We start from the raw sequence: 55381 nt of genomic DNA on the forward strand, positions 1-55381 counted from the left end.
AGGGAGAAGATCGTTCCTTCGGGGACGGTCAGGTCGATGCCGTCGAGCACGGTCCTGTCGCCGTAGGACTTGCGCAGCCCGTGCGCCGCGATGGCCAAGCTGGTCATGAGAGGGACTCCTTGGAAGCTGCGGTGCGGGGGAGTGGGTGGGCTCAGAGGCTGCGGGCGGTGATGTCGCCGTACGCGGTGGTCGCGTGGATGGTCAGGCCGGGGGTGCCGTCGCTGTTCTTGAGCGCGTTGTCGATCCGGCCGTAGCCGGTACCGGCGTTGAGGGAGGCGGAGACCCCGCGGGCGGCGCCGATCGCGATCGCGCCGGACTCGGTGCGCAGCGTCACCTCGCCCCGCACGGCCTCGGTGATCCGGAGGTCGCCCTTCTGCGCGCTGATCTCCGCGGGGCCACCGAGGCGGCCGACCGAGATGTCGCCGGCCTGGACGGTGAGGCGGGCGCCCGCGGTCTCGTCGAGCTTGACCGCGCCGTGCGCGCCCTCGTAGGTGACGTCGCCGAGCCGTCCGACGCCGCGGAGTTCGGCGGCGGCCGCCTTCGCCTCGACCCGGGACCCGGCGGGCAGCTGGACCGTCACCTCGACGGAGCCGGAGTTGCCGAGGATCCGGTTCTTCGCGGCCGCGGCCTCGATGTGCAGGGCGCCGTCGGCGTACGCGACCTGGATCCGCTCCGCGGCCTGCACGTCACGGTCCTTCGACGCGTCGGCGGGCAGGACCTCGACGGTGGTGTCGGACCGGTCGGCGGCGATGAGCCGGATGCGGCCCGCGGGGATGTCGAGGACGGCGGAGATCGGGGCGGGGGTGTCGAACTTCTGCATCGTGCTTCTCCTTCGTCAGGGGCGGGCTCTCTGTCGGCCCGCCGTTTCCGATGTCGTAAAAGCTACGTTGCGTTTCATGAAGTGGCAACGACTTCGTTGCGCATGAATGCAGTAACCGCAGGTCAAAGCAGGGAAATCATTGCAATGGTTTCGAGCCTAACGCAACGCGATGCGTTCCTTTCGTTGCAATGAGGTGAGGGTGAACGCTATGCTGACGGCGCCGAAGAGGACGAATGAGGGAGAACGCGATGCCGGGAGGCAGGCTCACCCAGCAGGAACGCCAGCAGATCGCGCTGGGGCTGGCCGACGGCCTCGCCTACGCGGAGATCGCCCGGCGCCTGGACCGCCCGACCTCGACCATCACCCGCGAGGTCATGCGCAACGGCGGCCCCGCCTCCTACCGCGCCGAGCTGGCCCACCGCGCGACCGAACGCCGCACCCAGCGGCGGAAGCAGGCCGCGCCTCAGGGCGCGGAGGCGTCCCCGCAGGCCCACGGGCGCGACGCCGAGGCCGTGCGCGCGTACGAGGAGGTGTTCACCACCGTCGTCATGGCGTCGGGCATGCCGAAGATGATGTCCCGGGTCCTCGCCTGCCTCACGCTCACCGACTCGGGCAGCCTCACCGCCGCCGAACTCGCCCGGCGCCTCCAGGTCAGCCCGGCGTCCATCTCCAAGGCGGTCGCGTACCTCGACAGCCAGGGCTTCGTCCGCAGGGAGCGCGACGAACGCCGCCGCGAGCGCTATGTCGTGGACGACGACATCTGGTACCGGTCGATGATGGCCAGCGCCCGCTCCATCGCCCAGGTCGTGGAGACGGCACAGGAGGGCGTACGCGTCTTCGTCCCCGGCACTCCGGCCGCCACCCGCCTGGAGAACATCGCGCGGTTCCTCGACTTCGTCTCCGAGAGCACGGCGCGCGCGGCGGAACAGGCGCGCGAGATCCTGGGCACGAAGCCGGAGAGCGCCGGTTCCTAGCGCTCGGTCGCTCAGTTGCCCGGCCGCCCGGCCGTTCAGTCGCTCAGGGTCCGGGCCAGGTCGAGCGAGGACGCGACCCTGGCCGCGACGCTCTCCGCGTACGCCGCGTCGGGGCGCTCGAACTGCCCGCGCCCGGGGGCCCGCAGGAACGTCACCACGCCCAGCGTCCGCCCCCGGCTGCGCAGCACCGCGCACAGGGCGTGCACCGAGTCGTCGGGCCACTGCCGGGCGGCGGCCCACGCGCGGGCCCGCTCCGGCGAGGCCGCCCCCGCGCTGGAGCGCACCGACCCGGCGCGCTCCACGCACTGCGTCGCCGGATGCCCCTCCGGATAGCGCACCGGCAGCCCGGCCATGGCCACCGGCAGGCAGGGCCCCGGCGGCCCCGCGGGCGTCGCGGCGAGCCGCACGAGCCGCACCGGCTCCTCGCCCGCCACCAGGTCCACCAGGGCGTGGTCGGCGAACCCGGCGAGCGCGAAGTCCAGCTGGACCGTGGCCGCCTCCATCGGGTCCTCGCACTCGGCGGCGGCGCGCGCCGCGCGGTGCAACTGCTGCGAACGGAAGCGCAGTTGAGAGGCCTCCTGCTCGGTCTGCTTGGCCTCCGTCACGTCCTGGAAGAGCCAGCCGACGCCCAGCGGCACGGGCTCCTCCGCGAGCGGCGAGGCGAGCCGCAGGAAGCCGCTGCGCCAGCACCGCCGCTCGAACCCGTCGTCCTGGCCGCCGCCCGACCGCACGGACACCCACAGCTCGGCGGGCGCGGGCGGCGCCCCCTCGGCGAGCACATGGGCCAGCGCGCTCTCCAGCTCCTCGACGCCCTGTCCGAGCAGATCGGCGAGGGGGCGGCCGAGGGCAGCCGTACGCCCGACTCCCAGCGCGCGGGCGGCGTGCTCGTTCATCACGGCGGGCCGCAGGTCGGCATCGACGAGGACGACACCCCAGGTGGCCTTCTCGAAGAGGGCCTCGCTCAGGGCGATGGACCGCTCCAGGTCGATCTGGGCATGCACCTCGCTGAAGGCGCAGTACACCCCCGAGGGCTTCCCGTCCCCGCCGCGCACGGAGGCGGACTGCGTGCGCACGAGCACCCGGCCGCCGTCCTTGGTCACCAGGGCGAACTCGTGCACCTGCCGCCCCGGCGCGTCCATCGCGGACAGCAGCCGCCCCTCGACCTCCCCGGCATCGGCGGCCCGCACGGCCCACCCGGCGAGCCCCCGCCGCCCGACGGCCTCCGCCGCCGACCACCCGAGGATCCGCTCGGCCTCACGGTTCCAGTGCGTCACCACGCCGTCGGCATCGAAGGCGCACAGCGCGGCGTCCATCCCGTCGAGCAGCGCCGCAAGCAACTCGGCCCCTCCGGGCTCGGGCTCTTCAGGACCCAGTTCGTCAGTAGTTCCGCTCTGCCGCGAAGCGCTCACCTGGAACCCCCTGCAGGCCATGTCCTCAGATCATTCAACTCGAACGTGACGCACCCCACAGGCAGTTCCCGGAAGTTGGAGGGATTTGGAGAGAAAACGTAGTGCGCGGAAATTCGGTTGTGCGGCGCGCGGGGCGGTTCCTAGGGTGGCGTGCACACGAGAAGGGAGGTGGTTCGGCCGATGTATGGAAACCGGACGCGTGAGGTGACTGCGGGCTAGCGGCCCGTCGTCGCAACTCGAATTCGGCGCCGGACCAGCACGTGTGTGATGCGTGCAGCCGGCCCTATTCCCAAGCAGTCACCCGACCCGCGAGCCGCCGGTACGTCCGGCCGGCTTCCTCCGCCCCCGGGCGGCAGGAACCACGGCTCGCGGGTCGTCTGCGTGTGCGGGGCCGGTGCTGCGAGACCTAGCCCTTGCTGACCGCCGTGAGGATCTCCGGCAGGCGGCGGGCCACACGGGGGGACGCGAGGCGCAGGCCCAGGTCGGTGAGGGCCGCGCCGTACGCCGTGCCGACGGGCAGCAGGAGCCAGGTCCAGGTCGAGCCGGTCGAGGCGTGCAGCCAGATCGTGAGGGCGATGACCGGGGCGCACAGCAGGGCGGCTGCGACCATGCCGCCGAAGATGGAGATCCAGGCGAGTCCCGCCTGGCCGGGGGCCGCGCTCTTGTAGCCCTCCTGCGGGATCGAGTACGGGAAGCGGGCCGAGGACCACGCGCCCGTCGCCAGCATCGCGCCGAGCAGGGCGAAGGAGAGGCCGAGGGCCTCGGGGAGCGCGGGCCAGTCGCCGAGCATCGCCGTCGTGACGACCGCGACCAGGGTGGCGTACGGAAGGGTGATGACGAGGAGGGCCAGGGCCCGGCCGCGCAGCTCCACGTACGCGTCGCGGGTCGACGAGATCGTCATCGCCACCATCCAGAACGCCGAGGTGTCCTGGCCGAACTGGTTGTACATCAGGACGCCGAGCATTCCCGAAGCGAAGCACGCGAAGTAGACGGAACCGGTGCCCTGCAGGGCGTTGAAGAGCGGCACGATCAGGCCGATGGCCAGGGACGTCACCCAGGCGGCCTTGGTCTTCGGGTCGCGCCACACATAGCGCAGGCTGCGCTCCATGACGGTGCCGGTGCGGCCCGCGGGGAGCAGCCCGCCGAGGGTGCCCGACGCGCGGGAGGTGCCCTTGTCCGGTTCGGCTGCCGGGAGCGTCGAGCCGTCGGGGGCCGTCATCAGGCGGGTCAGGCTGCGCTGCCACAGGGCGAGGAGGCCCGCCAGAGCGGCCAGGGTCAGGACCAGTTGGGCCGCGGCCGTCGCGTACGCGCCCTCGCTCACCGAGTCCACCGCGCCGAGCGCCGCGGCCGGCGGGATCCAGCGCACCACGTCCGCCGCGGGGTCGAGCGTGGCGAGCCCGGACGAACCGAGCTTCTGCGCCCCGAAGTTGACGACCTGCGCGCCGATCGCGATGACGAGGCCGCTCAGGACCGCGAGGTCACGGCCCTTGCGGCTGGTCAGGAGGCGGATGTTGGCGGCGGCCACCGCGCGGGCGAGCGCCACGCAGACCAGGACGGTCAGCGCGACGGCCGCGACGCCGGTGACGGCCGCCGCCGCGCCGTGGGCCAGGGCGATGGCCGCGCCCGCCGCGAGGCAGAGCGTGAAGAGCGGCCCGATGCCCACCAGGGACGCCACGAGCAGGGCCCGCACGAGCGGGCGGGGGCGCAGCGGGAGCATGACCAGACGCGTGGGGTCGAGGGTCTCGTCGCCGCTCGGGAAGAACAGCGGCATGACCGCCCAGCCGAGCGCGAGGACCGCGACGAGCAGGACGCAGAGGGCGGCGGCGTGGTCGTTGCCGCGCAGCAGGACCAGACCGAGGAGCTGCAGCGCGGCGAACAGCAAGGAGAAGACCATCGACGCGATGTAGGCGACCCGGCGCCCGGCCGACTGCCGCAGCCCGTTGCGCAGCAGGGACAGCTTCAGACGTACGAAGACGGGGGTGATCCCGGGGGCGGAGGCGGCCGGCGACGCGGTCACGGGGGTGCTCATCGCGCACCGCCGCCCAGCCAGTCCAGGTCCGAGCCCGTGGTGCGGCCGTTCGCGCCGACGAGTTCGAGGAACGCCTCCTGCAGCGAGGCCGCCGGGCCCCGGACCTCGGCGAGCGTGCCGTGCGCGCGGATGCGGCCGGCGGCCATGACCGCGACCCAGTCGCAGAGGGACTCGACGAGCTCCATGACGTGCGAGGAGAAGACGACGGTGGCGCCGGAGGCGGTGTAGCGCTCCAGGACGCCGCGGATCGTCTGCGCGGAGACGGGGTCGACGCCCTCGAACGGCTCGTCCAGGAAGAGGACTTCGGGGTTGTGGAGGAGCGCCGCCGCCAGGCCGATCTTCTTGCGCATGCCGGTGGAGTAGTCGACGACCAGCTTGTGCTGGGCGCCCGCGAGATCGAGTACGTCGAGGAGCTGGGTGGCGCGCTTGTCGACCTCGGCACCGGGCAGCCCCCGCAACCTGCCGGTGTACGCGAGGAGTTCGCGCCCCGAGAGCCGCTCGAACAGGCGCAGCCCCTCGGGGAGCACGCCGATGCGGGCCTTGACCTCGACGGGGTCGCGCCACACGTCGTGCCCGACGACCTGGACGGTGCCCTGGTCCGGCCGCAGCAGGCCGGTGACCATGGACAGGGTGGTGGTCTTCCCGGCGCCGTTGGGGCCGACCAGGCCGATGAACTTGCCCGCGGGCAGGTCGAGATCGATCCCGGCCACGGCGATCTGTCCGCCGAACCGCTTCCAGAGCCCCTGGACCCGTACCGCCGCCGGCGCTGCCTCGGTCACCCGTTCCGCCCTCCGTCGCAGGACCGTCGTACCCGTGCTCGCACGATACGACGGAGGCGCTCGCCGCGCGGGGCAAGAACTCGGCAGCCTAGCGGCGGGCTTCCCTGCCGCAGGCATACGCCAGGGGCGAGATGATCTCCTCCGCGTCCGGCAGCCAGCGGTTGGCGGCGGTCGGACGGCACGCCCACTGCACCGCGCCGGAGGCGCCGAAGCGGGTGGGGGGAGCGGCGACGTACGCGCCCTCGCCGAGCGCGACCAGGTCGATGGCGGCCGGGGGCCAGCCCAGCTTGCGGACGAGGTCGGGGACCTTGACCGTGGCGCCGGGGAGCACGAAGAACTGCATGCGCCGGTCGGGGGTGCAGGTCACCGGGCCGAGCGTGAGCTCCATGCGCTCCATGCGGGCGAGTGCGAGGAATCCGGCGGTCTCGGGCACGTCGATCGCGTCGAACGTGCGCCCCGTCGGCAGCAGGATCGAGGCCTTGGGCTGCTTCTGCCACAGCCGCCGGGCCACGGTCGCGCTGCCGGTGGCCTGGGTCGCCCAGTCCTCGCGGGCGGGGTGCGCGCCGGGCGCGGCGCACGCGGTGTCCCCGCAGGAGCACTGCTCGGCGCCCTCGGCGGACTCGAGCCAGGTTCCGGGGAACACGTCCCAGTGACGCTCTTCCGCGTATCGCACGGCCGTGTCCAGCAAGGCTTCTCCGCGCTGCTTCGGGATCTGCGCGGCTGACGTGACTCCGATGGTCTCTTCCACGCAGTTCTCAACTCCCGCCGCCACCTCGGGTTACGGGCGCACGCGAGGGCGGACGAGGAGCATCGATCCTGCGAGCGGGGCGCATGGGAGCACGGGTGGGGGCGCGCATGGGGATTGGCTTCCGGGTGCGGGTAGCCAGGTCAAGGGCAATCAGAGGACGCCTCGGAGGAAGCCCGGGGACCGACAGGTCCGCACAGAGTCGTACTTGTTGTTCTTCATGGTTTCTTTTGCTTCTTTTGTGGCGCATCTTCACCCTGCCCCAAGGGCATTGATCATCGGGAGGCGGTCCGCGACGGCCGTCCCCAACGATGGTCCACGGTGCACACAGGGGGTACGCCATGGCCGCCAGGCCTCTCGTCGCGCGGCAGCCCAACGAACGGCTGCAGGCGCTCATTCAGGAAGCCGGCTGTTCCAACGCCGGACTGGCCCGCCGGGTCAACATGTGCGGAGCGGAACACGGTCTCGATCTGCGGTACGACAAGACATCGGTGGCCCGTTGGCTGCGTGGGCAGCAGCCGCGCGGGCGGGCGCCCGGCATCATCGCGGAGGCACTCGGCCGCAAGCTGGGCAGGACCGTCACGATCGACGAGATCGGCATGGCGAACGGCAAGAACCTCGCCTCCGGCGTGGGCCTGCAGTTCTCGCCGACCGTCCTCGGCGCCATCGAGCAGGTCTGTGAGCTGTGGCGCAGCGACGTGGGCCGCCGTGACTTCCTCTCCGGCTCGTCCGTGGCCGCCTCCGCGCTCGTCGAGCCCAGCAGGGACTGGCTGATCTCCTCGCCGGACCCGCAGGTCGGGCGCACGGCGGGGCCGCGCGTCGGGATGTCCGACGTGGCGGCGGTCAAGGCGATGACGGAGGCGCTGACGCAGCTGGACCACCAGTTCGGCAGCGGGCATGTGCGCCCCGTCGTCGTGCACTACCTCAACTCCGTGGTCTCCGGGCTGCTCGCGGGCTCCTACCGGGAGGCGGTCGGGCGCGAACTGTTCGCCGCGGTCGCGCGGTTGACGGAGCTCGCGGGCTACATGGCCGTCGACACGGGCCAACCGGGCCTCGCCCAGCGCTACTACATCCAGGCGCTGCGCCTCGCCCAGGCGGCCGGGGACAGGGGCTACGGCGGGTACGTGCTCGCCGCGTCGATGAGCCATCTGGCCGCCCAGCTCGGAAACCCGCGCGAGATCGCGCAGTTGGCGCGGGCCGCACAGGAGGGGACGCGCGGACGGGTCACCCCCCGCGCGGAGGCGATGTTCTACGCCGCGGAGGCGCGCGGGCACGCGCTGCTCGGCGACGCGCGGGCCACGCAGGTCGTCGCGGGCCGCGCGGTCGAGGCGATGGACCGTGCGTCGGGCGACGCGGGGTCCGGCGACGACCCGGTGTGGATCCGGCACTTCGACCACGCCTATCTGGCCGACGAAATGGCGCACTGTCACCGTGACTTGGGCCAGGCGGACGCGGCGGCGCGCAGCGCGCAGGAGTCCCTGGACGGGCACCCCGAGACGCGGGCGAGGCGCCGTGCGATCGGCCTCGTCCTGCTCGCCACGGCGCAGGTGCAGCGGCGCGAGGTGGAGCAGGCCTGCCACACCGGCCTGAAGGCGGTCGAACTCCTCGGCACGCTGCGGTCCAACCGCGGCGCGGAGTATCTGGAGGACTTCCAGCAGCGCCTTGAGCCCTACCGCGAGGAGCCGGTGGTACGGGAGTTCGGGGCGCGCGTCGACATCCAGGCGGCGTGAGACGCGCGCGCGTACCCGTAAGCAGCGTCAGGGAAGGAGGTTTTGTTACTCCAGCCGCTGAGCGGAGGGCAGCGTTCTGAGCTGCGTGGCAGAGCGATGTGGCGACCCGGTAGCGTGACCCGACGGTTCCGTAGGTCCCCCATTCGTAGGAGTCCCGGTGACGCAGCAGAGCGGTCAGGGCGCTGCTTCCTCCGATCCGCAGCAGCCCGCGGCCCGGCCCGCCCACGAGGGCGTCGTGCTGCCCGCGGACGGCAGCGAGCCGCTGCTTCCCGGCACCGCGGGCCGGCACAGCGCCCCGGCGGGCGGCAGCCCGTGGGGCCAGCCCTGGGGCCCCGAACCGGCGGGCCCACCGCCGCAGGCGGGCCCGGGCCAGGGCCAGGCGTGGGGCACACCACACCAGACGTCCGCCCAGCCGCTCCCTCCAGAGGGAGCACCCGCGGCCGCCCCCGACGCTTCGTACGGGGGCCAGGCGCCCTACGCCACCGGCCAGCCGGTCCAGGGCGGCCAGGTGCCGTACGGAGACCAGGCCTCGTACGGCGGCCAGGTGTCGTACGGAGACCAGGCCTCGTACGGCGGCCCGGCGACGCACGGCGGCCAGGCCTCGTACGGCGGTCCGGCGGCCCCCGGCGGCCAGGCGGCCCACGGCGGCCAGGCCTCGTACGGCGGTCCGGCGGCCCCCGGCGGCCAGATGTCCCACGGTGGTCAACCCGCCGAGAGCGGTCAGGTGGCCCCCGGCAGCCAGATGTCCCACGGTGGTCAACCGGCCCAGGGTGGTCAGGCGGCCCACGGCGGTCAACCCGCCGAGAGCGGTCAGGCGAGGTACGGCGGTCCGGCGGCCCCCGGCGGCCAGATGTCCCACGGTGGTCAACCGGCCCAGGGTGGTCAGGCAGCCCACGGTGGGCAGGCGGGGCGCGGGGGATTCGGGCACGGTGGGCAGGGCGGTCCGGGGGAGGCCTCGTACGCGGGGCAGCCGGGCCACGGTGGTGCGCATGCCGCGCCCGTGCCCCGGCAGGGCCACGGCGCGCACGCCGCCCCCACGCCACAGCAGGGCCACGGCGAGACTCCGTACACCGGCCGGCAGGGCCAGGGCGCGCGCGGGGCGCACGCGGGGCACGGCGCTCAGCCGCTGCCGCCCGCGGCCTCGGCCCAGCCGCTGCCCGCCGGGCAGGGCGCCCAGCCGCTGCCGCCCGTCGCGGTGCCCGGGGCGCCGTCCGACAGCGAGGCCACGCAGTACATCGCTCCCGTGCCCGGGGGCGGCGTCGACGAGGGGGCCACGCAGTACATACCCCCGGTGGGACCCGGCGCCCTGCCGCCCGAGGCTCCCGCCGCCGACGCCACGCAGTTCCTGGGCAGGGCCAACGCGCCCGTACCCGGCGCCGCGCCCGCCGCCTCGCCCGACAGCGAGCCCACCCAGTTCATCGCGCCCGTCCCCGGCGGAAACACCGCCCCGCCCGAGCCGTCCGCCGCCCCCTACGGCATCCGCCCCGGCGCCCCCGGCGACCGGCAGCCGCCCGCCGAGTTCGACAGCCTCTTCCGCACCGAGCCGGAGGCCGAGGGCCCCGCCTCCACGCAGCAGATGCCCCGCTTCGAGGCCCCTGAGCCCGCCCCCGCCCCTGCCCCCGCACCGGCCCCGGGCGGCCACGGTGTCGGACGCCGCGGCGGCGGTGGGCGCTCGAAGGGGACCCTCATCGCCGTACTCGGCGTCGGCATCGCCGCGCTCGGCGTCGGCGCGGGCGCGCTCCTGAGCTCCGGCGGTGACGACGACGAGAAGAAGGACGAGGGCAAGCCCGTCGCCGCGTCCGCCGAGCCGGACGAGCGGCCCTCGCCGACCGCCGACCCCGCCAAGGACCAGGCGGTCGCCCTGGACAAGCTCCTGGCCGACAGCAACAACAGCCGTGACTCGGTCATCGCCGCCGTACGCAACGTCGGCAAGTGCCAGAACCTCGGCCGGTCGGCGAAGGACCTGCGCGCCGCCGCCAAGCAGCGGAGCGGCCTCGTCACCCGGCTCGCCGCCCTGAAGGTCGACAAGCTCCCGGCCAACGACCAGCTGACCGCGTCCCTCAACAGGGCCTGGAAGGCGTCCGCCGCGGCCGACAACCACTACGCGGCGTGGGCGGACCAGGTGGCGGGCAAGAAGGGCTGCAGGAAGGGCCACGCCCGCACCACCCCGCAGACCGTGGCGGGCAACAAGCAGAGCGAGGCGGCGACGAAGTCCAAGGAGCAGGCCGCCAACCACTGGAACGCGATCGCGCGGAAGTACGGCCTGACCGAGCGGAACAAGACGCAGCTGTAGCGCTTCGCCGGACAAGGCGGTTCGGGACCCGCGCCCCTTCCGGGGCGCGGTCGCCGCTGCCTACGCCGTCTGCTCCAGTGTCTTCTCCACGTTCACGAACCCCTTGCGCGCCGGGACGAGCCGTCCGTCCCGCACCACCTGGAACGTGACGCCCGAGTTGATCAGGCGCGGGAACTCGCTCGCCGCGAGCAGGTCCTCGAAGCGCCAGCTCAGCGTGGGCGTGAGGCCGCCCGTCCGGACCCGCAGGCCGCCGTCGAGGGCGCGGCGCAGCGACTGGGCGCTGACCTCGCCGCCGTCGAGCGACTCGACGGCCTGCTTCAGGACGGTGTACGCGATCCACGTCGTCTGCACGCCCGCGTCCGCCGGGTCGACCCGGTTGTCGCCGAACGCCTGCTCCTGGATGACCTGGCGCATCTTGTCCCAGCGGGGGTCGCTGGACGCGGGGTACCAGCCGGTGACGTACGCGCCTTCGTAGGGGCCGCTCGCGCCGCCCGTGCGGTCGACGAGGGACTGGTCGACGCTGCCGAGGACCGAGGAGATGCGGACCGGCGGGTAGTCGTCCTTGGTGCGCCGGAACGAGTCGTAAAACGTGTCGGTGCGCGCCCCGAGCGCGGCGGTCACACAGCCGTCGCTCGCGCCCGCGGACTTGAGGGCCTGCTCGGCCTGCGGGGTGAGGTCGGTGCTGTCCTCGGGGGCCCGGATGTCCGCGACGGGCTTGTGGTGGCCGTCGGCGAGCCCCTGGTTGAGCAGCTTGGGCAGCTCGTCGCCGGCGAGGGTGTCGGGGCGTACGAGGGAGACGCGCTCGCAGCGGGAGGCGAGCTGGCGGCCGTTGCCCGCCATGAGCGCGGGCTCGCCGCCGTTGACGGGGTAGGAGAGCGGGCTGCTGAACTCGTCGTCGGTGATGCCGTAGCCGCCGATGAAGGGGATGCCGGCGACTTCGAGGGGGGCGAGGAAGGAGCGGCCGTGCTGACTGTAGGCGCCGACGACCGCCACGACGTCCTGGTCGACCGCCTCGCGCGCGCAGTCGGCGGCGCCCACGGGGTCGTTGTGGTCGTTGCAGGTGAGGACCTTCAGCTCGCGTCCGCCGAGGCCGCCGTGGGCGTTGACCCAGCGCGCGTAGGCCTGGGCCATGGCGGGGACGCCCGGCTTGTTGGTCGCCTTGGTCTTCTCGGGGGCCCAGGTCATGACGGTGATGGGGTCGTCCCTGGAACCCCCCGTGGCTCCAGGGATGACCCCGCACCCGGCTATCAGCGACGTACACGCCGCCGCTGCGGCCGCGGAGAGTACTGCGGTTCGGGAGGGGCGGGGGAAGAAGGTGCGTCGCCGGCCGGTCATGTCCCTGCACGATTCCGGTGGCGGGCCAACCGTGGAGTGACTCGTTCTCAACGGACAGTGACATGAAGGTGAACGGGCGGGGTCCGGTTCGCGTGCGCGCGGTGGGAACGTACGATCCATGACCGTGCAAGGTTCGGAGAAGTCTTCCCGTCGCGGCCGTCGCTCTAGCACCATGGGCGGCATGCCGACCAACGACATGCCGTGGTGGCGCTGGCGCAGCAACGTGCGCTCGGCGCTTCACATGCTCTCCGACCCGGACTTCCAGCGCGAGTGTTGGCTCGCGGGGCGCGAGGAGTACGGGGACGTGACCGACGCCGTGTACCGGCTCGTCGAGGACACGTGGCTGGACAACTGGTCCGCGGAGAAATACGTCGGGACGATCTTCCGGGACCCGCAGGAGGCGGCGCTCGTCGACACGGCGGTGCTGCGGGTGCTGCGGATCATGCACGAGGTGGGCCCGGACGCGTTGGTGTCCGTCTATCTGGAGCACCCGGGGTGGCCGGAGGCCGTGCGGGCGGCGCGGGACGCGCACGTCCGCCTGGCGGCGGGCGACGGGGAGGATCCCGATGTGCCGCCGAAGACGCTTGAGGTGCTGCGGATTCTGACTCGGTCTGCCTGAGACGGGGCCGGCGCCCGACCGATCGGTACCCGGCACCAGGGCTGTGCCCACCCGTCCCGCCCTGCGGGACGATTGCCCACAGCGGTGACGCCTGTGGGAACCTTGGCCGCATGAACGAGCAGTCCGTCGCCCCCGCCGTCCCCTCTGAGCAGTACGTCCTCACCCTCTCCTGCCCCGACAAGCAGGGCATCGTGCACGCCGTGTCGAGCTATCTCTTCATGACCGGCTGCAACATCGAGGACAGCCAGCAGTTCGGCGATCACGACACAGGACTGTTCTTCATGCGCGTCCACTTCTCGGCGGAAGCGCCGGTGTCGGTGGACAAGCTGCGGGCCAGCTTCGCCGCGGTCGGCGACTCCTTCCACATGGACTGGCAGATCAACCGCGTCGAGGACAAGATGCGGGTCGTCCTCCTGGTGTCGAAGTTCGGGCACTGCCTGAACGACCTGCTGTTCCGCTCGCGGATCGGCGCGCTGCCCGTGGAGATCGCCGCGGTCGTCTCCAACCACACGGACTTCGCCGAGCTCGTCGCCTCGTACGACATCCCCTTCCACCACATCCCGGTGACCAAGGACAACAAGCCGCAGGCCGAGGCGCGGCTCCTGGAGATCGTGCGCGAACAGGACGTGGAGCTGGTCGTCCTCGCCCGCTACATGCAGGTCCTCTCGGACGACCTGTGCAAGGAGCTCAGCGGGCGGATCATCAACATCCACCACTCCTTCCTGCCGAGCTTCAAGGGCGCGAAGCCGTACCACCAGGCACACGCGCGCGGTGTGAAGCTGATCGGTGCCACCGCGCACTATGTGACGGCCGACCTCGACGAGGGGCCGATCATCGAGCAGGAGGTCGAGCGGGTCGGCCACGACGTCACCCCCGACCAGCTGGTCGCGATCGGCCGTGACGTGGAGTGCCAGGCGCTGGCGCGGGCCGTGAAGTGGCATGCGGAGCGGCGGATTCTGCTGAACGGGCGCCGCACGGTGGTCTTCGCGTAACCCTCGGCGGGCGACCGCCTTCTTACATCCGGCTCAGCGAGGCCGCCGCGAACAGGACGTCGCGGATGGCCTCGCGGTCGCCGCCCTGGCCCGCGGCCGCTTCCTCCGGGGAGACGTGGCCCGCGGCCAGGCGGCAGAACTCGACGCCGTCCAGCGCCACATGGGCCACCTCGTGCTCGGCGGACGCGGTCGCCGCGGGGGAGTCGAGCGGGATGAACCACTCGCCGCCGCCGAGACCCTCGATCTCCAGGCGCAGGCTGCGCCCCGGCGCGCCCGCGGCGACCAGGCCGCGCGGTGGCGTGGCGAGCCCGGCACGGCGGCGCTCGGCGAGGGTGCCGGGGAGCATTCTGGCCGCGAGGTCGATCATGCGGTGGAGGTGCCGGGGCGCGGGCGGCGCGTACGGGTAGTCGACGGCGTCGGCGATGTCGCCCGCGTGGATCCAGCACTCGAAGGCGCGGTCCAGCATCGAGTCCCGCAGGGGCAGTTCGATCTGCCGCGCGGCCTCGGTGCCGGGGTCGCCGGGGACCGTCCCGTACGGCACGGGGAGTCGGCCCGAGCCTCCGCCCGTGAACGAGACCGTGCGGATCAGCTCGTGCGTCTGGTCGCGCCAGGGGCCGCGCACCGCGCGCGTGGGCGGGAAGTGCGAGGCGCGCCAGTACGCCTCGGTGCGGTGGAAGGGGTCCTGGGGTCCCGTGCGCTCGGGGCCGAGCGGGTCGTCCAGGCCCAGGGCGAGCCCGACCAGGCCGTCGACCGCGAGGAGATGCGCGATGACTCCGGCCACGGTGGTCTTCCTGCTGACCGGGGCGTCCTCCTCGAACCAGCGCAGCCGCACCGGGGCGTGCCACTCCGCGTCGCCGATGTCCTGGAGGAGGGCGTCGAGGCGGGCGGTCTCCGCGTCGTAGGGCACGGCCCACTCGGGGACCGGGATGCGCGGCGGGCGGCGGCCGAGGCAGCTCTCCAGGACGCGGGTGCGCAGACCGGGGTCGAGGTCGAGGCTCTCCTCGGGGTGCAGCAGGCCGACGGCGTCGCGCAGCCGCAGCGCCTCCTCCGCGCAGGGCCCGCAGCCGCCCAGGTGCTCCTCGACGGCGGTGGCCTCCTCGGCGGAGCACGCGGAGAGCGCCCAGGCGCCGAGGAGGGACTTCAGGACGCGGTGTTCGAGGACGAGCGGCACGGTCAGGGGCGGGACAGGGGGCGTCTCGCCGGGGTCCCGCGCCGGCGGCGGGTCGGGTACGGGCTGTCCGGTGTCCTCTATGGAGGTGCGCGGCAGCGGTATGCGCGGCGCGCCGTCCGGCGTGCCGTGCTCCATGCCGTCCGGTCGGTCCGGCTCGTCGAACGGCTCGGGGCGGTCGCAGCCGGTCACAGCACGGTCCCGAATCCGGGCGTGGTGCCGGGGGTCGGGGCCGCGGAGGGGGCGCCGGTGTCGTTGGCCGTGGACAGGAGCTGCAGGCCGAGGCGGAGCCTGCGGCGGGCCTCGTCCTCGGTGACGCCGAGGTCGGCCGCGGTCTGGCGGTAGTCGCGCCGCTGGAAGTAGGCGAGTTCGAGGGCGGCGCGCAGCGGGGTGGGCATGGCCGAGACGATGTAGTCGGCGCGGGCCGCGGCGGAGGCGCGGCGGACCTTGCGCTCCAGGTCCTCCGTGGTGCCCTCGCCGCCGCGGGCGAGGGCGGCGGACTCGGTCTGGCGGAGCCTGCGGACGGCCTGCTGGTGGGTGAGCGTGGCGATCCAGGAGCGCAGGGGGCCCTGCTTGGGGTCGTACGCGTCGGGGTTCTCCCAGATGTGGGTGAAGACCTCGCGGGTGATGCGGTCCGCGGCGCTCTCCTCGCCGAGGACGCGGTGGGCGAGGCCGTGCACGAGCGAGGCGAAGCGGTCGTACAGCTCGCCGAGCGCGGCGGCCTCTCCGTGCGCGAGCCGCTGTTGCATCCGGTGGTCCCAGCGCCGCGGCGCGTCCTTCGGCATGCGTCCCCCCTCGTGCGCTTGCCCGTACTGCTGGCCGTACTGCTGTTCGTGGTGCCTTCTTCTCCGACCGTACTTCCGTCGTTCCCGACTCTCCATCGAATGTAGTCGGCACCGCTGACAGCGCACTCCTGTTTGAGGCAAAGCGCGGCTTCTGCCGGGCACCGGATGATATTGACGGGAGCCTGCTGGTGTTTCATGGGAGAGCGGTGGGGCAGCCGAAGCAGAACGAAGCGTAAGGACTGCTTCCGGATCACTGCGGAATCAGTGGCGTGCAGGGCGAGCGGAAGGCGTGGCGGGTGACGCTCAAGGTGACGGTGGGCGAGCAGTCCGGCTGGGCGGTGCTGTGCGTGTCCGGCGAGATGGACCTGCTCACCTCGCCCGTGCTGCGCCAGCGCGTGCACGAGGCGGTGGCCGACGGCCGCCGCAGCATCGTGCTCGACCTCTCCGAAGTGCTGTTCTGCGACTCCAGCGGCGTCGGCGTGCTGATCGCCACGCGGCGTCTGATCCGCTCCTGCCAGGGGCGCCTTCGGCTGATACTGCCGGCCAAGGGCGCGGTCGACGGCTCCCATGTGAACCGCGTCCTCGCGGCCCTCGGCGTACGCCGCCTGTTCGAGGTCTTCCCGGACGTGGGGGCGGCGTTGGACGACGGGGCCACCCCGCTCTCCGCCTAGCCCCCGCACCCGACCCGGCTCCTACACGTGCCGCTTGGCCGCCGCCACAAAGGAGTTGATCGCGTCCCGCGAGATGCGCCGCCGCTCGCCGAGCACGCCGCGGTCGTCGGTCCTGTGCACGTCGGCGACCTGCTCCAGGGTCTCCGCGGCGAGCCGGACGAGCTCCTCGTCGTTGGTCAGCAACTGCACCCGGAACAGCGCCTCCTGGGCCTCGGACCGCATCTCGTAGGAGCGGAAGCGGGACTCCTCGCTCTCCTCGGTGCGGTTCTCCGCCCGGCTGAACCAGCGGTCGACCAGGACCCGCCGGTAGTTGACCAGCGCCCCCGCGTACGCGCAGTACGCGTCGATCCGTTCCTGCCGCAGCTTCTCGCCCCGGGTGAACTCCTCCGTCCGTGCGATCGCCTTCCGCTGGAAGACGTGCGTGACCCCCGCACCCAGCAGAGTTCCCAACACCGCTATGACACTCGCCGCAACCGCTTCCACGGGAACAGTGCAGCACATCACTCCCGTGCCACACCCTTGTCCCGGAATTCCGGCGGTCTTGGCACAAGCGTCGGTTTCCCGCCCCCCGGTGGCCTGCGAAGACGTACGCTCGCTGGCGGGGACACACACCCCTTGAACACGCACCCAACCGCGGAAGTGAGGCGGCCCGAAGACCATGGACAGTGCCGAGTACGAGCGTAGGATCGCGGCCCGGTTCGCCACCTTCGACCAGGACGGCAACGGCTACATCTCCCGTGAGGACTTCAGCACGGCGGCGGCCGCCCTGTGCGCGGAGTTCGGCGCGACGGCGCGCTCGGAGAAGGGGCAGGCCCTCTACATCGGAGCCGAGGCCTTCTGGCAGGGCATGGCCGGTATCGCGGACCGTGACGGGGACCAGCGGATCACCCGGGACGAGTTCGTGGGCGGCGCGGTGAAGCGGCTGCGGGACAACCCCGGCCGGTTCGCCGAGATCGCCAGGCCCTTCCTGCACGCGGTCATCGCGGTCGCCGACGGCGACACCGACGGAGCGGTGACCCCCGCCGAGGCCGGTCGGGCGCTCAAGGCGCTCGGCGTGCCCGAGGACATCGCGGGGACGGTGGCCGGCGCGCTGGACACGGACGGCGACGGCAAGGTCGCGGAGCAGGAGATCGTGACGGCGTTCGCGCAGTACTTCACGGTGCCGGAGTAGGCACCCCGGAACGGCCTCAGCCCTGGGAGAACTGTTCCCGCAGCTGATACTTCAGCACCTTGCGCAGCGTCTCGTTGCGGGGAAGCGCCTCGACCACCTCCAGCTGTTCCGGCAGCTTGTAGGTGGAGAGGCCTTCCCCGCGCAGGTACGAGACGACCGTCTCCAGGGTCAACTCACCGGCCCCCGCGCGCTGTTCGACGACCGCGCAGACCCGCTCCCCGCGCTCGGGGTCGGGCAGGCCTATGACGGCCGCGTCGCCGACGGCCGGGTGCTGGTGGAGCAGGTCCTCGATCTCCTTGGCGGAGATGTTCTCGCCCTTGCGGATGATGATGTCCTTGGCCCGCCCGGTGAGCACCAGGTGGCCGCTCTCCTTGAGGTGGCCGAGGTCGCCGGTGATCAGGAAACCGTCGGCGTCGAAGGCGTCCGCGCTCTGCCGCGGGTCCACGTAGCCCCGGCAGACGGCCTCCCCGCGCAGCCGTACCTCGCCGTCCGTGTCGGGCGGCAGCTCCTTGCCGTCCGCGTCCGTGACGCGGATCTCCATGCCCTCCGGCGGCAGCCCTTCCGTCGTCGCGAGGTTCTCCGGAGTGTCGTCCGGGGCGCCCATCGTGATCATCGGGACCTCGGTCATGCCGTACCCGTGGGTGAGTTGGCAGCCCATCTCGCGTACGACGGCGTGGTAGATCTCCGGCGGCTTGGGTGCCCCGCCGCCCGCGAGGAGGCGCAGGGTCGGGATGACCCTCTCGCCCGGATCCAGCTTGCGCTGCTCGGCCAGGAACATCGAGTAAAAGGCCGTCGACCCGCCCGCCACGGTCACGCCGTGGCGCCGGTAGCCCTCCAGCGCGGCGGGCAGCGCGAAGTGCTCGAACATGACCGCGGGGAAGCCGTAGAGCAGCAGCATCACGGTGTAGTCGGGGCCCGCGATGTGCGCGAAGGGGAACGCCATGGAGCCGACGTCGGAGGCCTTCAGGCGCAGGGCGTGGGCGAGGCAGGAGCCGCCCGCCATCAGTGAACGGTCGGTGTGCAGGACGCCCTTGGGGTCGGACGTGGTGCCCGAGGTCCAGTAGATCCAGCGGACCGCCGTGCCGTCGGAGGGCGGCGGGGGCAGGACGGACGGGTCGCCGTCGGGCAGCGTCTCGTACGCCTCGAACACCTCGAACTCGCCCCGGGCGCCGAGCCTTCGCGCCATCTCCGTGTGGTCGAAGCCGCGCCAGGTCCCGGGCACCGCGAAGTACTCGGCCTTCGACTCCCGCAGAACGAAGCCGACTTCGCGGTCGCGGTGGAAGGGGATGACGGGGGACTGGACGGCGCCGATGCGGGCGAGCGCGAAGGAGAGCAGGGCCGTCTCGATGCGGGTGGGCAGCTGCCAGGCGACGACGGTGCCGGGGCGCACCCCCATGCCGTGGAGGCCCGCGGCGACGCGTTCGGCGCGGTCCCGCAGCTCCCCGAAGGTGAGCGTGCGGTCGTCGGCGGGGTCGGCCGCGGCCTGGAGGAGCACGGGCCTTTCGGGGGTGAGGTCGGCGCGGCGCGCGATCAGCTCCCAGAGCGTGCGGGACTCACCCAGTGCGTACGCGGTCTCGTTCTCCGAGGTCCTCATGCGATCCCCTCCCGGCGCCACCGGCGGAACTGACGGGTAGTCAGATGGTGTCGAGAGCGTAGGGCTCCGCGCCTTGTCGGTCCAGGGGTGCGGGGCTAGCCTGCTGTCTGACGGGTCATCAGATCTTTTCGGAGGGCCGGAGGGGACGCGCCGCATGGACCTCACGTACACCGAAGAGGAGGAGGCCTTCCGGGCCGGCCTTCGCGACTGGCTCGCGGCGGTGCTCCCGAAGCTCCCCGCCAAGCCCTCGCCCCGGGACTGGCCCGGACGCCGCGCCTACGACACCGCGTGGCAGCGCATGCTGTACGACGCGGGCTACGGGGAGGTGCACTGGGACGCCTCCCCGACGCAGCGGCTCATCTTCCTGGAGGAGACGGAGAAGGCGGGCGCCCCCTACGTAGGGGCCAACTTCGTGGGCCTGCTGCACGCGGGGCCCACCATCGCCTCCGAAGGCACCCCCGAGCAGCGCGAGCGGTGGCTGCCGCCCGTGCTGCGCGGCGACGAGGTGTGGTGCCAGGGCTTCAGCGAGCCCGACGCCGGATCCGACCTCGCGTCGCTGCGCACGCGCGCGTGGCGCGACGGCGACCACTACGTGGTGAGCGGGTCCAAGATCTGGACCTCGCACGCCGAGGTCGCCGACTGGTGCGAGCTCCTGGTGCGTACGACGCCGGTGAGCGAGGCCGTGCCCAAGCACCGGGGCATCACCTGGCTCGCGATGCCGATGGACGCCCCCGGCATCACCGTACGCCCGCTGCGCACGCTCGCCGGATCCACGGAGTTCGCCGAGGTGTTCCTCGACGAGGTGCGGGTGCCGGTGGCCAACCGGGTCGGCGAGGAGAACGACGGCTGGCGCGTGACGATGGTGACCCTGTCGTACGAGCGGGGCACCGCCTTCGTGGGGGAGGTGGTGGCCTGCCGTCGCGTGCTCGGTGAACTCGCCCGTGAGGCACGGAAGAACGGCCGCTGGGACGACGCGGCGCTGCGGCGCGGCCTCGGGCGGCTGAGCGCGGAGTTCGCCGCGCTGTGGCGCCTCACGCAGTGGAACGTGAGCGAGGCGCAGCGCACGGGTGGAGTGCCCGGCGTGGGCGGCTCGGTCTTCAAGCTGCGGTACTCGCACGCGCGCCAGGAGCTGTACGACGCGGCGGCCGAGGTGCTCGGCGCGGGCGCGCTCGACCTCGGCCACGAGTGGAACCTCGACCGCCTGTCCTCGCTGTCGTACACGATCGCGGCGGGGACCTCGCAGATCCAGCAGAACATCGTGGCCGAGCGGATCCTCGGTCTCCCGAAGGGGCGGTGAGAGCCCGGATGGATTTCCAACTCACTGAGGACCAGGTGGCGTTGCGCGACGGGATGCGGCGGCTCCTGGAGGGGCGGTTCTCCCTGCGCGACGCCACGGACCGCGTCGACCGGGCGCTCTGGCGCGAACTGGGCGATGCCGGGTTCTTCGCGCTCACGCTGCCCGAGGAGGAGGGCGGGGTCGGACTGGGCCTGCCGGAGGCCGTGTTGGTCTTCGAGGAGGCGGGACGCGCGCTGCTGCCGGGGCCCGCGGTGGCGTCGTTCCTCGCGGCGGGGACCGTGCCGGGCGCCGCGTCGGGTGAGACCGTGGTGACCGAGGTCGACGGCTCGCTGGTGCCGTGGCTGGAGGAGGCCGACGTGGTGCTCGGAGAGGCGGCGGGCGCCGTGCCGCTGCGCTCCGTCGACCCGCTGACGCCGCTGCACCGCGTGCCCGGCGCCGGGAGCCCGGGGCGCCCCGCCGGTTCGCTGCTCCATGCGGCGCAGCAGCTCGGCGGCGCGGCCCGCACCTGCGACCTGGCCGTCCAACACGCCCGTGAGCGCGAGCAGTTCGGGCAGCCCATCGGGGCGTTCCAGGCCGTCAAGCACCTCTGCGCGCAGATGCTCGTGCGGGCCGAGCTCGCCCGCGCCGCGGTGTACGCGGCGGCCGTGACCGGGGACGCGCTGGAGATCTCCGGGGCCAAGCTGCTGGCCGACGACGCGGCCGTGCGCAACGCGCGGGACTGCCTCCAGGTGCACGGCGGCATGGGGTTCACCTGGGAGGCGGACGTGCATCTGCACCTCAAGCGGGCCTGGGTGCGCGCCGAGCTGGGGCGGACGGCGCGGGACGCGGAGGAGGAGCTGGCCGCGGCCCTCTGAGACATTGGTCTACCCGATATCGAGCGCTTTGTCCGTTGTTGCGCGGCCGGGGAGCGGCCCGCGCCGGGACTACTGAGCGTCGATATCGGGTTGTGTCCTACGCGTGACTCGTCACGGCACGGAGTCGGTGTCCGGCTCGGGTACCTTGTGTGGGATGCGAGTGGTTCTGAGGCTGAGCCATCCCGGTGTTGCCCCTGAGGCGACTCCGGGACCGGGAATGCCCGCCGTTCGCGGCGCAGGACTGGGTTCCGTACCCACCTGTTCGACCCCCCGCGGCGCGCGTCGCACAGTATGCAGCACGCGTACTCCTTCGCGCTGGAATATGCCCGAAGCGCTTGTTGGGGTGACTGAACGTCAATCATGCTGGCTCTCAATGGGTTCACGTTCCGTGACCCTGTGGAGTCGCGAGGCGATGTGTCCGCCGGTTCGGATGGTGTGAGCGGTGCAGGTGCTTCAAGTTCAGCTGGAGGTCGGGGCCGACCCCGCAGAGGTGGGACGGGCCAGGCGATGGGCCCGTTCGCGGCTGGCGGGCTCGGGAATAGAGGCCGACGAGCCGGTGGCCGAGACGCTGATCCTGCTGATCTCGGAGCTCGTCACCAACGCCGTTGTGCACACGGGCTGTCCGGCCGTGCTGCGCATGCTGCTCCCCTGCATCCCCGACGGTCCCGCCGACGCCGCGGGGACGGTCCGGGTGGAGGTCGCCGACCGCAGCGCCCGCCCGCCCGCGCCGCGGCACGCGGACGGCGACGACACCAACGGCCGCGGCCTGGAGCTCGTCGACGGCCTCGCCGACCGCTGGGGCTGGCAGCCCGAAGGCGTCGGCAAGAGCATCTGGTGCGAGGTGGACCGGTGCGACGCGGGCGTGGCAGCGGTGACCTTCGAGGGCGCGACCTATGACGCGGCGTCCTTCGACGAAGCATCCCGCGGCGAGGCCGGCGTCGCCTACGAAGCGGTGTGAGCGGCTGGGCCCTTGAGCGTCGCGCCGGACGGCCGGCGGGTCGGCCGCGGGTGCGTCGCGGCTGGTCGCTTCCCCGAGCTCTCGGCTTCGCTCGAGCAGAGAGGTACCCCCTTCGCGGCGAAGCCGCTGATGTCACAGCCCCGCGCCCCTTCCGGGCGCCGCGTCGGCGGTGCGAGCCGCACGAGCCCCCCTCCGCTCCGGTGCGGGGCCCTCTGAGCCCGTATGCGCCGTCGTGTGCCACGATGCGCGCGCCCATGCGCGGGTGGGGCAAATCCGGCATAATTCATTAATCCCCGGCCGGGTGTTGACGTACCGTGTCCGATTGATCACGCTTGTGTGCAGCGATTCGCCGCGAGGGGACGTCGAGGGTGCTCGGTGACGGAGGTCCTTGACGAGATGTGGGTCGTGATTTCGGCGCCCATCCCTTCGGGGCCGTGAGGGGCAGGGTCGAGCGCCGGAGCCGGACGGCGGCGCGCGGCATCGCGCTCGGGGCGGAAGCCGACGCGCCGCCGTCCGAAGAGGTGGGGGTCACGGGGGCTCACAGCACGGCGACCGGGGCCACCGGCGTGCCCGTGCCGCCGGTGAACGGCTCCGGCATCGCGGAGAGCAGGAAGGCGTACCGGGAATCTTCCGCACAGGCTGTGGACAACTTCTCCAGGTTCCAGTTCTGGCCCTGCGGCATCCCCATCTCGACCAGGTCGAGCGCGTGCACGGGCAGCCAGAGGTTCTCGATCTCCGGCGGGAAGATCTCGAAGGTCAGGGTGTCGTTCGCGACCGCCGCCACGTCCCGCGCGTGGAACCACTCGGGCGTGCGCACCGAGAGGCCGGGCGACGGATAGCCGTACGCGTGCTTGTCGCCGGCCAGCAGCACCTGCGTCTGTCCCGTCCGGACGAGCACGATGTCGCCCGCGCGGACCGTGACGCCCCCGAACTCCGCCGCCTCGTCCAGGTCTTCGGGCGTGACCGCGTGGTCGCCGGGCAGCCGGTCCAGGCCCTTGGCGCGCGCGACGTCCAGGAGGACGCCGCGCGAGACGATGTACGGGATCGTGTCGATGCCGCTGAACTCGGCGCCCCGGTGGGCCGTGATGGTGTCCGCGGGGCGGCCGTTGTAGATCTTTCCCGAGTGCGAGACGTGGGTGAGCGCGTCCCAGTGGGTGGCGGTCTGCAGGCCCATCGTCACCGCGTCGTCGCTGGTGGCGACCGTGCCGGGGCCGAACAGCTCCTGGTTGATCTGCACCATCGTGTGCAGGGGGTTGATGCGGCCCGGTATCAGGCCCGTCTGGACGCCGTCCTCCTTGAGGGGCAGCGCGAGCGCGACGCGGCGGCCGCTGCGGACGGTGGCCGCGGCCTCGCGCACGACCTCGTCGGTGACGAGGTTGAGGGTGCCGATCTCGTCGTCCGCTCCCCAACGGCCCCAGTTGTTCACGCGTTTGGCGATCTCGTGGAACTCGGGCGGCAGGCCGGAGGGTGCGGCATCGGAGGGTGCGGTGCCTGAGTCTGACATGAGTCCTCCCCGGGGCTTGTCCTGAGGCATCTGACGGGTCATAGAATCTAACGGTCCGTCAGAAACCGCGGGAAGGGGCCGGACGTGGGGAACTTCTTGGCAGGCAAGGTGGTGGCCGTGACCGGCGCCGGGCGCGGCATCGGCAGGGCCGTCGCGCTCGCCGCGGCGGCCGAGGGGGCGAAGGTCGTCGTCAACGACTACGGCGTCTCCATGGAGGGCGCCGAGCCGACCAGCGAGATAGCCGACGCCGTCGTCAAGGAGATCCGGGCCGCGGGCGGCGAGGCCGTCGCCGTCGCGGACGACATCTCGACCATGGCGGGCGGGCAGCGGATCGTCGACGTCGCGCTCGCCGAGTTCGGACGTGTCGACGGCGTCGTGTGCGTCGCCGGGATCCTGCGCGAGCGGATGCTGTTCAACATGTCGGAGGAGGAGTGGGACCCGGTCGTCGCCACCCACCTGAAGGGCACCTTCACCGTCTTCCGCGCCGCGTCGGCCGTGATGCGCAAGCAGAGGTCGGGGACCTTGATCGGCTTCACCAGCGGCAACCACCAGGGCTCCGTCGCGCAGGCCAACTACAGCGCGGCGAAGGGCGGGATCATCTCGCTGGTGCGCAGCGCGGCGCTGGGACTCAACAAGTACGGGGTGACCGCCAACGCGGTGGCGCCCGTCGCGCGGACGAGGATGTCGGCGAACGTTCCCATGGAGCTGAAGGAGATCGGGGAGCCTGAGGACGTCGCCGCCCTCGTCGTGTATCTGCTGAGTGACCGGGCCCGCGAGGAGAAGATCACCGGGCAGGTCTACACGATCGCCGGGCCCAAGATCGCCGTATGGGCCCAGCCGCGCGAGCTGCGCGCCGGGTACGCGGACGGGGCCTGGACCCCCGAGAGGATCGCCGACTTCCTGCCGGGGACGGTGGGGACCGACCCGATGCCGATGCTGGCGCAGCTGGAGGCCATGGCCAAGGCGGCGGCCGACCAAGCGCGTCCGAACGCGTAGGCGGGGTGGAGCGGTGGAGTTCGGCTTCGGTCCCGAGGACGAGGAGTTCCGCACCGAGGCGCGGGCCTGGCTTGCCGAGCACCTCACCGGCGACTTCGCCGGCGCGGTGGGGCGCGGCGGGCCCGGCAGCGAGCACGAGGGCGTGGCCCAGCGGCGGGCCTGGGAGCGGGAGTTGGGGCGCGGGGGCTGGATCGGCCTCGGCTGGGACTCGGACGCGTACGGCAACCGGCGGGCCACGCTGACCCAGCAGGTGGTGTGGGCCGAGGAGTACGCGCGCGTGCGGGCGCCCGGGCGCTGTGGGCACATCGGGGAGAACCTCCTTGCGCCGACGCTCCTCGCGTACGGGAGCCAGGAGCAGCGGGACGAGTTCCTTCCGGCGATCGCCCGCGGGGAGGCCTTGTGGTGCCAGGGGTACAGCGAGCCCGGGGCCGGGTCCGATCTGGCGGGGGTGCGGACGCGGGCCGTGCGGGAGGGGGAGACCTATCGCGTCACCGGGCAGAAGATCTGGACGTCGTCGGCGCACGACGCCGATTGGTGTTTCGTGCTGGCGCGGACGGAGGAGGGGGCCCAGGGGCACCGGGGGCTGTCCCTGCTGCTGGTCCCGATGGACCAGCCCGGACGCGTCGACGTGCGGCCCATTCAACAGCTCACCGGCACCAGCGAGTTCAACGAGGTCTTCTTCGACGGCGCACGCGCGCGTGCCGCGCATGTCGTCGGCGGTGCCGGCCAGGGGTGGCGTGTCGCGATGGGGCTGCTCGGCTTCGAGCGCGGGGTGTCGACCCTGGTCCAGCAGATCGGCTTCGCCGAGGAGTTGGCGGGCGTCGTGCGGGAGGCTGTGGCGAGCGGGGCGGTCCGGGACGCCGTGGTGCGCGATCGCATCGTGCGGCAGTGGGCCGAGCTGCGGGTCATGCGGTGGAACGCGTTGCGGACGCTGGGAGGCGGGGGCAGGGGAGGGGGCAGGGGCGGGAACGGGGGAGCGGGGTCGGGTGCGGGTGCGGGGCAGGACCTCGGGGCGCCCAGTGTGGCCAAGCTGCTGTGGGGGCGGTGGCATCAGCGGCTCGGGGAGCTCGCCATGGAGGTGCGGGGGGCGGCCGCCGCGGTCGGTCCCTCGGACTGGCGTGCCGAGACTCCGTACGAACTCGACGCCCTGCAGCGGCTCTTCCTGTTCAGCCGTGCCGACACCATCTACGGCGGCTCGGACGAAGTGCAGCGGAACATCATCGCCGAGCGGGTGCTCGGTCTGCCGAGAGAGGCCAGGGGGCCTCGGTGAGGGGTGAGTGATGAGGGGCGTTGTCTTCGACGGGGAGCGGGTCGAGGTCGTCGACGATCTGGAGATACGGGATCCGGGGCCCGGTGAGGTCCTTGTCGCGGTGGCCGCGGCCGGGCTGTGCCACAGCGATCTCTCGGTGATCGACGGGACGATTCCGTTTCCGCCGCCGGTGGTGCTCGGACACGAGGGCGCGGGGATGGTGGAGGCGGTCGGGGCCGGGGTCACACATGTGGCTCCCGGGGACCATGTGGCTCTGTCCACCATCGCGAGCTGTGGGGCGTGCGCCGAGTGCAACCGGGGGCGGCCGACGATGTGCCGCAAGGCGATCGGGCGGCCGGACCAGCCGTTCTCGCGGGGCGGGAAGCCGGTGTACCAGTTCGCGGCGAACTCCGCCTTCGCCGAGCGCACGATCGTCAAGGCCGTGCAGGCCGTGAGGATCGCGGAGGACATCCCGCTGACGTCGGCGGCGTTGATCGGGTGCGCGGTCGTGACGGGGGTGGGGGCGGCGTTGAACCGGGCCCGGGTCGGGCTCGGGGACTCGGTCGCCGTCATCGGCGCCGGGGGGATCGGCCTCAATGTGCTGCAGGGGGCGCGGATCGCGGGGGCCTCGACGATCGTCGCGGTGGACGCGAATCCGGAGAAGGAGGCGGTGGCGCGGCAGTTCGGGGCGACGCACTTCTTCGGTTCCGTGTCGGGGGTGCGGGAGGTCCTGCCGGACGGGGTCGACCACGCGTTTGAGTGCGTGGGGCGGGTGGAGCTGGTGCGGGAGGCGGTCGATCTGCTGGACCGGCACGGGCAGGCGGTGCTCCTGGGGATGCCGGCGGCGGGCGCCGAGGCGTCGTTCGTGGTGGCTTCGATGTTCCTGGACAAGTCGATCCTGGGCTGCCGGTACGGGAGTTCGCGGCCGCAGCGGGATTTCGCGGTGTACGCGGAGATGTACCGGGGCGGGCGGCTGCTGCTGGACGAGTTGGTGACGGCGACGTACGCGGTGGAGGACTTCGGGAAGGCGGCGGAGGACGCGCGGGCGGGGCGGGTCGCGCGGGGGGTTCTGACGTTCTGATCCGGGCGGCGGCCGGACCTGGCCGGGCCGCCGGGCAACCGGTCGGCCTCGCGGGGAAATTGAGGGGACGGCGGTAGCGGGGGCGTCTACGTTCGGGGGATGGGTTATCGCGAGGTCATGAACAGGGGCGTGCTGCGGTGGGGGGCCGTGGCCGTGGGGGCGCGGATGCCTGTGGCGGGGGCGCCGCTGGCCCTCGTGTTTCTGGTGCGGGAGCGGCCTGGGGGGTATGCCCTCGGAGCCGTGCTCGCCGCCGTTTATGTGGTGGGCGAGATCGTCGGGGCGCCGCTCCTCGGGATGCGGATGCGGGCCGAGCGGGCCCGGCCGCAGCTTGCCGCGGGGCTTGCCGCGGGAGCCGTCGGGTTCCTGGCGCTGGGGGTTCTGCCGGATGCCCATCCGGTCGCGCTCGGAGGCTTCGCCTTCCTCGCCGGGGCCGCGCCCGCCGCCGCCCCCGGAGGGCTCCGCGCGCTGCTGACCAGCCTCGTACCGGAGAAGGCCGTCGCCCAGGCCCTGTCCGTCGAGTCCATGTTGACCTTCGGGATCTGGGCCGTGGCCCCGGCCGCCGTGACCGGGCTCGCGCTGGGGGCCTCGCCCGCTCTGCCGCTCCTGCTCGCCGGAGCCTTGATGGCCTCCGCCGTCGCCGGGCTCTGGATGCTGCCCGCGGGGTGGCGGGCGGAGGCGGACGACCGCGGAGGGGAGTCCATGGCGCGGATCCTCGTACGCGCCTGGCCGGTCTTCGTCACGGGGGCGGCCAGCCTGTCCATGCTCGCCCTCGCCGAACTGGTGCTGCCCGCCCTGCTGGAGCAGCGGGGCGTCGGGGTCGGCTGGGCGGGGCCCCTCCTGGTGGTGCTCGCCGTGGGGTCCGCCGTGGGGTCGTTCGTCTACGGGCTCAGGGCGTGGCCCGGACGGCTGCGGACGCAGAGCATGGTGTTGATGTTCGCGGTCTCCGGGTGTCTCGCGCTGGTCGCCGTCGTGCCCGGTGTGGGATGGATGTTCGGTGTGCTCGGGGTCGCCGGTGTGCTGCAGGCCGGGGTCATGGTCACCCGCAACCTCTCCCTGCGCGAAGTGCTGCCGCCCGGCGCCCTCGCCGCCGGCTACTCGGTGATGTACGCGGCGGTCGGCGCGGGTTACGCGGCGAGCGGGTCGCTGGCGGGTGGGTTGCTGAGCGTTGTCCCGCCTTCCACGGCCGTGTTGGCGGGGGTGGGCCTCGGTCTCGTACTCACCGTGATCGCGATGTCGGGGGAGGCGAGGCCCCCGGACGCGGAGGGCTCAGGCGGTGGTGACGTCGCGGAACGTGCGGCGGTACGCGGTGGGGGTGACCCCGAGCGCCGCCTGTAGGTGCTGCCGCATCGACTGCGCCGTGCCGAACCCCGCGTCGCGCGCCACCTGGTCGACCGAGAGGCCGGTCGACTCGAGGAGGTGGCGGGCCCGCTCCACCCGCTGCTGCGTCAGCCACTGGCCGGGGCTGACCCCGACCTCCTCGCGGAAGCGCCGGGTGAAGGTGCGGACCGACATCGCCTCCTGCTCGGCCATGTCGCGCAGCTGCAGGGGCTGGTCGAGGCGGCCGAGCGCCCAGGCCCGCGCCGTCCGTGTGGTCGCCAACTGCGGCTCGGGGAGCGGGCGTTGGATGTACTGCGCCTGGCCGCCGTCGCGGTGCGGGGGGACGACGGTGCGGCGGGCCACGTCGTTGGCGACCGCGGTGCCGTGGTCGCGGCGCACGACGTGGAGGCAGAGGTCGAGGCCCGCTGCCACGCCCGCCGACGTCAGGACGTCGCCGTCGTCGATGAACAGCACGTCCGCGTCCACCTGGACCTGCGGGAAGAGCTCCTGGAAGTGCTCGGCCGACGCCCAGTGCGTGGTCGCGGCGCGGCCGTCCAGGTAGCCCGCGGCGGCCAGGACGTACCCACCCGTGCAGATCGCGACCAGACGCGTGCCCGGCCTGATGTGGGCGAGGGCGGCGGCCAGTTCGTCGGTGAGACGGCCCTCCTCGTACACCGGACCCAGTTCGTACGAGGCCGGGACCACGACCGTGTCCGCCTCGGCCAGCGCCTCGGGGCCGTTCTCGACCAGGATCGCGAAGTCGGCGTCCGTGCGGACCGGGCCCGGCGGGCGGATCGAGCAGGTCACCACGGAGTAGAGGCGTCGGCCCTCCGGCGTGCGCGCACGGCCGAAGATCCTTTGGGGGATGCCCAGTTCGAAGGGGATCACCCCGTCCAGGGCGAGGACGGCGACGCGGTGCCGGTCCGGCCCGGTGGAGGGCGCAAGGGTGTCGGCCATGGCCCGATCCTAGCGAATGCTGTCCCTCGGGCCACTCGTTCGGGGAGGGCGGTCCGCGGATTCTGGAGGGCGTGAACCAGACAACCGAGACGCCCGCGCGGACCTCCCCGCCGAACGGGCCCGCGCGCCGCCGTCCCCGTATCCACCGCGCGTGGTTCGTCGCCGCCGTCACGTTCGTGACGATCATCGGTGCCGCCGCGTTCCGCTCCCTGCCCGGCCTGCTCATCGACCCGCTGCACCAGGAGTTCCACTGGTCGCGCGGCACCATCGGCCTCGCGGTCTCCGTCAACCTCGCGCTGTACGGCCTGACCGCGCCGTTCGCCGCCGCGCTCATGGACCGCTTCGGCATCCGCAAGGTCGTCGCGGTCGCCCTGGTCGTGATCGCGGTGGGCTCCGGCCTGACCGTGTGGATGGACTCCGCCTGGCAGCTGCTCCTGTACTGGGGCTTCCTCGTCGGGCTCGGCTCCGGCTCGATGGCGCTCGCCTTCGCCGCCACCGTCACCAACCGGTGGTTCACCGAGCGGCGCGGCCTGGTCACCGGCATCCTCACCGCGGCCTCCGCATCAGGGCAGTTGATCTTCCTGCCGCTGCTCTCCTGGATCGTCGACGAGTACGCGTGGCGGCCCGCCGCCGTGACGGTCGCGCTCGCGGCGCTCGTGGTCGTGCCCTTCGTGTGGCTGCTGCTGCGCGACCACCCGGCCGACGTGGGCCTGAAGCCGTACGGCGCACAGGAGTTCGTGGAGAAGCCCGCGCCCGTCACGGGCGCCGCCCGGCGCACCCTCGGCGTGCTGTTCAAGGCCGCCCGCACCGGGCCCTTCTGGCTCCTCGCGGGCAGCTTCGCGATCTGCGGCGCCTCGACGAACGGGCTCGTCCAGACCCACTTCGTGCCCGCCGCGCACGACCACGGCATGCCCATCCAGGCCGCGGCCTCGCTGCTCGCCGTCATCGGGGTCTTCGACGTCATCGGGACCGTCGCCTCCGGCTGGCTCACGGACCGCTTCGACGCGCGGCGCCTGCTCGCCGTGTACTACGCGCTGCGCGGCGTCTCGCTGCTCTTCCTGCCGATCCTGCTCGCGCCGAACGTCCACCCGCCGATGCTCTTCTTCGTCGTCTTCTACGGCCTGGACTGGGTGGCCACCGTCCCGCCGACCCTGGCCCTGTGCCGCGAGCAGTACGGCGACGACAGCGCGATCGTCTTCGGCTGGGTCCTTGCCTCGCACCAGGTGGGCGCCGCCCTGGTCGCGTTCCTCGGCGGCGTGGCACGGGACACCTTCGGGTCGTACGACGTGATCTGGTACGCCTCCGGTGCGCTGTGCGCGGCGGCCGCGCTGATGGCGCTGGTGATCCGGCGGCGCGAGACGGCTCCGGTGGCGCTCAGCGCGTGAAGCGGCCGAAGGTGCCCTTGTGGAAGAGCAGCGGTGCGCGGTCGCCGTCCGGTGTGCCGAGGGCGTCCACCCGGCCCACCACGATGAGGTGGTCGCCGCCGGTGTGCACGGCCTGGATCGTGCAGTCGATCCAGGCGGGCGCCCCGGCCAGGCGCGGGGAGCCGGTCACCGGCGCCGCGTCGTAGGCGACCCCGGCGAACTTGTCGGCGCCGCTCACCGCGAAGGCGCGGCACAGGTCGCCCTGGTCGGCGCCGAGGACGTTCACGCAGAAGACGCCCGCGCGCGCGATGCGGGGCCACGTCGTCGACGTACGCGCCACCATGAAGGAGACAAGCGGCGGGTCCAGGGAGAGCGACGAGAAGGACTGGCAGGCGAAGCCGGCGGGGCCGGTGCGGCTTTCGGGGCCGGTCCTGCCTTCCGGGTCGTCCGTGACGGCGGGGGCCGTGATCACGGTGACGCCCGTCGCGAAGTTCCCGAGCACGCGCCGGAACTCGCCCGGATCGAGCGGCGCCCGCTCGTCGTCGCCGACCGCGCGCAGCTGGGGGCGCGGTAGAGCCTCCACGGGGCCCGTGGTGGGGGCCCCGACCGACCTGAGGTATCGAACAGCGGTGGCCGCCATCCCTGCGTGTCCCATCACGCCACCCATTGAAGCTGACGGGTCGTCAGATGGGAAGGGTGTGGGCGGCAGCCTCGGGGCCGCAGCCTCAGGGGCGCCGCCTCAGGGCCGCCGCCTCAGGGTCGCCGCCTCCGGGGCGACTCGGAGACGGCTCGGGGCCGCGCGTATCTTCACCCCCATGACGTGGGGGAACGGCGGAAAGTCACTACGCGACGGCTGGAACGACGGCGGCGTCGCGGCCGCCGCGGCGGCCTGTGCCGCCCAGATACCGGCGGCCGTCACGCTGGCCTGGGTGCTGTCGTTCGACAACGACGACTACGGAGTGCCCGAGGGCGGCGTCTTCGGCCTGGCCTGCGCGTTCCTCTTCGGGCCCGTGCTGTTCCCGCTCGCCGGTCTCGTGCACTCGGTGGTCCTGACGCTCCCCGCGGTCTCCCTGGGGCGCAGGGGCGCGCGGTGGCGCGGCAAGGGCCCGGAGTGGGCGTGGTCCCTGGCGGCGCTCGTGCCCGTGGCCCTGGCCTGGGCGGTCCTCTTCGCGGCGCTCGGCGGCCCGTTCGCCGGGCCGGCCCTGTGGATCGCGGCGAGCGGCGTCCTGCCCGCGCTCGCCGTCGCCTGCCACCGCGGGTACGAGGCCCGTACCGGCAAGCCGCCGCGGCGGCGCAGGATGTGGCTCTGGTCGGTGCCCGCGTCGATCGCCCTCTTCGGGGGCGCCCTGACGTTCGGCTTCGTGGCCACGGGGACGGGCCTGATCACGGAGTACGAGCCGCCGCGGCTCACCACCGAGCAGCTCGTCGGCGTCTGGCGCGGCGGGGACGGGGACGGGCACGGGGACGCGGTCGAACTGCGGCTGCGCGAGGACGGCCGTGCCCAGGTGCGCGGCTGCCCGGAGAGCGGCACCTGGACGGTGGACGTCGACACGGACCTGGACCGCCCCTCGGTCCGGATCGATGTCCTCTCCGGGACAGACGCCTCGGACACCGACGATCCCTACGAAGCCGCCTGCGACGGCTTCCAGGGGTGGATCATCGGCGGCACGGAGGACGACCCCGAGCTCTTCGTGAGCGAGGGCGACCCGGACTCGCCCGACATCCGGATCCTGCGCCGGGACCGCTGACCCGCTGCCGCCTCCGCTACGCCTGCTCCAGGACCCACCGCTGCGTCGGCGCGCCCTTCCAGCGGGTCAGCAGGATCTCCGCCACCGCGCTGTCCTTCTCCAGCTCGAACGACTGGTCGGAGTGCGGGCTCAGGATGCGCACGACGCCCTCGTCGACGTACTCGATCGACCAGGTGAGCGGCGTGGGGCGGGAGCCGGCCCGGGGCGGGAAGAGCCGTGACGCGAGCTGCCCCGCGTACACCTCGCCGAGCTTGCTCTTGATCGTGTACGTGTTGGTGTGGATGTCGTCGGGGTCAGGCTCCACCGCGACCAACTCCCACTGCTGGCTCGGCCCCTTGTGGGCCGGTCCGCCGGCGAGCGGCACGTTCGGGCCGAGGTCGCCGTCGGTCAACTCGACGTACAGGTCGTCGGCGTCGCTCCTGATCAGATAGACGCCGTCGCGTGGGGTGCGGGCCATGTGCCCTCCTCTGCCGCGCCGTTGGGCATCACGATAGGAGGTCGCGCGGCGACGTCAACGCCCCTCGTACGACGGGGTGCGGCGCTCCACGAAGCTCGCCACGCCCTCGTTGGCGTCCGCCGTGGTCATGTTGATCTCCTGGGCCGCGGCCTCCGCGGCGAAGGCCGTCGCGCGGTCCGACTCCAGGGAGGCGTTCACCAGCTGCTTGGTCATGGCGAGCGCGCGGGTCGGCCCGGCCGCGAGCCGCTCCGCCCACGCGCGGGCCGTCTTCTCCAGGTCGTCCGCGGGTACGACGCGGTTGACGAGCCCGAACCGTTCGGCGTCCTCGGCCGGCACGGAGTCCCCGAAGAACATCAGCTCCTTGGCGCGCTGCGGCCCGATCAGACGCGGCAGCAGATACGCGCCGCCGCCGTCGGGCACGAGGCCGCGGCGTACGAACACCTCGATGAACCTGGCCCGTTCGGCGGCGATGACCAGGTCGCAGGCGAACGCGAGGTGGGCGCCGATGCCGGCCGCGGTGCCGTTCACCGCGGCGATCACCGGCTTCTCGCAGTCGAGCACGGCCGCGATGAGGCGCTGGGCGCCCTGGCGGATGGTGCGGGCGACGTCGCCGGGTACGCGTTCGCCCGCGCCGCCCGCGCCGCCCGCGCCGCCGACGCCGCCCGGGGTGCCGCGCAGGTCGGCGCCCGCGCAGAACCCCTTGCCGGTCGCAGTGATCACCACGGCGCGCACGGCGGGGTCGCAGGAGGCCTCGCCGAGCAGCGCGATGACGCGTTCGCGCTGGTCCCAGGTGACGGCGTTCATGGCCTCCGGCCGGTTGAGCGTGATCCATGAGACGCCGTTGTCAGTGGCGTGGAGTATCAATGAGTCGAGGGGATCGTGGGGGGCTTCGGGGCCGGGGGAGGCTGTCATGGGGGAGTGGCTCCGTTTCGTGTGGAGGCGGGTGCGGTGGAGGCTCGGGTCAACGACATGTCGCGAGGGCGTCGAGGGCCACGGCCCCCTGCCCCCGAGGCAGCACCATCAGCGGATTGATCTCCAACTCCGCCAGCTCGTCCGCCAGTTCCAGCGCCATCCGCTGCACCCGCAGCACGACCTCGACGAGCGCGTCGACGTCGGCGGGCGGCGCCCCCCGGACCCCGTCCAGCAAGGCACGCCCCCGCAGTTCCAGCAGCATCGCCTTCGCCTGGTCCTCCCCGAAGGGCGGCACCCGCACGGCCGCGTCCCGCAGCACTTCCACGAGTACGCCGCCGAGTCCGACCGTCACGGTCGGCCCGAAGAGCGCGTCGTGCGTGACGCCGACGACCATCTCGACGCCCCGCTCGACCATCTGGCAGACCAGGACGCCGTCCAGCGCGACGCCCTCGTGGCGGGCGATGTCCGTGAGCTCCCGATAGGCGTCCCGCACCTGGCTCGCCGAGGTCAACCCCACCTTCACCAGGCCCAGTTCGGACTTGTGCGCCAGCTGCGGGCCCGAGGCCTTCATGACGACCGGGTAGCCGACGAGCCCGGCCGCGCGGACGGCCGCCGCCGCGCTGGTCACCAACTGCTCCCGCGGCACCCGTATCCCGTACGCGCGCAGCAGCTGCTTCGCCGCGTGCTCGCTGAGCTGCTGGCCCGGCCGCATCAGGGCCTGCGCCTTGCGGAAGGAGGGCGAGGGGGAGCGCGGCGCCTCCTCGAAGGGGGAGCGGTAGGCGGCCGTGAAGCGGTGGTGGTCCAGATAGGCGCGCACCGCCGTGATGCAGTTGGCGAAGGTGCGGAAGGTGGCGACGCGCGAGGAGCCGAGCAGCGTGGTGCGATAGGCCTCCTCGGTGCCCACGGGCGAGCCCCACACCACGCACACCAGCTTGTCCGTCTGCTCCGCCGCGTCCACCAGGTCCTGCGCGAGCTTGTCGCTCATCGGCGGGAAGGGGCCGGTGATCGGACAGATCAGCACCCCCACCTCAGGGTCGTCGAGGAGCGCGTCGATGATCTTGCGGCCGCGCCAGTCGCCGACGGGGTGCCCGCCGTTGTCGACGGGGTTGGCGACGTTCAGGTACTCCGGTATCCACTGGTGCAGCTCCGCCTGCTTGGCGTCACAGAGCGTGGGCAGGGACAGGCCCGCCTCGGTCGCCAGGTCGGAGAAGTGCGCGCCCGTGCCGCCCGAGATCGAATAGACGACGACGCCGTCGGCCTTCGGCGGCCGCGCCCGCGCCAACAGGGCGGAGGTGTCCTGGAGTTCGTCGAGCCCGTCGACGCGGATCACGCCGAACTGCCGCATCGCCGCGTCCACCACCGCGTCGGCGCCGGTCAGTTTGCCGGTGTGTGAGGCGGCCATGCGGGCGCCGGTCTCGGTCCGGCCGACCTTGACGGCGACGACGGGCACCCCCTGCCTCGCCGCCCGGTCGGCGGCGAGCAGGAACGCGCGGCCGTCCTTGAGGCCCTCGACGTAGGCGGCGATGGCGCCGACCTCGGGCTGCCCGGCGAAGTAGGAGATGAAGTCGGCGGTCTCCAGGTCGGCCTCGTTGCCGGTGGGTGCCCAGTGCGAGAGGCGCACGCCCAGCTCCTGCAGGGTGAAGACGGGGCGGCCCTGGTGTCCCGACTGGGTGATCAGCGCGATGGCGGGGCCTTCGAGGTCGTCGCGGAACTCCTCGAAGGCGTTGAGGTTGGTGTTCGGGCCGAGCAGCCTGAGGCCCGAGCGCCGCACGGCGGCCGCGAGGCGGGCCTGCGCGGCGGCGCCCTCCTCGCCGGTCTCGGCGAACCCGGAGGCGAAGGCGACGGCGAACTTCACCTTCTCCTCGGCGAGCCGCTCGATGACCGGCAGCGGGTCGCCGACCAACAGCACGGCCAGATCGACCTGTTCGGGCAGGTCGGCGACGGAAGGGAAGCAGGGGATGCCGAAGACCGACGGGCGTGTGGGGTGCACGGGGTGCAGGCGCGCGCCGACCCGCTCGGCCCAGGCGACGAGCCGGCGGGTGATGCCGGTGTTGGGGCGGCCCTCGGCGTCGGACGCGCCGACGACGGCGACGGACTCGGGCCGGAAGAAGCGGTCCAGATCGGGTACGTCGGCGTGCAGTGGGCGGCCGCTGACGTCCCGGTCGGCCGCGGGGTCGGTCCTGCCGTGGACCGTGTGAGGGGGGAGTTCGCCGCAGGCCACAACATGCGCGCGGCGGGGGTCGGTGGTGAAGGTGCCGTGAGTCGATCCAAGCATCGGTCCGCCCGCTCCTGTGTGACAGCACTTAACTGACGCACAGTCAGATTACTGAACTGACGCTGTGTCAGGAATGGTGCTGCGCGTAAAGCCTGGCGCCGAGGGCGGCGGGGGTGCGGTGTTTCCGGGGCGCTGTTGTTCTCGTCTGCTTACGGAAGCGCAGGGTCCGGCTCGTGCCAAGGGGGTGAATCAGCCGGGAGTGGTGGGGCGCCTGTTCGCCGTGGGGTGTTTGTTGTTTCGCGGGATCGGTCGGGTGTGGTTGCTCGCGCAGTTCCCCGCGCCCCTTACGGGGCCGCTATCGCCTTCGCGATCTTCTCGGCGTCTCGCGCCAGTTCTCTGAGCATTCCGCTGACGGGGTTCGTGAAGCCGGTGAAGTACAGGCCGGGAGCCTGCTTCGAGGTGCGGCGGCCGTGGGGCTTCGGGCGGCCCCGGGCGTCGAGGACGTCGAGGTCGCCCACCAGGTTCTCCAGGGCGCGGCGGTAGCCGGTCGCGGCGATGACCGTGTCCGGGCCGATGCGGGTGCCGTCGGCCAGGACGATCTTGCCGTCCTCGAAGGACTCCACCGTGGCGACCGGTTCGACCTTGCCCTTGCGTACCGCGTCGATCAGGCCGACGTCCTGGACCGGGATCGCTCCCTGCCTGGCCCGTGAGAACAGGCCGGTCTCGGGGCGCGGCAGTCCCCGCGCCGCGAGGTCGGGGACGCTGAGCCTGATGACCGGGCCCGCGAGGCGGTCGGCCAGGGCGACCGGGAGCCTGCGGCACAGGATGCCGCTGAGCTGCGCGGGCCACCCCGCGGTGGAGCGGCGCACGATGTGCGGGGCGGTGCGTACGGCGAGGCGGACCCGGGCCGCGCCGCCCTCGGCGAGGTCGACGGCGATCTCGGCGCCGGTGTTGCCGACGCCGACGACCAGGACGTCCTTGCCGGCGTAGGGCGCGGCGTTGCGGTAGTCGCGGGCGTGCAGGAGTTCGCCGGAGTAGGTGTCGCGCCCCGGCCAGTCCGGGAGGTGGGGCGTGTGGTTGTAGCCGGTGGCGATCACCACCGCGCTGCCGGTCAACTCCCGCCCGCCGGTGGCGTGCAGCAGCCAGCCGGTGCCGTCGGCGGCGCGCTCCAGACCGGTCACCTCGACTCCGGTGACGATGTCGAGGCGGTGGTGTTCGGCGTACTTCTCCAGGTAGCGGATGACGTCGTCGCGCGAGACCCAGCGGCCGAACGACCGCGGTATGGGCAGCCCCGGCAGGGCGGAGAGGCGGCGCGTCGTGTGCAGGTGGAGGCGGTCGTAGTGGCCGCGCCAGGAGGCGCCGACGCGTTCGGACTTCTCCAGGACGACCGCGCGGACGCCGCGTGCGCGCAGGGCGGCCGCCGTGGCGAGACCGCCGGGGCCGCCGCCGATCACGTAGACGGGGCGGTCCTGTTGGGGCGTAAGCGGAGGGGACGAGTCGGCCATGACTGGAGAGTAACCGCGCGATTACTTGATGGGTGACGGTCAAGTCCGAAATCGGTTGCGAACTGATCACGGGCGTTCGAGGTGTACACCTCTTGCGTGTTCGGCGTCCGATGCGTTGAACTGACGTACCGTCAGAAACGGGTAACCGTCAGCCGAAGTGGGGGAGGCCGCGGCGTGGACCGGAACCGGCGCACCGGTGCCGAACGGCTCGTGGCGCCTGTCGCAGGTCCCGGCCCGCGGTGGCCGGCGCCCGTGCGTCATCGGGCCGAGAACGGCTGGTTCTTCCGGTTCCCCGGCCCGTCCTGGCGGATCAGGTGCCCCGACGACGCGATCGGACTCTGCCGATGAGCACGGACCTGCCCACCACCCCGCGCTTCGACCTGCCCGAGACGGACGCCTTCACCCGGCCCTACTGGGACGCCGCCGCCGAGGGACGACTGCTGATCCGCCGGTGCGGCGCGTGCGGCGCGGCGCACCACTATCCGCGCGAGTTCTGCCCGCACTGCTGGAGCGAGGACGTCACCTGGGAGCGGGCGAGCGGCCGCGCCACGCTCTACACCTGGTCGGTCGTGCACCGCAACGACCTGCCGCCGTTCGGCGACCGCGTCCCCTACGTCGCCGCCGTCGTCGACCTCGCCGAGGGCCCGCGGATGATGACGGAGCTCGTCGGCTGCGAGGAGGGCGCGCCGCGGATCGGGATGCCCCTGGAGGTCACGTTCCGCCAGGCGGAGGACGGGATGGCGGGCGGAGTGGCGGTCGCGGTGTTCCGGCCGGTGAGCGGGTAGGGGCGACGGGGCCCGGGCAGCCGGCGGCAATCCGGAGGCGGCCGCCGCGGTCGCGGGGGACGATGGGCCATGCCCACAGAACCGCGCACCGCCTGGCAGTTGACCACCGACCTCGACGGCTTCCTCGCCCGCGCCGGTGACTTCCTGCGCTCCGAACCCGCCCCGCACACCGTCCTTCTGAGCGTCACCGACACCCTTCGCGCGCGCGGGCTCCACGCGTACGGGGACGGGGAACCCCTCTTCGGTGCGTACGCCGATGACGACGGCACCGTCCGAGGCGCCTTCGTGCGGACCCCGCCGCACCGCCTCGCCCTCGCCCCCGCCACCCCCGAGGCCGCCGACGCCCTCGCCCGCCTGCTCGCCGACGTCAGCCCCGACCTGCCCGGAGTCGCCACCGAGCGCGGCACGGCGGAGGCCTTCGCCGAAGCCTGGGGGAAGCACACCGGGGCCTGCGCCGCAGTCGGCAGGCTCCAGCGCCTCTACCGGCTCGGCACCCTCACCCCGCCCGAGCCCGCACCGCCCGGCCGCGCCCGCGTCGCCGCCGGAGCGGACCGGGAGCTCCTGGCGCGCTGGTACGAGGAGTTCGGCGAGGCGGTCGGCGAGCGCCCCGTCATGGCCCCTGGTGCGTGGGCCGACTCCCGTGTCGCGTACGGCGGCGTCACACTCTGGGAGACCCCCGACGGCACCCCCGTGGCCATGGCGGGCGTCACCCGCCGCAGCGCGGGGCAGGTTCGCGTCGCCCCCGTCTACGCCCCCGCCGGCCGGCGAGCACGCGGCTACGGCGGTGCTGTCACCGCCGCGGTCACCCGAGCCGCCCTGGACGCGGGCGTGGGCGAGGTCCTGCTCTTCACGGACCTCGCCAATCCGACCAGCAACGGCCTCTACCAGCGCATCGGTTACCGGCCCGTGCGGGACTTCGCCGAGTACGACTTCACGGCCACAGCAGCTCCTTGATCCACCCCTCGTCCGCGTCCTGCCTGCGATACCTCAGCCGCACGTGGCGGCGGCGGTCGTCGCCCTGGAAGAACTCCGCCTCCAGGGGGTCGAGGACGTACAGCGTCCACGTCGGTGAGTCCGCGTCGGGCTCCGCCTGCGCGCGCTCCCACGCGGCGGCCGACGCACGAGTCAACTCCTCGCCGCTGTCCAGGACTTCGCTCTGGTGGCCCACCAGCGCCGCGGCCAGCGCGCCGGTCGAGCGGGCGTGCAGATCGGCGAGGCTCTCGGTGTGCGGGGCCACGGTGATCCGGCCCCTGAGCCGGATCTGCCGGCCCTGCGCCGCCCAGTAGAAGTGCAGGGCGGCCTCGGGGCGGGCGGCGAGCTGGCGGCCCTTGCGGCTGCTCGCGTGCGAGGCGAAGTGCCAGCCGTGGCCGTCCGCGTCGTGCAGCATCACGGTCCGCACGTCGGGCCCGCCGTCCTCGGCCACCGTCGCCAGGCCCATGGTGTGCGGCTCGGGCTGACCGGCGGCCACCGCCTCGGCGAACCACGTGTGGAAGAGGGGCAGGGGAGCGGCCGGGGCCTGCGCGGGGTCGAAGGCGGGGAGCCGGATGTCCCAGACCTTCTGCGACCGGAGCAGCGTACGGAAGGTCCCCTGGGAAACGGGTGCTGTCATGCGTCGATTGTGGCGCGGGGCCGTCCTGCACGGCAGGCGGGGCGTGGGTCCGCCCGGCAGCGGCGCCGGGCGGACCCACAGGGAGCGCGAGGGCGCTCGGGTCAGCGCACGACGACCTTCCCCGACTTCGCGACCCACGTGATCGTGCCGCCCTCGAAGCGTTGCGAGAAGTCCCGGTTCCTCGCGCGCACCGGGGCCCCCGTCGGGCAGCCGAGCCTCTTCTTCTCCGCGCCCGCCCTCACCCACGCCTTGCCGACGGTGCCGCCCGCCGTGGGGATGCGGCAGCCGAACTCGGCGGCGACCGTCTGCCCGCCGCCCGGCAGCGTCACCACGGTCCGCACGCCCTTCGCGGCCTGCCGCGCCTTGCCGACCAGCCAGGAGCGCAGCGCCCAGTACTTCGACGGGGCCGCCGTCAGCGTCACCCGGGCACCCTTGGTGTACGGGGCCTTGGGCGAGGCCGTGACCTTGCCCGCCTGCGCCACCGGCGCCACGCGCGTCGTCAGCCGCGTGGTGGCGGCCGTGCGGTAACCGGCGACGACGGGGGCGGTCTGCCGCAGGACGGCCGAGGCGTTCGAGGTGCCGTCCGTGCCCAGCGGGTCCTTCTTGTCCGTCGCGATCACCTTCGGGTTGGAGTACGTCCCCCCGTACTCGCACTTCCCCTTGCCCGCACCGAACTTGTTCTCGCACGTGATGCGGTACGCCATCGTCGTGAAGAACCTGCCGTCCGGGGTGATCCAGCCCTGTGAGCCCGCGTACGGCGGAGTCATCTGCCCGCGCACCTCGGCCTCGGACATGCCGGCGGCCCTGGCGGCCTCCTTGATCTGCTGCGCCAGCGTGATCGGGTCGTGCCACAGCGCCAGGTTGTGGCCGAGCTCGTGGGCGAAGCCCGGGTCGCGGCCCGTCGCCGTGAAGACGTCGATGGTGGAGTACGCGAGTCCGTTCGTGCCCTTCGACAGCTTGGTGGAGGACAGGCTGCCCTGGCCCGCCGTGAACGGCGTACCGATCTTCTTGGGGACGTTGGTCCAGAACGACACCAGGTCGGCGCCGTACTGCTCGCGCACCTTGTGGGCCAGTTCGCCGAGCTCGCCGCGGCCCGCCTCCATGTCCTCCTGGATGACGGACGGGTCCTCGGTGCCCTTGTAGCCCTTCACCTCGAAGGCGTGGACGACGTTGACCTCGGCGTCCACCCCGCCCGTCCTGAACGCCCGGTTCATCTGCAGCTCGGCGGCCTTGACGGTGTCGCCGATCTCCTTCGGGTGCCAGGGGAAGGCCTTGCCCCACACCATGCGTTCCTGCGAGTTCGCGCCGTCCTTGAGGCCCTGCGCGGCGAGCGGCGTGTAGCCGACGACGACGTCGATGACGGCCTTCTTGCCCGCGACTCCCGGCTCTGTCGCCGCGCCCTTGGCAGGCTTCGCACCCTTGGTCGGCTTCGGGGACTGCGCGGGCTTCGGGGGCTGCGCGGGCTTGGGGAGCTTGAGCGGTGGGATCGCGGGCGCCGGAAGCCGCTCGGGCTCGAAGTCGACGACCTCGGTCCGCTCCGGGTCCTCGGGGTTCGACCCGAAGAGGTACTCGCGGTCCTTCGTCTCCGCCGTGCCGGTCAGGTCGTCGTCGGCGGGCGTGTCCGTGCACGCGCCGTCGACGGCGATGAAGACGAAGGAGGTCGGGTCCCCCTCGGCCTCCCCGATCCAGTACAGGGAGTCCCCGCCCTCCTTGTCCACGCTCAGCTGGACCTCGCCCGCGATCGCCAGCTCGGCCCGGTAGGACTTGTCCAGGCCGGGCAGCCGCTTGAGGTCCATGGCCAGCGTGCGGCGGTCCGCCCGGGATCCGGTCTCCGGCTCCAGGTCGCAGAAGGAGGCGAAGTCCCGTGCGTGGAGCCGGAGATGGCCCGCTCCTGTCAGGCCCGGGGGAAGGGGTCCCGCCGCGGTGGCGTCCGCGGTGGCGTCCGTGCTCGCGGTGGCCGAAAGGGCGGGGAAGGCGGTGGCGGCCAGGGCGGTGGCCGTCGCGACGAGAGTGCGTCTGAGGTGGCGCACGGGGTGACTCCTTCGAGGCGGGGATCGTGTCGCCTCCAGGAAGTCACCGCAGGTGAGCGGGTGTGGGCGTGCCGCCGCCGTGGCTCCGGGGAATCACCCCGATGCCGGGCTCCGTTTCACCCCGCCTCGCGCCCTCCCGCCGACGTACTCGCCCCCCCCCGCCGACGTACTGGTCCCGTGCGGCGGGCCCGAGGCAGGCCGCCCCCGGCGGCCAGAGGGCGGCTCTTGCGCAGAGGCCGCCACCCGCCTCCACGCCCCCCGCCTCCACGCCATCCACATCCATGACTCCAAGACCGCCCACGAGGCCGGGGCCGTCTTCACGGTCGCGCCCGCCGCCCGGGCCACGTTCCTGAGGCCGACGGCCGAGCGGGCGCCTACCGGCTAAGGACCACCGTCCCGGACGAGCAGAACCACCCGCCCGTCCCGGACGCCACCGCCAGCTCCGGCAGGCTGCCGTCCGCCCGGAGTACCTGCCGTCCCTCGCCCGCCTCGCCGCGCAGCTGACGTACGGCCTCGACCAGAAGGAACAGCCCCCGCATGCCCGGGTGTTGGGCCGAGAGTCCGCCCCCGTCCGTGTTCGTGGGCAGTCCGCCGTCCCGCAGGAGCCGCCCCTTCTCCACGAAGGCCCCGCCTTCCCCCTTCGCGCAGAAGCCGAGGTCCTCCAGTGTCACCAGCGTCATGTACGTAAACGCGTCGTAGATCTCGGCCACGTCGATGTCCTGCGGCGTGACTCCGGCCCGCTCGAAGGCGAGCCGTCCGCTCACCGCCGCCGGGGACACCGTGAAGTCCTCCCACTCGGACATGGTGGTGTGCGACACGTGCTCGCCGGTGCCCAGGATCCACACGGGGGGCGAGGAGCAGTCCTGGACGTACTCCTCGGCGGCGAGCAGCACCGCGCAGCCGCCGTCGGAGCGGATGCAGCAGTGCAGTTTGGTGAACGGGTCCGCGATCATGGGGCCGCTCAGGACCTCGTCCACCGTGATCGGGTCGCGGAACATCGCGTCCGGGTTGGTCGCCGCGTTCGCCCGCGCCTGCACGGCCACCGAGGCGAGCTGCTCCAGTGTCGTGCCGTACTCGTGCATGTGGCGGCGGGCGGCCATCGCGTACTTGGCGATCAGGGAGTGTCCGTAGGGGACTTCGAACTGCAGCGGTCCCCGCGCGCCGAACGACAGGTTGGACGTACGCCGCTTCGCCTTGATGTCCGCGCGGGCCGTCGAGCCGTAGACGAGGAGTACGGCGTCGGCCCGCCCCGCCGCTATCGCGTCCGCGGCGTGCGCGGCCATGACCTCCCAGGTGGAGCCGCCGACCGAAGTCGAGTCCACCCAGCGGGGCGTGAGGCCGAGGTACTCGGCGACCTCGACCGGCGCCAGCGTGCCGAGGCCCGCCGAGGCGATGCCGTCGATGACGTCGCGGCCGAGCCCGGAGTCGGCGAGCGCGCGGCGGGCCGCCTGGGCGTGCAGGGCGTAGGGCGTGGCCTCGTCGACCCGGCCGCAGTCCGAGAGGGCCACTCCGACGACGGCGACCTTGCGGCCGGGGCCTCGCGTGCCCGGCCTGGCGGAGGGGGAACTGGGGGCAGTTGGCATGAATCTGACGGTACATCAGATCCGGGAGCGCGAGAGAGGGGCGGGAACGCGTGGTGTGACGTCACCGCTCTGTGCATATCGCCGCCACCGGCCTAGCATGACGGCCCGTCAGATTCGGGTCCGGGTCCGCCGTGCCCGGGGGAGGAGCCTGCCGATGGACGCCGCCTTCAGCGCGGAGCAGGGCGAGATCCGCCGCACCCTTCGCGAAGTGATCACCAAACGCTGCGGCCCCGACGAGGTCAGGGCCGCGGTGCGCACCCCGGCCGGTCACGACCCCGCCCTGTGGAGCGCCCTCGCCGAACAGCTCGGCCTGCCCGGCCTCGCCCTACCGGAGACGTACGGAGGCGTCGGCTGCACCACGGCCGAACTCGCTCTGGGCAGCGAGGAGCTGGGCCGCGCCCTGGCCCCCACCCCGCTCCTCGCCACCGCCGTCCTCGCCGCCCCGCTGATCCTCGCGCTCGGCACCGACGAGCAGCGCGCCGAGCTCCTGCCCCGCATCGCCGCGGGCGGGCTGACCGCCGCTCTCGCCGTCCCCGGCACCGGGCTCGCCACGGCGCTCGGCCTCGCCGGCGACAACCGCGGCGACTGGGCGGGCGGCGGCCGCGCGGGCGGTGTGCAGGCGAGGCGCCACGACGGGGCGTGGCGGCTGTACGGGCAGGCCGAGCAGGTCATCGACGGGCACAGCGCGGGTCTCCTCGTCGTGGCCGCGCACGCGGGCGGCTTCGCACGCTCCCGGACGCTCCTGTTCCTCGTACGCGAGGGAGCGCCCGGCATGGTGCGGGCGCGGCAGACCGGTCTCGACGAGACCCGCACCCAGGCCCGCGTCGAACTGCGCGACGTGGAAGCGGAGTTGCTGGGCGCCGACACGGCGGACGAGGCCGATGTGCCGGACGCGCTCGCCGCCGTCGGGGACGTCGCGGCCACCGTCGTCGCCGCCGAACTGGTCGGCGCGGCGGACCGGGCCCTGGAGCGAACCGTCGAATACGTGCGGCAGCGCGAGCAGTTCGGGCGCGCGATCGGCTCCTTCCAGGCGGTCAAGCACCGCCTCGCCGACGTGTACGTGCAGGTGCAGGCCGCGCGGTCGGCCGCCTACTACGCGGCGTGGGCCGCGGGCGCCGAGGCCGCCGGGTTCGGCGGGCAGGGCGCCGAGCGGGCGGGCGGCCTCGCGCTCGCGCAGGGGCTCGACGCGCTGCGCACCGCCGCGTCCGAGGCGGTGCAACTGCACGGCGGGATCGGCTTCACGTGGGAGCACGAGGCGCATCTCTACTTCAAGCGCGCGGCGGGCGACGACCTGCTCTTCGGCCCCGTGCACCGGCTGCGGGCGCGGGCGGGGGAGCGGGCGGGGCTGTTCGCGGACCAGGAGGCAGAGGCCGCGGGAGCCGGGGAGGTCATGGAACCCGTGGAATCTGTGGAACCCGTGGAACCCGTGGAGTCCGCGGAATCCGTGGAGTCCATGGAATCCGTGGACGAGGCCGAGCTGGGGAAGGCCGTCTGATGCCACCGGGCCTGCGTCTGATGCAGAAGATGTCGTCCACCCGGGCCTTCGCGAGGATCGCCCCGCACTTCATCCCGGCGATGGACCGCACCGTGCACCGCCTGACCCGCGGCAAGGTGCTCCTGAGCGCGAAGATGCTGCCCGGCGTCGTTCTTACGGCGCGCGGCGCGAAGAGCGGGCTGCCGCGGCGTACGCCGTTGGCGTGCATGCCCGAGGAGGAGTCGGGCGGTTGGGTGCTGATCGGCTCCAACTTCGGCCGGCCGGGTCATCCCGCGTGGACGGCCAACCTGCTGGCCCATCCCGAGGCCGAGGTGAGCTGGCGGGGCACGGACATCCCGGTACGGGCAAGGCTGTTGAAGGGCGAGGAGCGCGCGGAGGTCTGGCAGGCGGCACTGAAGTTCTGGCCGCCGTACGCCACGTACCAGTCCAGGGTGGACAGGGAGATCCGCCTGTTCCGCCTGGAAAGACGCTGAGGCCCTGGGGCGCGCCCCGTAAGGGGCGCGGGGAGCCGCGTGACAAGCCACGACGCGCCCGCAGCCGGCGATCGAAGCCCCGAAGCCCTGGAGACCACAGCGGCGGATCACCGAAGTGATCCGCCGCCGGGCAGACAGGACAAGAGAACGGGAGCCCGCCGGGGCTACTTCGTCGGCTTCTTCCCGGTCACGCCCAAATGCACCAACATCGCCAGATTCGGCTTCAGTTCGGCCTGCTTCACGCCCCACGTCTGGAAGCCGCGCTGGTGCGAGGCGACCGCGGCGAGCATCGCGACCAGGGAGCCCGCCATCGCGGCCGGGCTGACGTCCTTGTCGACCTTGCCCTTGGCCTGCAGCTCCTTCACGGTGTCCGTAAGGGAGTTGTTGACCGAGTTGAGGATCTTCATCCGGATCTTGTAGAAGCGCTTGTCGCCCTCGGCGGCGCCCAGGTCGACGACCCGGAGGATCGCGTCGTTCCTGCGCCAGAAGTCGAGGAAGCCGTCGACCAGATCCTGGGAGGTCTGCCAGCCGGCCTTGCCGACCCACGAGCGCCCGTCGAGCAGCTGGGTCAACTCGGCGCCCTCGGCGGCCATTTGCTCCGCGATCTCCAGGACGGCACCTTCGACGTCCGGAAAGTACTGGTAGAAGGTCGCGGGTGAAGTCCCCGCCTTCCGGGCGACGTCGATGACTTTGACGTCCCGGTAGGGCGAGGAGCTGAGCATCTCGCTGAGGCAGTCGAGCAGCTTCTGACGCGTCGCCTGACCTCGTCGACCGGCCACGCGGCCGTCGACGGTACGTACCTGTCCTGTCATGCCGTCAGCTTACCGAGGGGTGATCGGAGCGCGATTCGGCCGAGTGCAAATGGGGTTGGGGCGCGTGAGAGCGGCGGAGGGCTCACCCCGTAAGAATTGACCAAATGTTCGAATCGACGCGCTGCGGGCGCGGTGGCGTGCGGCTAGCTTGACTGACATGGACTACGCAGAGCGGGACACAGGGGGCGCATTCGCGGAGGGCGTGCCCTGCTGGGTCGACGCGATGCTCCCGGACGTGGAGGGCGGCAAGCGGTTCTACGGTGCGCTCTTCGGGTGGACCTTCGACGAAGGCGCGGGCCCGGAGTACGGGCACTACGCCCAGGCGTACGGCGAAGGCCGGCCCGTCGCCGCACTCGCGCCCAAGGCGGACGGCCGCATGCCCACCGTGTGGACGGTCTACCTGGCCACGCCCGACGCCGCCGCGCTCGCCGAGCGGATCAAGGGGGCGGGGGGCTCGATGATCATGGAGGCCATGCCGGTCGGGCCCTTCGGGACGATGGCGCTGGCCGCCGACCCCGAGGGCGCGGTCTTCGGGCTCTGGCAGGGCGGCACGCACCGCGGTTTCGGCAGGCAGCGGCGGCCCGGGTCGTTCTGCTGGGCCGAGGTGTACTCCCGCGACACGAGCCTGGTCGACCCCTTCTACGAGGGCGTCTTCGGATACGGCGGCCTCGACCTGGACCTCGGCGGCGAGAGCTTCCGCATCTGGTCGCCCGCGGGGACCGAGCCGGGCCCGGACACGGCGATCGGCGGGCGCGCCCTGCTCGCGGACTCCGTCCCCGCCGAGATGCCCGCGCACTTCCTCGTCTACTTCAATGTCGCCGACGCCGACGCGACGGCCGAGGCGGCGACCCGGCTCGGCGGGCGCGTGCAGGCGCCGCCCCTCGACACTCCGTACGGACGGTTCGCCGTGCTCACGGACGATCAAGGGGCGAGATTCGCGGTGCTGCAGGATCTGTAGGAAGGGCGGCAGGGCCTGCGGGAAGGGGCGCCAGGACCTTGTAGGACGGTTCTGCGGGACCTGGGCGCCGGGGCGAGTGGATCGGCGACGGGATCTATGGGGCAGGTCGACACGATCTGTAGGACAGGCCGACCGGTGATTTGTCCGTAGACACCCCGATCCCGCCCCGGGTTCGCCACCGCCGCCTCGGACAGGAAGAATCAGGGTGCGTGCCGCCGTAGCGGCTCGGTGGTGAGACGCTGCACGGGGCTGTCTTCTTCGGCGGCCGCGTACGGGGAGGTGGCAGGGCAAGTGGTGGATCAGCTGACGCAGCACGATCCGAGGCGGATCGGCCCGTTCGAGGTCCTCGGGCGACTCGGCGCCGGTGGCATGGGCCTGGTCTATCTCGCGCGCTCCGCGTCGGGGCGGCGCGTGGCGATCAAGACGGTGCGGACCGAGCTCGCCGAGGACCAGCTGTTCCGCGTCCGCTTCACGCGCGAGGTCGAGGCCGCACGCGCCGTGTCCGGTTTCTATACGGCCGCTGTGGTGGACGCCGATCCGCGGGCCGCCGTGCCCTGGCTCGCCACCGCGTACGTCCCCGCGCCCTCGCTCGAAGAAATAGTGAATGAACACGGGCCCCTGCCCACCCAGGCGGTGCGCTGGCTCGCGGCGGGCGTGGCCGAGGCCCTGGAGTCCATCCACGGCGCGGGCCTGGTCCACCGCGACCTCAAGCCGTCCAACGTCCTCGTCGTGGAGGACGGGCCGCGCGTGATCGACTTCGGCATCGCGTCCGGCGTCTCGAACACGCGCCTGACCATGACGAACGTCGCCGTGGGCACGCCCGCGTACATGTCGCCCGAGCAGGCCAAGGACTCGCGCAGCGTGACCGGCGCGAGCGACGTCTTCTCGCTCGGCTCGACCCTCGTCTTCGCCGCCACCGGGCACGCGCCGTTCCACGGCGCCAACCCCGTCGAGACGGTCTTCATGCTGCTGCGCGAAGGTCCCGACCTGGAGGGCCTGCCGGACGAGCTGCGGCCCCTCATCGAGTCCTGCATGCAGATGGAGGCCGCCCTGCGGCCCACCCCCGGCGACCTCCAGGCGCAGCTCGCCCCGCACCTCTTCGCCTCCGAGAGCGCCGACAACGACGACAGCGGCACGGCCTCCGCCTGGCTGCCGGAGCGGGCCGTCGCGCTCATCGAGGCCCGCAGGGGCGGCCGCCCGCCGGCCAGGGTCCCGGCCGCCGCCGGGCGCAGCGGCGGTCGCGGTGCCGCCCCTGCCCCGTCCGCCGCCGCACCCGTCACGGCGCCGCCCCCGCCGCAGCAGCCGCCGCCCGCGCCGTCCCAGGCGCCGTTCGCGGTCACGCCCGACGCGGGGCCCGTGCGGCTCGCGGGCGCGCAGGTGCCGATCGGCCCCGGTCCCCGGGTGGCCGACGCCCGCTCGGCCGCGGTGCCCGGCGACTCCGGGCTCGCCGCGTCCTGGTCGCGCTCCTCGACGCCCAAGGGCGCGGCCAACGGCGTCGCGCCCGCCGCGCCCTCCGTCCCCGCGCCCGCCGCGTCGCCCGACCCGGGCACCACGTCGTGGCGGCCGTGGCGCTTCCGCATGTCGAACGACGTGTGGGGCACGCCCGCGGTGGCCGGGAACCTGGTCTACGTCACGTCCTTCGAGGTCCACGCCCTGGACGTCTCCACGGGCCGCCGCAGCTTCAAGACGCGGGACGTCGCCTGGTCGATGGCGGTCGCCGACGGCCGCATCCACGCCTCCGACGGCCCGACGCTCTACGCCCTGGACGGCGCCGACGGCTCCGACCTGTGGCGCCTGCCGACCGACGCCTGGGTGTACTCCCTCCAGGCCGACCGCGGCACCGTCGTCACCGGCACCCGCGGCGGCGGCGTCCAGGCCTGGGAGGCGGTCAACGGCGAGAAGCTCTGGGAGATCACCGGGGCGCAGACCGACTTCGAGACGCCGGAGGCCGGGCCCGCCGTGTTCGACGGCACGGTCTACGTCTGGAAGGACGCCCGCCTGCGCGCCCTGGAGGCCAGGACCGGCGAGGAGCGCTGGTCCTACCCCGTGGGCGACGCCGCGTCCTGCGGTGGCGTGCCGGTGCGGCTCACCCAGGCCCAGGACGGGTACGTGTACGTGGCCGCGGGCACCCGCGTGCTGGCGATCGACGTGGTGAGCGGCCATGTCCGCTGGCACTTCGAGGCCCCTGCGGCCTTCCTCTGCCCGCCCGCCTTCGCGCCGGGCCCCGCCGTGACGGGCGGCGGCGTGTACCTCGCCGACTACCTCGGCACGGTGTACGCCCTGGACGCCACGGACGGCCGCGACCGCTGGCGCATCGCAACGGAGTCCCGCTCCTCGATCGAACCGGTCCTCGTCGCGGACGGCCACGTCCACGTGGGCAGCGGCAAGGGCCTCTACACCCTCGACGCGGTGACGGGCACGCCGAAGTGGCGGTTCCAGGCGGGCGGCGAGGTCGTGGGCGCGCCCGTGGTCGCCGACCGGCGGATCCACTTCGGCTCCACGGACCACCTCCTGTACACGCTGAAGGCGGACGATGGCCGCCTCCGCTGGAAGCTGGCCACGGGCGGCGAGATCACCGGGGCACCCGTGGTACGGGACGGCGTGGTGTACGCGTGCAGCAAGGACCGCTGCGTGTACGCGCTGGACGCGGAGCGGGGGACGGGGACGTCGTCCCGGACCTAGGAGCGGTGCGGGGGATCCGGGGCCTGCTGCGGCGGCGGCCAGTCGTCGCCGTCCAGGGTGGGGACCGTGGGGGCCGGCTCCGGAGCCGTGCGGCGGGTGGCGCGACCGCTCATCACGGCCGCGCCCAGGAGCAGGAACACCCCGCCCCCGAAGCTGTTCAGGAGCCCCTGGCCGAGGCCCGAGCCGTCGCCGGAGACGGTCAGGCTGCCCTCGGCCTGGCCCTGGCGGACCATCCACAGCACGGTGAAGCCGAGCACGAGCACGCCCGCGAGCGCCACCAGGAGCCGTGACCGCAGCACCAGGCCGGCCAGCGTCACCAGCGCCGCGAAGGCGAAGGGCAGGAAGAGCGAGCCGAAGAGCTCGGCCTCGGCGTCCGTGATCCCGGCGCCGGAGAAGAGCTCCTCGACGCGGAAGTCACGCCCGTGACGGCCGTCGTACCAGGCTTGGAAGGGGCTCCATACGGCGGCCGTCGCTCCGATGAGAGCGAGGATCGACCCGAGGACGTTGCGGACCATGTCGGGCCTCCTCGTGCGTGCACGGTTCCTGACGCGCCTCTCAAGATCGACGCTACGCCGGGTGCGTGACCCTCGCCATGCGACGAGGCCTCGTCACCTCGTACGGAACCCGCCGCTCCCGCGCTGCTCGAACAGTTCCGCCTGGCGGTCCGGCGGCAGGTTCCCCAGGGCGATCAGGTGGGGCGCGTGCGCCAGGGCCTGGGTGCGGGCCGCCTCCTTCGCCGACCAGACGGCCCGCACGGTGCCCTGCACCGCCTCCGTGGGGTACGCGGCGATGGTCTCGGCGGCGCGGACCGCCGCCGCCGACGCGCCGCCCGGCTCGGTCAGTTCGGAGACCAGGCCCGTCTCGTACGCGCGCCGTGCGCTGACCCGCTCGGCCGTGCCCATCAGGGCCATCCTGGCGACCTCGCCGAACGGCATGCGCTGCGCCATGTGGATCGTCTCGTAGGCGCTGACCATGCCGTACGTGGTGTGCGGGTCGAAGAACGTGGCGTGTTCGTCCGCGACGACGAACTCCGCCTCGCCCAGGAGGTAGAAGGCGCCGCCGCAGGCCATGCCGTTGACCGCGGCGATCACCGGCTTCCAGAGGTCGTTCGCCTTCGGGCCGATCGCGATGAGCGGATCGTCGATCGTGTACGGCGAGTTCGGCTGGGGGACCTCCGCGCCGCGGTCGATGCCGGTGCAGAACGCCTTGTCGCCCGCGCCGGTCACGACCACCGCCCGTACGGTGTCGTCGAAGCGGAACTCCCGCCAGGCGGCAGCCAGTTCGGCCGCGGTCTCCAGGTCGATCGCGTTGTGCCGCTCGGGGCGGTCCAGGGTCAGGACCGCCACGCCCGTGTCGTTGTCCGTGGTCCTGCGCAGCGCGCTCACGGGCGCTCCAGGATCCAGCGCGGCACCACGACGCCGCCGACCTCCGCGAAGACGACCTGGACCTTCGCGCCGATCCGGAGCCGGTCCGGGTCGACCGAGTTCAGCGGGGCGTCGGGGGACGCGACCAGGTTGCCGACCAGACGGATGCGGGGGGCGTCGGCGAGTTCGACGACGATCGCGTTGTACGGGGCCTGTTCCGCGTAGGCGGGGAGCAGTGGGGGGTGCGGGAAGACATAGGACCAGATGCGGCCCCGTCCGCTCATCCTGCGCCATTCGCTGTCGAAGGACTGGCAGTGGGGGCAGCAGGGCCGCGGCGGGAACCGGAGCTCCGCGCAGTCGGGCTGCGCGCATGCCTGTATCCGGAGTTCGCCTCGGGCGGCGTACTCCCAGAAGGGGGCGCCGTCGTCGTCTCGGGCGGGCGTCAGAAGGGGTTCGGGATTCGCCGTCGCGTCTGCCATGTCGGTGTCCTTTTGCGGGTGCGGGTTGTCTGTGGTTGCTCGCGCGGTTCCCCGCGCCCCTTGCAGGGCGCGGTCCCTTTACGGAGAGCGCAGCAGGATCGCCGACGTGGGGACCCCTTCTCCCGCTGTCACCAGGCACGTTGACGCGTTCGGCACCTGGGCCGTGGACGTGCCCCGCAGCTGCTTCACGCCCTCGTTGATCAGGTTGAAGCCGTGGACGTAGGCCTCCGAGAGGCCGCCGCCGCCCGTGTTGATGGGGAGGCGGCCGCCGCTCTCCAGGGCGCCGCCCTCGGTGAACGCGCCGCCCTCGCCGCGGCCGCAGAAGCCGTAGCCCTCCAGGGAGAGCGGGATGAGCGGGGTGAAGGCGTCGTATATCTGGGCGACGTCCACGTCCTGAGGGCCGAAGTCCGCCTGTTTCCACAGGTGTCGGGCCGCCGTCCAGGAAGGACCCGAGAGCGGGTCGTCGTTCCAGTAGTTGACCATTCCGTGGTGCTGCGCGGGCAGGCCCTGCGCGGCGGAGTGGACGTACACGGGCTTGCTGCGGCAGTCGCGCGCCCGCTCGGCCGAGACGATCACGCACGCCAACGCGCCGTCCGTCTCGAGGCAGTTGTCGAAGAGACAGAGCGGCTCGCTGATCCAGCGCGAGGTCATATACATGTCGCGGGTCAGCGGGCGCTCGTACATCATCGCGGCCGGGTTCTGGTTGGCGCGGTTGCGGCAGGCGAGGGCGACGTTGAAGAGGTGGTCGCGGGTCGTGCCGTACTCGTGCATGTGGCGGCGGGCCAGCATGGCGATCTCGTCGGCCGGGCGGAGCAGCCCGAAGGGGCGCGTCCACTGGGCGGGCGTGGGGAGTTGGACGGTGGTGTTCTTCCAGGGGCGCGGGCCGCTGCCGCGCTTGCGCGAGCGCCAGGCGACGCCCACGCTCGCCTGCCCGGTGGCGATGGCCGACGCGAGGTGCGCGACGGTGGCGCAGGAACCGCCGCCGCCGTAGCCGACCTTGCTGAAGAAGGTCACGTCGCCCGCGCCGATGGCCTTGGCGACCTCGACCTCGTCGGTCTCCTCCATCGTGTACGAGGCGAAGGCGTCGACCTCGGAAGGGGCTATGCCCGCGTCGGCGAGGGCGGCGAGAATCGCCTTGCACGCCAACGTCTTCTCGCTGTCCGGGAGTTGTTTGGCGAAGGGGGTCTGACCGATCCCGACTATCGCTGTAGCGTCCTTGATTGAGCCCATGGGCAACGGAACCTCCGCCGTCTCGCGAGCGTGTCCCCACTGCTGACAGCGCGTCAGGCTACAGCTAATCTGACGGATAGTCAGCTACTGCGTCGGGAGGGCTTGCTATGCGCGGCGACCTGGAGTGGGGCGGCATCCCCGGACTCGTGCGGGCGTCCGCCGAGCGGTACGCCGAGCGGGAGGCGGTCGTCGAGGGCCGTACCCGCGTGACGTACCGGGAGCTCGGCGAGCGCGTGGCGCGGGCCGCGGCCGCCTGTATGGCGAACGGCGTCGAGCCCGGTGACCGCGTCGCCGTCTGGGCGCCGAACACCCTCGACTGGATCGTCTCCGCGCTCGGCGCGGTCTCGGCCGGCGCGGTGCTCGTCCCGCTCAACACCCGCTTCAAGGGCGCCGAGGCGGCCTACGTCCTGGCGCGCAGCCGGGCGAAGCTCCTGTTCGTCACCGGTACGTTCCTCGGCACGTCGTACGTCGCCTCGCTGCGCCGGGCGGCGGGCGAGGGGGCGGGGGACGGGCCGCTGCCGGGGCTGCCGCACCTCGACCAGGTGATCGTGCTCGCCGACGACGCCCCCGAGGACTTCCGCACCTGGAAGGACTTCCTGGCCGACGGGGAAGGGGTGTCCGGCGACGCGGTCCGCGCGCGGGGGGCTTCGGTGGAGGGTTCGGCGCCCTCGGACATCATCTTCACGTCGGGCACGACGGGCCGCCCGAAGGGGGCCGTCATCACCCACGCGCAGACGCTGCGCTGCTACGACGTGTGGAGCGAGCTGGCGGGGCTGTGCGAGGGGGACCGCTATCTGATCGTGAACCCCTTCTTCCACACCTTCGGCTACAAGGCGGGGATCATCGCCTGCCTGATGCGGGGCGCGACGATGGTGCCGCAGCCGGTCTTCAACGTGGACACGGTCCTGGCGAACGTGGCCGCGGAGCGCATCTCGGTGCTGCCTGGCCCACCCACCCTGCACCAGTCGATCCTGGACCACCCCGCCCGCGACCAGCACGACCTGTCGGCGCTGCGGCTCGTGGTGACCGGCGCCGCGGTGGTGCCGCTGCGGCTTGTGGAACGGCTGCGGACGGAGCTGCGCATCGCCACCGTCCTCACGGCGTACGGGCTTTCGGAGGCGAGCGGCATCGTCACGATGTGCCGCCGCGGCGACCCGGCCGAGGTCATCGCGGCGACGTCGGGCCGCGCCATCCCGGACACGGAGGTGCGGGTGGTGGCGCCGTCGGGGGCGGCGCAGGCGCCCGGCCACCCGGGCGAGGTCCTGGTCCGCGGGCACAACGTCATGCGGGGCTACTTCGAGGACCCGTCCGAGACGAAGAAGGCCCTCACGCCCGACGGCTGGCTGCGGACGGGCGACGTGGGCGTGCTCGACGAGGAGGGCAACCTCCGCATCACCGACCGGATCAAGGACATGTTCATCGTCGGCGGCTTCAACGCCTATCCCGCCGAGATAGAGCAACTCCTGGGCGTGCACCCCGCGGTGGCGGACGTCGCGGTGATCGGCGTGCCCGACCCGCGCCTCGGCGAGGTCGGCAAGGCGTACGTGGTGCGGCGCCCGGGCTCCGTGGTCACCGCGGACGACCTGATGGCGTGGTCGCGGCGGGAGATGGCGAACTACAAGGTGCCGAGGTCGGTCGAGTTCGTGGCGGAGCTGCCGAGGAACGCGAGCGGCAAGGTGGTGAAGGGGGAGCTGCGGGAGGCGGCGCGGGGGCAGGGCTCCCCGCCTCCCTGCGTCACGCGTTCTCGGCCGCGATGATCGCCGCCCGCTCGGCCTCGGCGCACTCCACGCAGAATTCGTTGCCCTCGGGGTCGGTGAGGGTGACCCAGCCGCGGCCGTTGGGCCTGCGGTGGTCCTCGAACAGGGTCGCGCCGAGCGCGAGGATCCGCTCGACCTCCTCGTCGCGGGTGCGGTCCTGCGGCTGGAGGTCGACGTGCACGCGGTTCTTGACGGTCTTGGTGTCCGGCACGGTCACGAAGAGCAGCGTGATGCCGTCGGCCTTCACCAGGGCCTCCGGGTCACCGGGGAAGTCGTCGTCGGCGAGCTTCCCGCCGAGTACCTCGGCCCAGAACGTGCCCTGGCGGTAGGCGTCGTGACAGTCGAACGTGAGGTGGCGCACGAGAGAAGTCATGGGCGGAACTATGTGCTGCGCGGGGCGGGGCTGTCCACGGATATTGCGGGTGCCGCGGGCGGCCGATGCCGAGCCGCGGGCGGCTGACACGATGGGGCGATGAACACCGCACCACCGCACCGCGCCCGCGTCCTCTTCGTCACCGACCTCGCCTACCAGGCCAAAGGCCGCCGCTACTGCGACGAGGACATCCACCTCGCCGCCCGCCTCCGCGAGGACTTCG

Annotated in this window: 49 protein-coding genes and 2 pseudogenes (1 of these 51 cut by a window edge); 24 read left to right on the top strand and 27 right to left on the bottom strand. The window is 72.9% G+C overall.

Annotated elements, in window-relative coordinates:
- Both ACZ4D5_RS30630 and ACZ4D5_RS30635 read right to left on the bottom strand, forming a co-directional pair.
- Positions 1-107, bottom strand: a pseudogene (locus tag ACZ4D5_RS30630) (ABC transporter); the annotation flags it as partial.
- A 44-nt stretch (positions 108-151) separates the two neighbouring features.
- Entirely contained in the window at positions 152-820 is a 669-nt protein-coding gene (locus ACZ4D5_RS30635; protein WP_467775699.1) for a DUF4097 family beta strand repeat-containing protein, read from the bottom strand.
- 248 nt (positions 821-1068) lie between these two features.
- On the opposite strand from ACZ4D5_RS30635, the gene ACZ4D5_RS30640 reads away from it, so the two are divergent.
- On the top strand, positions 1069-1794 hold the full coding sequence (locus tag ACZ4D5_RS30640) for a helix-turn-helix domain-containing protein (protein WP_467775700.1): 726 nt from the start codon (positions 1069-1071) through the stop codon (positions 1792-1794).
- A gap of 35 nt (positions 1795-1829) precedes the next feature.
- Here ACZ4D5_RS30640 and ACZ4D5_RS30645 read toward each other — a convergent pair whose 3' ends face one another.
- The 4 genes from ACZ4D5_RS30645 to ACZ4D5_RS30660 all read right to left on the bottom strand — a co-directional run bounded on the left by ACZ4D5_RS30645 (position 1830) and on the right by ACZ4D5_RS30660 (position 6759).
- A complete protein-coding gene (locus ACZ4D5_RS30645; RefSeq protein WP_467775701.1) occupies positions 1830-3203 on the bottom strand; it encodes a PAS domain-containing protein in 1374 nt (457 codons plus the stop codon).
- A gap of 406 nt (positions 3204-3609) precedes the next feature.
- On the bottom strand, positions 3610-5232 hold the full coding sequence (locus ACZ4D5_RS30650) for a transporter (RefSeq protein ID WP_467775702.1): 1623 nt from the start codon (positions 5230-5232) through the stop codon (positions 3610-3612).
- Entirely contained in the window at positions 5229-6011 is a 783-nt protein-coding gene (locus ACZ4D5_RS30655) for an ABC transporter ATP-binding protein (RefSeq protein WP_467775703.1), read from the bottom strand. The genes ACZ4D5_RS30650 and ACZ4D5_RS30655 overlap by 4 nt, the downstream gene beginning before the upstream one ends.
- Before the next feature lie 88 nt (positions 6012-6099).
- Complete coding sequence (locus ACZ4D5_RS30660; RefSeq protein ID WP_362343488.1) at positions 6100-6759, bottom strand: bifunctional DNA primase/polymerase; 660 nt, start codon at positions 6757-6759, stop codon at positions 6100-6102.
- A 338-nt stretch (positions 6760-7097) separates the two neighbouring features.
- Between ACZ4D5_RS30660 and ACZ4D5_RS30665 the strand changes: the two genes are divergently transcribed.
- A complete protein-coding gene (locus ACZ4D5_RS30665) occupies positions 7098-8486 on the top strand; it encodes a transcriptional regulator (protein ID WP_362343491.1) in 1389 nt (462 codons plus the stop codon).
- Positions 8487-8643: 157 nt separating this feature from the next.
- Positions 8644-10779 carry a hypothetical protein gene (locus ACZ4D5_RS30670; protein WP_467775704.1) on the top strand — a complete coding sequence of 712 codons (2136 nt, stop codon included), beginning with the start codon at positions 8644-8646 and terminating at the stop codon, positions 10777-10779.
- Between the two features lie 60 nt (positions 10780-10839).
- Here the strand turns inward: ACZ4D5_RS30670 and ACZ4D5_RS30675 are convergent, their stop codons facing one another.
- Positions 10840-12114 carry an ABC transporter substrate-binding protein gene (locus ACZ4D5_RS30675; protein ID WP_467775705.1) on the bottom strand — a complete coding sequence of 425 codons (1275 nt, stop codon included), beginning with the start codon at positions 12112-12114 and terminating at the stop codon, positions 10840-10842.
- Positions 12115-12232: 118 nt separating this feature from the next.
- Here ACZ4D5_RS30675 and ACZ4D5_RS30680 point away from each other — a divergent pair, with 118 nt between their 5' ends.
- Together ACZ4D5_RS30680 and purU are read left to right on the top strand one after the other, a co-directional pair.
- On the top strand, positions 12233-12733 hold the full coding sequence (locus ACZ4D5_RS30680) for an SCO4402 family protein (protein WP_467775706.1): 501 nt from the start codon (positions 12233-12235) through the stop codon (positions 12731-12733).
- Positions 12734-12843: 110 nt separating this feature from the next.
- Complete coding sequence (gene purU / locus ACZ4D5_RS30685; protein ID WP_467775707.1) at positions 12844-13725, top strand: formyltetrahydrofolate deformylase; 882 nt, start codon at positions 12844-12846, stop codon at positions 13723-13725.
- Between the two features lie 22 nt (positions 13726-13747).
- Here the strand turns inward: purU and ACZ4D5_RS30690 are convergent, their stop codons facing one another.
- Positions 13748-15031: a zf-HC2 domain-containing protein gene (locus ACZ4D5_RS30690; protein WP_467776028.1), complete on the bottom strand. Its 1284-nt coding sequence runs from the start codon at positions 15029-15031 to the stop codon at positions 13748-13750.
- Between the two features lie 50 nt (positions 15032-15081).
- Positions 15082-15678 carry a sigma-70 family RNA polymerase sigma factor gene (locus ACZ4D5_RS30695; RefSeq protein ID WP_467775708.1) on the bottom strand — a complete coding sequence of 199 codons (597 nt, stop codon included), beginning with the start codon at positions 15676-15678 and terminating at the stop codon, positions 15082-15084.
- Between the two features lie 296 nt (positions 15679-15974).
- Here ACZ4D5_RS30695 and ACZ4D5_RS30700 point away from each other — a divergent pair, with 296 nt between their 5' ends.
- A complete protein-coding gene (locus tag ACZ4D5_RS30700; protein WP_467776029.1) occupies positions 15975-16349 on the top strand; it encodes an STAS domain-containing protein in 375 nt (124 codons plus the stop codon).
- 21 nt (positions 16350-16370) lie between these two features.
- Here ACZ4D5_RS30700 and ACZ4D5_RS30705 read toward each other — a convergent pair whose 3' ends face one another.
- Complete coding sequence (locus ACZ4D5_RS30705) at positions 16371-16802, bottom strand: hypothetical protein (RefSeq protein WP_467775709.1); 432 nt, start codon at positions 16800-16802, stop codon at positions 16371-16373.
- Positions 16803-17007: 205 nt separating this feature from the next.
- Here ACZ4D5_RS30705 and ACZ4D5_RS30710 point away from each other — a divergent pair, with 205 nt between their 5' ends.
- A complete protein-coding gene (locus tag ACZ4D5_RS30710) occupies positions 17008-17520 on the top strand; it encodes an EF-hand domain-containing protein (RefSeq protein ID WP_467775710.1) in 513 nt (170 codons plus the stop codon).
- Positions 17521-17536: 16 nt separating this feature from the next.
- On the opposite strand, the gene ACZ4D5_RS30715 is transcribed toward ACZ4D5_RS30710, so the two are convergent.
- Positions 17537-19114 (bottom strand): AMP-binding protein, encoded by a 1578-nt coding sequence (locus tag ACZ4D5_RS30715; protein WP_467775711.1) that lies wholly within the window; start codon positions 19112-19114, stop codon positions 17537-17539.
- Between the two features lie 154 nt (positions 19115-19268).
- Here ACZ4D5_RS30715 and ACZ4D5_RS30720 point away from each other — a divergent pair, with 154 nt between their 5' ends.
- From ACZ4D5_RS30720 to ACZ4D5_RS30730, 3 genes are all read left to right on the top strand, one after another.
- Positions 19269-20411: an acyl-CoA dehydrogenase family protein gene (locus ACZ4D5_RS30720; RefSeq protein WP_467775712.1), complete on the top strand. Its 1143-nt coding sequence runs from the start codon at positions 19269-19271 to the stop codon at positions 20409-20411.
- Positions 20412-20419: 8 nt separating this feature from the next.
- On the top strand, positions 20420-21265 hold the full coding sequence (locus ACZ4D5_RS30725; RefSeq protein ID WP_467775713.1) for an acyl-CoA dehydrogenase family protein: 846 nt from the start codon (positions 20420-20422) through the stop codon (positions 21263-21265).
- Positions 21266-21707: 442 nt separating this feature from the next.
- Positions 21708-22223 (top strand): ATP-binding protein, encoded by a 516-nt coding sequence (locus ACZ4D5_RS30730; protein ID WP_467775714.1) that lies wholly within the window; start codon positions 21708-21710, stop codon positions 22221-22223.
- Between the two features lie 538 nt (positions 22224-22761).
- Here the strand turns inward: ACZ4D5_RS30730 and ACZ4D5_RS30735 are convergent.
- Positions 22762-23727, bottom strand: a complete 966-nt coding sequence (locus ACZ4D5_RS30735; protein ID WP_467775715.1) for a cyclase family protein — start codon at positions 23725-23727, stop codon at positions 22762-22764.
- An 84-nt stretch (positions 23728-23811) separates the two neighbouring features.
- Here ACZ4D5_RS30735 and ACZ4D5_RS30740 point away from each other — a divergent pair, with 84 nt between their 5' ends.
- From ACZ4D5_RS30740 to ACZ4D5_RS30755, 4 genes are all read left to right on the top strand, one after another.
- On the top strand, positions 23812-24723 hold the full coding sequence (locus ACZ4D5_RS30740; protein WP_467775716.1) for an SDR family NAD(P)-dependent oxidoreductase: 912 nt from the start codon (positions 23812-23814) through the stop codon (positions 24721-24723).
- Between the two features lie 13 nt (positions 24724-24736).
- Entirely contained in the window at positions 24737-25993 is a 1257-nt protein-coding gene (locus tag ACZ4D5_RS30745; RefSeq protein WP_467775717.1) for an acyl-CoA dehydrogenase family protein, read from the top strand.
- Between the two features lie 10 nt (positions 25994-26003).
- Complete coding sequence (locus tag ACZ4D5_RS30750; RefSeq protein WP_467775718.1) at positions 26004-27053, top strand: Zn-dependent alcohol dehydrogenase; 1050 nt, start codon at positions 26004-26006, stop codon at positions 27051-27053.
- A gap of 99 nt (positions 27054-27152) precedes the next feature.
- Positions 27153-28388, top strand: a complete 1236-nt coding sequence (locus ACZ4D5_RS30755; protein WP_467775719.1) for an MFS transporter — start codon at positions 27153-27155, stop codon at positions 28386-28388.
- Here the strand turns inward: ACZ4D5_RS30755 and ACZ4D5_RS30760 are convergent.
- Positions 28320-29327 carry a GlxA family transcriptional regulator gene (locus ACZ4D5_RS30760; RefSeq protein WP_467775720.1) on the bottom strand — a complete coding sequence of 336 codons (1008 nt, stop codon included), beginning with the start codon at positions 29325-29327 and terminating at the stop codon, positions 28320-28322. The genes ACZ4D5_RS30755 and ACZ4D5_RS30760 overlap by 69 nt on opposite strands.
- Before the next feature lie 71 nt (positions 29328-29398).
- Between ACZ4D5_RS30760 and ACZ4D5_RS30765 the strand changes: the two genes are divergently transcribed.
- Entirely contained in the window at positions 29399-30712 is a 1314-nt protein-coding gene (locus ACZ4D5_RS30765) for an MFS transporter (protein ID WP_467775721.1), read from the top strand.
- Here the strand turns inward: ACZ4D5_RS30765 and ACZ4D5_RS30770 are convergent.
- The gene (locus ACZ4D5_RS30770) at positions 30702-31346 is read right to left on the bottom strand and encodes a flavin reductase family protein (RefSeq protein ID WP_467775722.1); all 645 of its coding nucleotides are present in this window, start codon (positions 31344-31346) and stop codon (positions 30702-30704) included. The genes ACZ4D5_RS30765 and ACZ4D5_RS30770 overlap by 11 nt on opposite strands.
- Positions 31347-31506: 160 nt before the next feature.
- Here ACZ4D5_RS30770 and ACZ4D5_RS30775 point away from each other — a divergent pair, with 160 nt between their 5' ends.
- Positions 31507-32439 (top strand): hypothetical protein, encoded by a 933-nt coding sequence (locus ACZ4D5_RS30775; protein ID WP_467775723.1) that lies wholly within the window; start codon positions 31507-31509, stop codon positions 32437-32439.
- A gap of 16 nt (positions 32440-32455) precedes the next feature.
- On the opposite strand, the gene ACZ4D5_RS30780 is transcribed toward ACZ4D5_RS30775, so the two are convergent.
- The 4 genes from ACZ4D5_RS30780 to ACZ4D5_RS30795 all read right to left on the bottom strand — a co-directional run bounded on the left by ACZ4D5_RS30780 (position 32456) and on the right by ACZ4D5_RS30795 (position 37528).
- On the bottom strand, positions 32456-32896 hold the full coding sequence (locus ACZ4D5_RS30780; RefSeq protein WP_467775724.1) for a hypothetical protein: 441 nt from the start codon (positions 32894-32896) through the stop codon (positions 32456-32458).
- Between the two features lie 54 nt (positions 32897-32950).
- Positions 32951-33808: an enoyl-CoA hydratase/isomerase family protein gene (locus ACZ4D5_RS30785; protein ID WP_467775725.1), complete on the bottom strand. Its 858-nt coding sequence runs from the start codon at positions 33806-33808 to the stop codon at positions 32951-32953.
- 49 nt (positions 33809-33857) lie between these two features.
- Positions 33858-36083 (bottom strand): acetate--CoA ligase family protein, encoded by a 2226-nt coding sequence (locus ACZ4D5_RS30790; protein WP_467775726.1) that lies wholly within the window; start codon positions 36081-36083, stop codon positions 33858-33860.
- A gap of 284 nt (positions 36084-36367) precedes the next feature.
- The gene (locus tag ACZ4D5_RS30795; RefSeq protein ID WP_467775727.1) at positions 36368-37528 is read right to left on the bottom strand and encodes a flavin-containing monooxygenase; all 1161 of its coding nucleotides are present in this window, start codon (positions 37526-37528) and stop codon (positions 36368-36370) included.
- A 344-nt stretch (positions 37529-37872) separates the two neighbouring features.
- On the opposite strand from ACZ4D5_RS30795, the gene ACZ4D5_RS30800 reads away from it, so the two are divergent.
- Both ACZ4D5_RS30800 and ACZ4D5_RS30805 read left to right on the top strand, forming a co-directional pair.
- Positions 37873-38313, top strand: coding sequence for a Zn-ribbon domain-containing OB-fold protein (locus ACZ4D5_RS30800; protein WP_467775728.1), 441 nt, complete (start codon positions 37873-37875; stop codon positions 38311-38313).
- A gap of 69 nt (positions 38314-38382) precedes the next feature.
- A complete protein-coding gene (locus tag ACZ4D5_RS30805; protein WP_467775729.1) occupies positions 38383-39267 on the top strand; it encodes a GNAT family N-acetyltransferase in 885 nt (294 codons plus the stop codon).
- Here the strand turns inward: ACZ4D5_RS30805 and ACZ4D5_RS30810 are convergent.
- The 3 genes from ACZ4D5_RS30810 to ACZ4D5_RS30820 all read right to left on the bottom strand — a co-directional run bounded on the left by ACZ4D5_RS30810 (position 39245) and on the right by ACZ4D5_RS30820 (position 43535).
- A complete protein-coding gene (locus tag ACZ4D5_RS30810; RefSeq protein ID WP_467775730.1) occupies positions 39245-39922 on the bottom strand; it encodes a pyridoxine/pyridoxamine 5'-phosphate oxidase in 678 nt (225 codons plus the stop codon). The two genes, ACZ4D5_RS30805 and ACZ4D5_RS30810, sit on opposite strands and share 23 nt — an antisense overlap.
- Before the next feature lie 101 nt (positions 39923-40023).
- Positions 40024-41952 (bottom strand): InlB B-repeat-containing protein, encoded by a 1929-nt coding sequence (locus ACZ4D5_RS30815; RefSeq protein WP_467775731.1) that lies wholly within the window; start codon positions 41950-41952, stop codon positions 40024-40026.
- A gap of 374 nt (positions 41953-42326) precedes the next feature.
- Entirely contained in the window at positions 42327-43535 is a 1209-nt protein-coding gene (locus ACZ4D5_RS30820) for a thiolase C-terminal domain-containing protein (protein ID WP_467775732.1), read from the bottom strand.
- Positions 43536-43689: 154 nt separating this feature from the next.
- Here ACZ4D5_RS30820 and ACZ4D5_RS30825 point away from each other — a divergent pair, with 154 nt between their 5' ends.
- Both ACZ4D5_RS30825 and ACZ4D5_RS30830 read left to right on the top strand, forming a co-directional pair.
- Positions 43690-45030 (top strand): acyl-CoA dehydrogenase family protein, encoded by a 1341-nt coding sequence (locus tag ACZ4D5_RS30825; protein WP_467775733.1) that lies wholly within the window; start codon positions 43690-43692, stop codon positions 45028-45030.
- Positions 45030-45503, top strand: coding sequence for a nitroreductase family deazaflavin-dependent oxidoreductase (locus ACZ4D5_RS30830; RefSeq protein ID WP_467775734.1), 474 nt, complete (start codon positions 45030-45032; stop codon positions 45501-45503). Before ACZ4D5_RS30825 ends, ACZ4D5_RS30830 begins: the two co-directional genes overlap by 1 nt.
- A gap of 164 nt (positions 45504-45667) precedes the next feature.
- Here the strand turns inward: ACZ4D5_RS30830 and ACZ4D5_RS30835 are convergent, their stop codons facing one another.
- Entirely contained in the window at positions 45668-46315 is a 648-nt protein-coding gene (locus tag ACZ4D5_RS30835; RefSeq protein WP_467775735.1) for a TetR family transcriptional regulator, read from the bottom strand.
- Positions 46316-46472: 157 nt separating this feature from the next.
- Between ACZ4D5_RS30835 and kbpA the strand changes: the two genes are divergently transcribed.
- On the top strand, positions 46473-47273 hold the full coding sequence (gene kbpA / locus ACZ4D5_RS30840; RefSeq protein ID WP_467775736.1) for an AfsK-binding protein KbpA: 801 nt from the start codon (positions 46473-46475) through the stop codon (positions 47271-47273).
- Positions 47274-47564: 291 nt separating this feature from the next.
- On the top strand, positions 47565-49955 hold the full coding sequence (gene afsK, locus ACZ4D5_RS30845; RefSeq protein WP_467775737.1) for a protein serine/threonine kinase AfsK: 2391 nt from the start codon (positions 47565-47567) through the stop codon (positions 49953-49955).
- On the opposite strand, the gene ACZ4D5_RS30850 is transcribed toward afsK, so the two are convergent.
- From ACZ4D5_RS30850 to ACZ4D5_RS30865, 4 genes are all read right to left on the bottom strand, one after another.
- Positions 49952-50470: a hypothetical protein gene (locus tag ACZ4D5_RS30850; protein ID WP_467775738.1), complete on the bottom strand. Its 519-nt coding sequence runs from the start codon at positions 50468-50470 to the stop codon at positions 49952-49954. The genes afsK and ACZ4D5_RS30850 overlap by 4 nt on opposite strands.
- Before the next feature lie 93 nt (positions 50471-50563).
- Positions 50564-51340 carry an enoyl-CoA hydratase/isomerase family protein gene (locus ACZ4D5_RS30855; RefSeq protein ID WP_467775739.1) on the bottom strand — a complete coding sequence of 259 codons (777 nt, stop codon included), beginning with the start codon at positions 51338-51340 and terminating at the stop codon, positions 50564-50566.
- Positions 51337-51798, bottom strand: coding sequence for a Zn-ribbon domain-containing OB-fold protein (locus tag ACZ4D5_RS30860; RefSeq protein WP_467775740.1), 462 nt, complete (start codon positions 51796-51798; stop codon positions 51337-51339). Before ACZ4D5_RS30860 ends, ACZ4D5_RS30855 begins: the two co-directional genes overlap by 4 nt.
- A gap of 78 nt (positions 51799-51876) precedes the next feature.
- On the bottom strand, positions 51877-53028 hold the full coding sequence (locus ACZ4D5_RS30865) for a lipid-transfer protein (protein WP_467775741.1): 1152 nt from the start codon (positions 53026-53028) through the stop codon (positions 51877-51879).
- A gap of 107 nt (positions 53029-53135) precedes the next feature.
- Between ACZ4D5_RS30865 and ACZ4D5_RS30870 the strand changes: the two genes are divergently transcribed.
- Entirely contained in the window at positions 53136-54785 is a 1650-nt protein-coding gene (locus ACZ4D5_RS30870; protein WP_467775742.1) for a FadD3 family acyl-CoA ligase, read from the top strand.
- On the opposite strand, the pseudogene ACZ4D5_RS30875 reads toward ACZ4D5_RS30870, so the two are convergent.
- Positions 54784-55158 (bottom strand): annotated as a pseudogene (locus ACZ4D5_RS30875) (VOC family protein); the annotation flags it as partial. The gene ACZ4D5_RS30870 and the pseudogene ACZ4D5_RS30875 sit on opposite strands and share 2 nt — an antisense overlap.
- Before the next feature lie 99 nt (positions 55159-55257).
- Here ACZ4D5_RS30875 and ACZ4D5_RS30880 point away from each other — a divergent pair.
- Positions 55258-55381 carry the 5' end (the start) of an ATP-grasp domain-containing protein gene (locus ACZ4D5_RS30880; RefSeq protein WP_467775743.1) on the top strand. The gene runs 728 nt beyond the window's last position, so 124 of the gene's 852 nt are visible here — the first part of the coding sequence; it begins with the start codon at positions 55258-55260; the stop codon falls past the right edge of the window.

The sequence above is a fragment of the Streptomyces sp. NPDC025651 genome (genome assembly GCF_055558735.1).

Excerpts from the sequence above, each read along its gene's own strand:
- ACZ4D5_RS30650 (WP_467775702.1), bottom strand. The coding sequence starts at position 5,232 with ATGAGCACCCCCGTGACCGCGTCGCCGGCCGCCTCCGCCCCCGGGATC.
- ACZ4D5_RS30710 (WP_467775710.1), top strand. The coding sequence starts at position 17,008 with ATGGACAGTGCCGAGTACGAGCGTAGGATCGCGGCCCGGTTCGCCACC.
- ACZ4D5_RS30675 (WP_467775705.1), bottom strand. The coding sequence starts at position 12,114 with ATGACCGGCCGGCGACGCACCTTCTTCCCCCGCCCCTCCCGAACCGCA.
- ACZ4D5_RS30635 (WP_467775699.1), bottom strand. The coding sequence starts at position 820 with ATGCAGAAGTTCGACACCCCCGCCCCGATCTCCGCCGTCCTCGACATC.
- kbpA (WP_467775736.1), top strand. The coding sequence starts at position 46,473 with ATGGACTACGCAGAGCGGGACACAGGGGGCGCATTCGCGGAGGGCGTG.
- ACZ4D5_RS30780 (WP_467775724.1), bottom strand. The coding sequence starts at position 32,896 with ATGGCCCGCACCCCACGCGACGGCGTCTATCTGATCAGGAGCGACGCC.
- ACZ4D5_RS30810 (WP_467775730.1), bottom strand. The coding sequence starts at position 39,922 with ATGACAGCACCCGTTTCCCAGGGGACCTTCCGTACGCTGCTCCGGTCG.
- ACZ4D5_RS30835 (WP_467775735.1), bottom strand. The coding sequence starts at position 46,315 with ATGACAGGACAGGTACGTACCGTCGACGGCCGCGTGGCCGGTCGACGA.
- ACZ4D5_RS30825 (WP_467775733.1), top strand. The coding sequence starts at position 43,690 with ATGGACGCCGCCTTCAGCGCGGAGCAGGGCGAGATCCGCCGCACCCTT.
- ACZ4D5_RS30850 (WP_467775738.1), bottom strand. The coding sequence starts at position 50,470 with ATGGTCCGCAACGTCCTCGGGTCGATCCTCGCTCTCATCGGAGCGACG.
- ACZ4D5_RS30680 (WP_467775706.1), top strand. The coding sequence starts at position 12,233 with ATGACCGTGCAAGGTTCGGAGAAGTCTTCCCGTCGCGGCCGTCGCTCT.
- ACZ4D5_RS30690 (WP_467776028.1), bottom strand. The coding sequence starts at position 15,031 with ATGGAGCACGGCACGCCGGACGGCGCGCCGCGCATACCGCTGCCGCGC.
- ACZ4D5_RS30715 (WP_467775711.1), bottom strand. The coding sequence starts at position 19,114 with ATGAGGACCTCGGAGAACGAGACCGCGTACGCACTGGGTGAGTCCCGC.
- ACZ4D5_RS30755 (WP_467775719.1), top strand. The coding sequence starts at position 27,153 with ATGGGTTATCGCGAGGTCATGAACAGGGGCGTGCTGCGGTGGGGGGCC.
- ACZ4D5_RS30790 (WP_467775726.1), bottom strand. The coding sequence starts at position 36,083 with ATGCTTGGATCGACTCACGGCACCTTCACCACCGACCCCCGCCGCGCG.
- ACZ4D5_RS30665 (WP_362343491.1), top strand. The coding sequence starts at position 7,098 with ATGGCCGCCAGGCCTCTCGTCGCGCGGCAGCCCAACGAACGGCTGCAG.
- ACZ4D5_RS30805 (WP_467775729.1), top strand. The coding sequence starts at position 38,383 with ATGCCCACAGAACCGCGCACCGCCTGGCAGTTGACCACCGACCTCGAC.
- ACZ4D5_RS30870 (WP_467775742.1), top strand. The coding sequence starts at position 53,136 with ATGCGCGGCGACCTGGAGTGGGGCGGCATCCCCGGACTCGTGCGGGCG.
- ACZ4D5_RS30830 (WP_467775734.1), top strand. The coding sequence starts at position 45,030 with ATGCCACCGGGCCTGCGTCTGATGCAGAAGATGTCGTCCACCCGGGCC.
- purU (WP_467775707.1), top strand. The coding sequence starts at position 12,844 with ATGAACGAGCAGTCCGTCGCCCCCGCCGTCCCCTCTGAGCAGTACGTC.
- ACZ4D5_RS30750 (WP_467775718.1), top strand. The coding sequence starts at position 26,004 with ATGAGGGGCGTTGTCTTCGACGGGGAGCGGGTCGAGGTCGTCGACGAT.
- ACZ4D5_RS30640 (WP_467775700.1), top strand. The coding sequence starts at position 1,069 with ATGCCGGGAGGCAGGCTCACCCAGCAGGAACGCCAGCAGATCGCGCTG.
- ACZ4D5_RS30695 (WP_467775708.1), bottom strand. The coding sequence starts at position 15,678 with ATGCCGAAGGACGCGCCGCGGCGCTGGGACCACCGGATGCAACAGCGG.
- ACZ4D5_RS30795 (WP_467775727.1), bottom strand. The coding sequence starts at position 37,528 with ATGGCCGACTCGTCCCCTCCGCTTACGCCCCAACAGGACCGCCCCGTC.
- ACZ4D5_RS30720 (WP_467775712.1), top strand. The coding sequence starts at position 19,269 with ATGGACCTCACGTACACCGAAGAGGAGGAGGCCTTCCGGGCCGGCCTT.
- ACZ4D5_RS30820 (WP_467775732.1), bottom strand. The coding sequence starts at position 43,535 with ATGCCAACTGCCCCCAGTTCCCCCTCCGCCAGGCCGGGCACGCGAGGC.
- ACZ4D5_RS30860 (WP_467775740.1), bottom strand. The coding sequence starts at position 51,798 with ATGGCAGACGCGACGGCGAATCCCGAACCCCTTCTGACGCCCGCCCGA.
- ACZ4D5_RS30735 (WP_467775715.1), bottom strand. The coding sequence starts at position 23,727 with ATGTCAGACTCAGGCACCGCACCCTCCGATGCCGCACCCTCCGGCCTG.
- ACZ4D5_RS30800 (WP_467775728.1), top strand. The coding sequence starts at position 37,873 with ATGAGCACGGACCTGCCCACCACCCCGCGCTTCGACCTGCCCGAGACG.
- ACZ4D5_RS30865 (WP_467775741.1), bottom strand. The coding sequence starts at position 53,028 with ATGGGCTCAATCAAGGACGCTACAGCGATAGTCGGGATCGGTCAGACC.
- ACZ4D5_RS30785 (WP_467775725.1), bottom strand. The coding sequence starts at position 33,808 with ATGACAGCCTCCCCCGGCCCCGAAGCCCCCCACGATCCCCTCGACTCA.
- ACZ4D5_RS30770 (WP_467775722.1), bottom strand. The coding sequence starts at position 31,346 with ATGGGACACGCAGGGATGGCGGCCACCGCTGTTCGATACCTCAGGTCG.
- ACZ4D5_RS30760 (WP_467775720.1), bottom strand. The coding sequence starts at position 29,327 with ATGGCCGACACCCTTGCGCCCTCCACCGGGCCGGACCGGCACCGCGTC.
- ACZ4D5_RS30775 (WP_467775723.1), top strand. The coding sequence starts at position 31,507 with ATGACGTGGGGGAACGGCGGAAAGTCACTACGCGACGGCTGGAACGAC.
- ACZ4D5_RS30725 (WP_467775713.1), top strand. The coding sequence starts at position 20,420 with ATGGATTTCCAACTCACTGAGGACCAGGTGGCGTTGCGCGACGGGATG.